Below are 56,213 nucleotides of genomic sequence, written 5' to 3'. Positions count from 1 at the left end.
TGCGTTCAGGGCAGCACCACCTTGTAGGGTTTGACGATTACCTTTTCATACACGCCGGCATCGACGTAGGGATCTGCATCGGCCCAGGCCTGAGCCTTCTCCAGCGATTCAAACTCGGCGATGACCAGGCTACCACTGAAGCCTGCTTCTCCAGGATCGGGCGAATCAATGGCGGGATGGGGGCCGGCTACCAGTAACCGACCTTCGGCCTTGAGCTGTTCCAGCCGGGCCAGGTGCGCGGGTCGGGCTTCTTTGCGCAAGGGCAGGCTGTTGGCAATGTCTTCGCTGATGATGGCGTAATACATGAGTTCTCCGATCTGCGATCAGCTGAGGTTAGGGGCACTGCCTGAAGGCTGCTACACTGGTGCCCGTTTCGTTAATCAGGAATGTTCGTGACTATACCCCAAGACTCCAGAACGTGCATTGATCTGCATTGCCATAGCACGGCATCCGATGGCGCGCTGTCTCCCGAGGCTCTGGTAGCCAGAGCTGTTGAGCAAGGGGTTAGCCATCTGGCATTGACCGATCACGACACCATCGCTGGCCTTGAAGTGGCGAGAAGTGCGGCATCAGGTTCCGGCCTCTCCCTGATTAACGGTGTGGAGCTTTCCTGTGTCTGGCGCAGTCATACCATTCATGTGGTTGGGCTCGATTTTGACGAACGTGATCCCGCGTTTCTCGCCGCACTTGAGCGCCAGAACGAGAACCGCTGGCAGCGGGCGCGTATGATCGCCGACAGGCTAAGCCGCCTGAACGTCGACCAGCTTCTTGAGCGGGCGACGAAAGTGGCCGGAGGGGACGTGCCCGGGCGCCCGCATTTTGCCGAAGTTCTGGTGGAAGACGGTGTTGTACCCAAGGTGGCGCACGCGTTTAAACGGTATCTGGGAACTGGCAAGCCAGGAGATGTAAAGGCGTGTTGGCCGGAGTTGCCGGAGGTGGTGCAATGGATCGTGGCGGCCGGCGGGATTGCTGTGCTGGCGCATCCCAGGAAATATCGTCTCACAGCAACCCGTTTACGGGCATTAACTGCGGATTTCGGCCGTGCCGGAGGGCAGGGCATTGAGGTGTCAGTGTCGGGCCAGTCCAGTGGCGATCTGGGTTTTGTGGCCGAGCTGGCGCGGCGGGAAAAACTCTGGGCCTCTCAGGGCAGTGATTTTCACTTCCCGGGAGCTCCCTGGTGTGAGCTGGGGCGCATAATGAAAATGCCAGAGGGGCTGGAGCCCGTCTGGCATCATTTTCGGCAACCGATTGAAGCCTGAGGCTTCAATCCGGCGCGTGGAACAACAGGTATAGGTCGGTCAGCGAGTCCGGGATGGCCTCTGCCATCTTGGCTGACAGCTTCTCGTCATTCCGGACTTTCTGGAAGTCCTCGTCCTCAAACAGGCCAGACAGTGTCAGCATCGGCACCATGAGGTCAGCTACTTCATCCTCATCCGCAGCTTGCAGCCAGGCCTCCTCATGCTCGAGGAAGGTATCGACGAAGCCCGCACACCAGTTTTCCAGAGCATTCATCGGGTCGCCGTCTTCTGGCTCCGGCAGCTCCAGTGGCTGGCCCATATCCAGGGCGTGGGCCATATCCCGTGCAAGCTCATTTACACAATGGGTAAACGTGTCGGGAATGCCGTTATCCGGCAACTGATCTGTGCCTGTGGCAAGGCGGAAGAGGTCTTCCGCCTTCAGGCTGACCGGCCCGATCACGCTGGCACACACCACGCCGTGGAACCCGAAAAAGTCCAGGGCATGATCTCCCCAGGGTTCTGCGAACAGAATGTCTTCCAGCGCTTCGATGTCCGAGTTGCTCAGCATGATCAGTTGCTCCCGGCCTGCTTGGCCTCTTCTGCCTTTTTGGCTTCTTCGGCCGCGCGTTGGCGCTTGCGGACCTCCCTTGGGTCATTATAGGCCCGGCCCGGAGTCACCGGGATAGCTTCCGATGCACTGGCTTCCTGAGTCTCTTCTTTCTGCTCCGCTGGCTTTTCGCTGGCCGGAGCTGGCTCGGCTTTTACGGGCTCTGCAGGCTGCTCCGGTTTGTCAGCGGTTTTTTCGCTGCTGGATCCGGCCTGCTTCTCCGGCGCCGTATCTACTTCAGGCTCGGTTTTAGCGGCCTCGGCTTTCTGTTCCGGCGCCTTGTCGGCTTTATCCTCGGCAGCCTTCTGATCAGAAGCCGCGCCGGTTTCCGGCTCAGACGCCTTCGGTGAGTCAGCCTTGGCTTGCCGGGGTGCCTTGGCCTCTGCCTTGACCGGTTCTTTGTCTTCGGCTTTGGCAGGCTCGGCGCTGGCCTTTTCTGCAGGCTGCTCGGCTTCTGTTGCGGTGACCTGCTCGGTACGCTGAGGCTTGGCGGCCTGTTTCTGCTCGGCTTCTGCCGGCAAGCTCTCCTTGTCACCCTTGTCTTCGGCAGCACCGGATTTTTCAGCGCTATCCGCAGAGCGAGGCTTGCGCTGGCGGCCGGAGCTGCGGCCTCTGCGGCCGTCAGACTTCTCTTTGCGGCTGCTCTCATCCTTTGCTTCAGGCTTGTCTTCTGCTGAGGGAGCCTCTTTCTGCTCGGCCTGTTCGGTTTTGGTCTCCGGCTTCTCGGCCATTTCCTGTTGTTCAGGCTTGCGGCTCTCTGGCGCAGTTTTGGTTTCCGGCGTTGTTGCGGCCGGTTGCTCGGCTTTATCTACGCGCGGCTCACTGGCTTTAGCGTCCACAGGAGCTGTCTTGTCAGCCGCTTTTTCCGGCTGGGTATCTTTCTGGTGCTTCTCGCTGCGTTCCGCTTTGCGTTCTGCTGGCGTAGATGCCGGAGTCTCGGCGGGGGAGCCGTCCCGGTTACGTTGCCGGCGTGGTTTGCGTTGCTTGTCGTCACCGCCCTGCTTGTCGTTGGAAGGTCCCTTCTGGGATTCCTGCTGTTCCCGGTTGTCCTGCGGGCCTTTCTGGTCACGCTGGGGACGGTTCCGGTTCTGGCCGCGACCCTGTGAGTCCTTGCGGTTGTCCCGGCGGTTGTCATTTCCCTTGCTGTCGCCAGAGCGGTCGTCCCGGTTGGAACGGTTCTGGCCACCGCGTTCACCACGATTCTGATCGTCACCACGGCCACCACGATTGCGGCCCCGGTTCTCGTCGCCACGGTTCTGCTGGCTACCCTGGCGGCGATCGTTGCCGCTGCGGTTGCCGCCGGAGCGTTGGTCATCGCGGGCAACGCGGGATTTGCGGCGATCCTGGCGGGCCTGGTTCCGACGCTCTTCACTCCGGTTGCGGTTGGTGTCGCGGCTGGCTTCCTGCTCCGGTTCTTCGCCCCGGAAGAAGCACGCGATCTTCTTGCCCAGTTTGCGGAACAGGCCTTCTTCCTGCTCAGCAGCAGCCGTTGGCGCAGCGGCTGTCGGTGCTGGGGCTGGCGCAGAGGGGCGGATAGCTTTCACGGCGGCCTGTTCGCGCACCGGTTTCTCGGCACTTGCAACTTCTACGGCTGCCTCTTCCTCGCGCTCGCTGTACTGTTGAGCTACCTGATGGCTGGAGACATGCTCTGGAGAGGTTTCGTCCTGACGCAGGCGCAGAATCTCGAAGTGCGGCGTTTCCATGTTGGGCACAGGTGCGACCACAACCGCTACGCCTTGACGGGCTTCAATGTCGGCCAGCTGCTTGCGTTTTTCATTCAGCAGGAAGGTGGCCACAGAAACCGGCACCATGGCTCGTACTTCTGCGGTCTTCTCCTTGGAGGATTCTTCGTAGATCAGGCGCATGATGCTCAGCGCCAGAGATTCGATACCCCGGATGGTGCCCTGGCCTTCACAGCGTGGGCAAACCTCGCTGCGGGTCTCGCCCAGTGAGGGACGCAGACGCTGGCGTGACATTTCCAGCAGGCCGAAGCGGGATATCTTGCCAACCTGAACGCGGGCCCTGTCGATTTCCAGGGCTTCGCGCATTTTCTGTTCGACTTCACGCTGGTGCTTGGCCGGGGTCATGTCGATGAAGTCGATAACGATCAGGCCGCCCATGTCACGCAGGCGCAGTTGCCGTGCGATTTCCTCAGCCGCTTCAAGATTGGTTTGCAGGGCCGTTTCTTCAATATCCTGACCCTTGGTGGCCCGGGATGAGTTGATGTCAATGGACACCAGGGCTTCGGTCGGGTCGATGACAATCGAGCCGCCGGAGGGCAGTTTCACTTCGCGCTGGAACGCCGTTTCGATCTGGCCTTCGATCTGGTAACGACTGAACAGAGGGATTTCGTCCTTGTACAGCTTGATCTTGTTCTCGAAGGTGGGCATGACCGCCCGAACGAAGCTCAACACGTCTTCGTAAACGTTATCGGCATCGATCAGGACTTCGCCGATATCCTGGCGGAGGTAATCGCGCACAGCGCGGATGATGACATTGCTTTCCTGGTGGATCAGGAAAGGCGCTTTGCGCTCGCCAGCTGCCTGGGTAATGGCTTCCCAGAACTGTACCAGGTAGTCGAGGTCCCACTGGAGCTCTTCGGTGGTGCGGCCAATACCGGCAGTACGCACAATAATGCCCATGGACTTCGGCACCTGGACACCGTTCATGGCCTCTTTCAACTGGGCTCGGTCATCGCCTTCAATCCGGCGTGAGATACCGCCTGCACGGGGATTATTCGGCATCAGCACCAGATAACGGCCAGCCAGGGAGATGAAGGTGGTCAGGGCGGCGCCCTTGTTGCCACGCTCTTCCTTGTCGACCTGAACGATTACTTCCTGACCTTCAGAGACAACATCCTTGATGTTGATTTTGCCCTCAATCTGCCCGGGCGATTTCTTGAAATACTCTTTGGAGATTTCCTTCAGGGGCAGGAAGCCGTGGCGCTCTGCGCCAAAGTCAACGAAAGCCGCTTCAAGGCTGGGTTCTACCCGGGTAATGCGGCCCTTGTAGATGTTGGCCTTTTTCTGTTCGCGGGTACTGGATTCGATATCAAGGTCGAACAGCCGTTGGCCGTCAACCAGCGCGACGCGCAACTCTTCGGGATGAGTTGCATTGATCAGCATTCTTTTCATGGAAAGAAAGGGTTCCTGTCGTTTGTTGGTGACAGAAAACCGGGGGGATTCGCATCAGCGAAGCAGGATGTGCGTGCCGCGGGCCCTTTACAGCAGGCAGGCCGGCGGCCAGACGGATCATACCCTTATGGGGTGCAATCCTGGGTGTCTGAGACCACCGCCGACATCCCGCCTGCCGGTTGGCAGGTCGAGGTCGAATAGGGTGAGAGTCTGTTGACGCATAATATCCGTTTCAGGTTCACACAAACCCCTGGGTCTCACGTCGTATTGGTTTGCTGGACGGCCCGGGTTTGCGTGGCAATGATTCTTCGCGATGTCGCCCGACGGTTTTCCAGTCGGTTTTCCTCTCCCGGAGCAGGTAACAGCCTTTCTCGGTCTGGCCTGTGATTCCGGGAGTCTGTTTCCCGCTGCATCCGTTAATGATTGGTTTTGCAGCGTTCAAACTCTTAATCAGTATCGGTATACTGCTGCCGCTCCGGCTTCTGACCAGAGTTCGTCAGGCCGTAGACAAACGGCAGAGCACGCCGGAATATAACAGGTACGGCGTGGCCAGGCAACTCCTCAGTTGCGTCCGTCCCGGTATGCTGGGGCGGCCATACGATGCCGCAATTCATCAACGCAAGGGTTTACATGTCGCGCTCCCCCGATTCCCGTAAGACAAAGGGTCGTCGCCCCCCCAGTGGGAAGGTCCGTGAAGTCGGAAAGGCCGTTGTAAAAACGGGGACTGATCGTGTTCCGGGAAAGGTGGCGACAGAGGTTCAGTGGATTACCGTTGATGAGGATATGGCAGGGCAGCGGGTGGATAATTTCCTGCTTGCACGATTGCGGGGGGTGCCTAAAAGCATTGTCTACCGCATTGTCAGAAAGGGTGAGGTGCGGGTAAACAAAGGGCGTGTAAAGCCTGATACCCGTCTTAATCCGGGGGATGTGGTCAGAATTCCGCCGCTGGTGCAGCAGGCCAGGGCGGAGCAGCCCAGGCCCGGCAGTCGGGTGCAGGGGGTTATGGAGGCTGCGGTCGTTTTCGAGAACGATGAAATGCTGGTGGTGAACAAGCCCTCCGGTATAGCGGTTCATGGTGGAAGCGGACTGAGTTTCGGTTTGATTGAAGTGTTGCGCTCGGCCCGGCCGGAAGCCAGGTTCCTTGAACTGGTTCATCGTCTGGATCGCGATACGTCTGGTCTGGTAATGGTGGCCAAAAAGCGATCCGCGTTACGGTTTTTGCAGGATGAGCTGCGGCAGAAGCGGATTTGCAAGTATTACCACGCTCTGGTGGTCGGCAGTTGGCCGGAAAATGTTGATCGTGTTGCTGAGCCACTGTTGCGTTTTGAGATGCCTAATGGCGAGCGTCGGGTTCGGGTCAGTGAGGAGGGCAAGAGTTCCCTGACTTTGTTTACCTGTTTGCAGCGATTTCAGGGGTATAGTCTTGTTGAGGCATCGCCGGTGACCGGAAGAACTCACCAGATTCGGGTACACAGTGCCTGGGCGGGTCATCCGATTGCCGGGGATGACAAGTATATGGATGATGCGAGCCTGAAAGCTTTCCGGGCCATTGGTGGGCAGCGCTTGATGTTGCACGCCAGGGCTCTTGAGTTTTCGCTTCCGGGTTCGGGCGAGCCCATGCGGCTGGAAGCAGTATACGACGGGCCCTTTTCCGGGGTGCTCGAAGAATTGACCAAGCGAAGCGGGAAGCGGTCTTGATGAAGGTAAAAGTCGTTATTTTTGACTGGGACGGAACGCTGATTGATTCAGTGGACCATATCGCTGACAGCCTGCACCAGGCGGCAACGGAGCTGGGGTATCCAGAGCTGGAGCGAGAGGCCTATCGCGATATTATTGGTCTGGGCATGATTGAGGCGTTGGAGAAATTGTATCCAGGGCTGAGTCGTGAGGAGATGGTTCGTATTCGTGAAGGTTATGCCGGTTACTTCTTCAAGAAGGTGACCACGCCCCAGAATGTGTTCGACGGCATGGCCGATGTGGTTGCCGATCTCCGGGGTTCCGGGCGTGGGTGTTCGGTGGCGACTGGCAAGAGTCGGCGGGGTCTTGAATTGGCGTTGACCTCCAGTGGTCTGGGGTCGCATTTTGATATCACGCGCTGTGCGGATGAAACCCGGTCCAAGCCGCATCCGTTGATGCTGGAGGAAATCCTGGCGTTCTACGGCTATGAACCGGAAGAGGCTGTGATGATTGGCGATACCCGTTACGATCTGGAGATGGCTCAGCGTATTGGCATGCCCTCCATCGGTGTGGAGTGGGGGGTGCATAAGCGTGATGTGCTTGAGACCTATGATCCTCATGCAGTGGTGAACTCAGTGGCGGACCTCCGGAAGGTGTTGGGTCTGCGCTAACAGCAGGACGTTGCAAGTAAGGAAGACGAATGAGCGAGTGGGATTCGGATAAGCAGTCGGAGTGGGGCGACAAGCCCGTTGAGTCAGAAGCCCGGGGCGCCCGAGGTGGCTTGTTTGGCAGCAGGAAGCCGTCGATGCCGCCGGAGACGGGGCGTGATTGGCGTCTGATTGAAAAGCTGGTGATGTCCTTGCAGGCAGAGCAGCGACGCAGTCGTCGTTGGGGTATTTTCTTCAAGCTACTCACGTTCGGATATCTGTTTGCGCTGCTGTTCATGATTCGTGCGCCCTTCGGAGAAGGCGTCGGGGCCACAGTGGGAAGCCATACCGCGCTGGTAGAGGTGAGTGGCCCGATTGCTGCTGATGAGCTGGCCAGTGCAGATAACCTGGTCGGGGCATTGCGTGCCGCGTTTGAGGCCGAGAGCTCGAAGGCGGTTGTGCTGCGGATTAACAGTCCGGGCGGCAGTCCGGTGCAGTCCGGCTATGTCTATGACGAGATCAAGCGGTTGAGGGAGGAGTATCCCGACAAGAAGATCTACGCGGTGATTTCTGATATTGGTGCATCGGGCGCTTATTACATTGCCGCAGCAGCCGATGAGATATACGCCAACCGGGCCAGTCTGGTCGGATCGATTGGTGTAGTGGCCGGTGGTTTTGGCTTCACTGAGGCGATGGAAAAGATTGGCGTGGATCGTCGTCTCTATACCGCAGGTGACAACAAGGCTTTCCTGGACCCGTTCTCGCCGGAGCAGGAGGAAGAGGTTGCGTTCTGGCAGAGTGTGCTTGAAAACACCCACAAGCAGTTCATCGAAGCGGTCAGGCAGGGACGTGGCGATCGCCTGGCGGATGACCCCAGGCTGTTCAGTGGCCTGGTCTGGAGTGGTGAGCAGGCGGTTGAGCTGGGGCTTGTAGATGGTCTGGGCAGTTCATCCTGGGTCGCGCGCCAGTTGGTGGGCGAAGAGGAGCTTGTCGATTACAGTCGCAGCCGCTCTCCTTTTCAGGAGTTTGTGGATCAGCTGGGGGTGGCCGTTGGTGAAGGTGTCGCAACCCGGTTGATGGAGTCACGACTGGAGCTCCGATAAGTTGCCTCGGGCATCAGTCCAGCAATGGATTGATGCCCAGCTCTCTCAGTATACGGGTGAGCGCAATCAGCGGTAGGCCGATCAGGCTGTTGGGATCGTCGCCCTGAAGGCGGCTGAAAAGGGCGATGCCAAGACCTTCCATCTTAAAGCTGCCCGCGCAGTCGTAAGGCTGCTCTTTCTGCAGGTAGCCTTCAATTTCCTCTTCCTGTAAGTCCCTGAAGTGCACCTCAAACGGTTCGCAGTGAGTTTGAAGGTTGCCGCTTCGGGTATCCAGAACGGCCAGACCGGTGAGAAAGCGCACCCGGTTGCCACTGCTTCGCATCAATTGCTGTTTTGCTGTGTCGTAGTGGCCGGGTTTGCTCAGCAGGCTGCCATCCGGTAATGCCGCCACCTGGTCGGAGCCGATGATGATATGGTCCGGAAAGCGCGGGGCGAGAGCTTTTGCTTTGCTTTCTGCAAGCCGGACGGCCAGGGCTTCGGCTGCTTCTCCTGGAATGGGGGTTTCGTCAATGTCGGGGCTGGCAGTGTCGAACGCGAGGTCGAGCCGGGCCAGCAATTGCGTGCGGTAGGGTGAGGAAGAGGCCAGTAGCAGCTTGGGAGGAAGCATGGGGTTTCAGGTCCGGTCGGTTGGATATGGGAGTTCTTTGGGGCTCATATCGTAAAATACCCCTATTCCGGGCGAAAGGCCCGGCAGAAAGTCGATTAAGTCTTTGACAGAGGCGGGTCTCGCCCCTAAAATTGCGCGCCTATGTCCAAAGCGCCGATCGTCGAACTGCCCAGATCTGTCGACCCAAACAAGTTGGCAGAGCAGAACACAACGCTTGAAGGGGTGATTCCTTTCAGGGGGCTTTCTCGTTTTCGTGAAGCTGTGCCGGGACTGCCAGAAGATGGTGAGTGCAGCGTAAAGCTGTCTTTCTATCGGGATGGGGAGCGTCGCCGGATAGTGTCGGGTGAGTTGTCTGCGCCGGTCATTCTGGAATGCCAGCGCTGCATGGGTGACATGCAGGTGACTCTGGAATCCCGTTTTGATCTCGGTCTGGTCATCAGTGATGAGCAGGCGCAGCGGTTGCCGAAAGCGTTGGAGCCATTTCTGGTAGAAGATTTCAACGCCGATCTCTGGGCAATGGTGGAAGACGAGTTGCTTCTGGTGCTGCCGCCATTTCCGCTCCACGAGCGGGAGGAGTGTCCGGCAAAAGAAGATCTTGAAGCGCTCGAAGAGCCCGAGGCTGCCGAAGAGCCCGAGACAGAGCAAAGAAAAGAGAACCCGTTCAGTGTTCTGGCGGGACTTAAGACGACAAAGCATTAACGTATTCGAAAATAGGTCAGGAGCATAACCATGGCTGTACAGCAAAATCGCAAAACTCGTTCAAAGCGTGGCATGCGCCGTTCACACGACGCACTGAGTGCTGCTGCTCTGTCTACCGACGCAACAACTGGTGAAGTTCATCGTCGCCATCACGTGTCTCCAGACGGTTTCTACCGTGGCAAGCAGGTGGTTGAGGCTCGCGACGAGTAATTCGTCGGGAATTTCTTCTGACCTGTGCCGCATGGACGAGTGGTGAACACGCCGGTCACCATTGCCATTGATGCTATGAGCGGTGATCGCGGTGCCGCGGTTGTCGTCCATGCTGCGCTGGAAGCAGTGCGTGAAAACGAAGCCTTGAGTCTTGTTCTGGTGGGAATCCGGAGCGAGCTCGAGGCTTTGTTGCATGAGGGGCATGCCCGTATTCGCATTGTTGAGGCTGCCGACGTCGTTCGTATGAACGAGCGGCCTTCCCATGCCCTCCGCCACAAGAAAAACTCCTCTATGGCCATTGCGCTCAGTCTCGTGCGGGACGGAGAAGCGCAGGGCTGTGTCAGTGCCGGAAATACCGGTGCGCTGATGGCATTCGGTCGCTCGATCATTCGGATGTATCCCGGGATTGAACGTCCTGCCATCGCAAAGCTGATCCCCTCTCTGCGTGGCCGTTGCCATGTCCTGGATCTTGGTGCCAACGTCGATTCCACAGCGGAGAATCTCTACCAGTACGCCCTGATGGGGTCCCTGATGGCATCCGCTATCTGCCGCCAGTCCGAGCCACGGGTGGCACTGCTGAATGTCGGTGAGGAAGAAATCAAGGGTAATGAACAGGTCCGGCTCGCATCACACATGCTGGCCCAGTGCGACACCATCAACTACATCGGTTATGTCGAGGGAAGTGACCTTTTTCGCGATGTCGCCGATGTTGTAGTGTGTGACGGTTTCGTGGGCAATATAGCCCTCAAGACCGGAGAGGGGGTTGCCGGCCTGTTGATCGAATTGCTGGAGCAGGCATTCACACGCTCCATGTACGGTCGTTTTGTGGGCTTGCTGGCCAGGCCGATTATCGGGCGACTTCTGCAATTGATGGACCCTTCCAGGCACAATGGCGCCAGTCTGCTCGGGTTGCAGGGTGTGGTCATCAAGAGTCACGGCAACGCCAATGAGCGGGCGATGCTGGCGGCGATCCGGCAGGCCGTTCGTGAGGTTCAGCTGGAAGTGCCACGAAGGATCAACGAAAGACTCGATGATCTGATGTTATGATCCCTCCTCGTTACCGGGAGCGCGACTAAAGTCGTCCCGCATCCCGGCTCTTATTCGCGGATAATTGGCCCTGATTGTACTATTGGCTAATCTTCAGTAACCCTTCAATGACGATAAGATTCCGCTTATGAAATCAGCGTTTGTTTTTCCCGGACAAGGCTCCCAGTCACTCGGCATGTTATCTGCTGCCGCTGAAGCGTGGCCGATGATCACCGAAACGTTTGACGAGGCGTCCAACGTTCTTGGCTATGACCTGTGGCATCTTTGTCAGCATGGCCCCGCCGAAGAGCTCAATAAAACCATGGTTACTCAGCCTGCTCTGCTGACCGCAAGTGTTGGGCTGTGGCGGCAGTGGTGTGTATCTGACGGCCCCCGGCCGGATTTTGTTGCTGGCCACAGTCTGGGTGAATACAGCGCCCTGGTGGCGGCGGAAAGCCTGGATTTTATTGAAGCTGTAAAGCTGGTTCAGCTGCGCGGTGAACTGATGCAGGATGCCGTGCCTGAAGGGCAGGGGCGTATGGCGGCCATTCTGGGTCTTGAGGACTCGGATGTGGTGTCGGCGTGTGAGGAGTCTGCTGAAGGTGATGTGGTTGCCGCAGTGAATTTTAACGCGCCGGGCCAGGTGGTTATTGCCGGTAGCGCAGCGGCCGTTGAAAGGGCCATTGAAGCCTGCAAAGCCAAAGGTGCCCGCAAGGCCATGCCGTTGCCGGTTTCGGTTCCCTCCCACTGTGCGCTCATGAAGGGGGCGGCGGAACAGTTGGCTGAAGCCCTTGAGGATATTCGGTTTAACGATGCTGTCATTCCCGTTGTCCAGAATGTCAATGCTGAGCCGGCAAGGGATGCAGAGGTGCTGAAAGCTAATCTGCTCAAGCAGCTATACTCACCGGTGCTGTGGACAAACTCGGTACAGCGGCTGTCTACCGAAGGGGTGGGTGTGGCTGTTGAGTGTGGCGCCGGCAAGGTACTGGCCGGTTTGATCAAACGTATCGATCGTTCTCTGCCGGTTCACGGCATCGAGAGTCCTGATTCTCTGGCTGAAGCCCTTAAGGCCTTTGGTCAGTCCTGATTACACGGAGTGAATTATGTCTTTGGAAGGCAAAGTTGCATTGGTAACCGGCGCCAGTCGAGGCATTGGCAAAGCCATTGCTCATGAACTTGCCCGGCAGGGAGCCGAAGTGGTGGGTACCGCGACCAGTGCCGAGGGGGCCCAGGCCATTACCGATGGCCTGAAAGAAGCGGGTTTCAGTGGCTATGGCATTGTTATGAATGTGGCAGAGCCCGAGAGCATCGAGGCTGGCCTCAAGCAGCTTGCCGAGCAATCAGGTGCGCCCCTGATTCTGGTCAATAATGCCGGCATCACCCGTGATAACCTTCTGATGCGCTTGAAAGACGATGACTGGTCTGAGGTTCTGGAAACCAACCTGTCCAGCGTCTATCGCACCAGCAAGGCGGTATTGCGTGGTATGGCGAAAGCCCGTTGGGGCAGAATCATCAATATCAGCTCAGTGGTTGCTGGTATGGGAAATCCCGGGCAGGGCAATTACTGTGCGGCGAAGGCCGGTGTTGAGGGTTTTACCCGTAGCCTGGCCAAGGAAATGTCTAACCGCGGTATCACGGCGAACTGCGTGGCACCTGGTTTTATTGACACAGACATGACCAAAAAACTGGACGATAAGCAGCGTGAGGCTATGCTGGAAATCATACCGGCTGGTCGCCTGGGGTCGCCGGAGGAGGTTGCCGCTGTGGTGGCTTTCCTGGCATCGGACGGCGCCGCTTACGTAACCGGAGAAACCATTCATGTGAATGGCGGCATGTACATGGGTTAAGTCCGTTCCGGGCTGGTGTGCAACCCCTTGTCGCACAACATGTTTGACAGAATCCCTGCTTGTTTGCAGGTGGGGTTTAAACTAAACTGGCAGCCATAGAGTTGCTTGGTTGACACATAAAGTGAGGACATTATGAGTACAGTTGAAGAGCGCGTTAAGAAGATTGTTTGTGAGCAGTTGGGCGTGAAAGAGTCCGAAGTTCAGAACACATCTTCTTTTGTAGAGGATCTTGGCGCTGACTCACTGGACACTGTTGAGCTGGTTATGGCCCTGGAAGAGGAATTCGAGACAGAGATTCCTGACGAAGAGGCCGAAAAGCTGGGCACCGTTCAGGACGCGATCGACTACATTGTCGCGCACACCTGATACCCTGCGAATCAGATAGCCAGGCAAAAGCCGTCCTTTGGGCTTATTGAAGGACGGCTTTTTTATTGGTCGGACATTGGCCAGCAGTGAACCATCAGAGACGGAACAATCGGGTGATTGGGGATATGAGCAAGCGACGGGTTGTCATCACGGGAATGGGTATGCTTTCTCCGGTGGGGAATGATGTGACGTCTTCCTGGGAAGCCATTCGTGCCGGACGCAGTGGCATCGGACTGATTGACCGCTTTGACGCGTCCGAGTACACCACTCGCATTGGCGGTGCCGTCAAGGATCTTGATATCGAGCCCTGGTTGTCCAGCAAGGAAGCGCGAAAGCTGGATGCCTTTATTCACTATGGCCTGATTGCAGCGCAGCAGGCGGTAGATGACAGCGGCCTTGAGCAATACAGCAAGCTCGACAAGGAGCGGGTAGGGATTGCCATAGGTTCAGGTATCGGTGGCCTGGAATACATCGAAAAGAACGTTCTTCAGATGGATAAGGCCGGCCCGCGCAAGGTTTCGCCGTTTTTTGTGCCGGCATCCGTCATCAATATGATTTCCGGTAATGCGGCGATCCGTTTCGGCTACAAGGGGCCGAATATTGCGATCGTGACCGCCTGTACCACTGGAACACACAATATCGGCTATGCCGCCAGAACCATCGCCTACGGCGATGCCGATGTCATGCTGGCCGGCGGCTCTGAAATGGCGACCACACGCAGCGGCGTGGCGGCATTTTCCTCCGCCCGGGCCCTGTCGACCCGCAATGATGAGCCGGAAAAGGCCAGTCGCCCCTGGGATCGTGACCGTGACGGCTTTGTACTCAGTGATGGCGCCGGCGTTGTGGTTCTGGAAGAGCTGGAACACGCCAGGGCGCGAGGAGCAACCATTTACGGCGAAGTCATCGGCTTTGGTATGAGCGATGACGCCCATCACATCACGGCCCCCCCGGCCGATGGTGAGGGTGCGGCGCGCTCCATGCGAAATGCCATCCGCGATGCCGGCATCAGCCCGGATCTGGTCGGATACATCAATGCCCATGGAACCTCCACTCAGGTTGGCGATGTGGCTGAGGTGGCTGCAGTCAAATCGGTGTTTGGCAGCCATGCGGAAAAACTGGCCATGAGCAGCACCAAATCCATGACCGGACACCTGCTGGGCGCCGCGGGTGCCGTTGAGGCTATATTCTCGGTATTGGCAGTCCGGGACGGGGTGTTGCCGCCCACCATCAACCTTGATCATCCGGATGAAGGTTGTGATCTGGACTTTGTGGCGCACAAATCCAGAGATGCCGATGTGAAGGTCGCGTTGTCGAATTCGTTCGGCTTTGGCGGCACCAACGGGACCCTGATCGTCAGCCGCTACGAGGGTTGAGCCCGGGTGTTGAAGCTCTACTGGGCAGACGACGACTGCCTGCTCCCTGGTGACCGGGGGCTGGCATATGGAGATGGCCTGTTCGAAACCATCAGGGTGAACGGGGATTCCGCGCCTTTGCTGGTCTATCACCTTGACCGGTTGATGCGGGATGCCGGGCGCCTGGGTATTCGGCTGAGTCGGCCCGAACTGGAGTCAGCGGTTGCCCATGCAATGAAGCGCTATGGCGCCATTCATGGCATCAGCCACTGGGTGCTCAAGCTGGTGGTAACCCGTGGCAGCGGTGGCCGCGGATATCGGCCGGCAGCTGATGTCAGCCCCCATCTGTATCTGTTCCATTCTGTTCTTCCTCCGCTACCGCCCGAAACCGGGGTTATGGTGGACTTCTCCCGGGTACCGTTGACGGTCAATCCACTCCTGTCTGGCATCAAGAGCCTCAATCGGCTGGAGCAGGTAATGGCGGCCCGTGAAATGAAGGATCCAACGTTTGAATTGCTGATGACCAACGCGGCAGGGCATGTAGTTGAAGGTACCAGAACCAATTTATTCCTGCATGGCCCTGATGGTTGGAGAACACCTCCGGCGGCCTCGTTGGCGGTTTCCGGTGTGATGCGCCGAAAGGTGATCGAATGCCTGCTCGCGGCGGGTGAGCCGTTCCGGGAATGTGAACTGCAGGTGGAGGACCTGCTGGGCCGCGAATGCCAGGGTCTGTACCTGACCAACAGCGTGCTTGGAGTTGTTCCGGTTCGCAATCTGGCGGGCCTTGATTTGCCTGTGGGCAACCGGCTTGCGACAATTTGCGATCCTCATAAGCGACCGGATTGATGCGCGTGTTCAAAAAGCTACTCGTAGGTATTGTTGCTCTTGCTGTTCTGGCGGTTACCGGCAGTGGTCTCTGGCTCTGGCAGGGTTTGAAAACACTTGAGACCCCGGTTGTCCTTGACGAGCCCACTCTGTTTTCTGTCGAGCCCGGTACGGCGTTTGGTCGCGTTGCGCGGGAGCTGGCTGCGAAAGGATTTGTGGATGATCCGCTCTGGCTGCGGATTCACGGGCGCCTGAACCCGGAGCAGACTCTGATCAAGGCTGGGGACTACGAGTTCACCTCTGGTATGACCCCGGTCGACATGATCAACCAGATGGTAGAAGGTAAGGTCAAGCTCTGGTCCGTGCAGTTTATCGAGGGCTGGACCTTTGCCGAGATGCGGGCAGCGCTGGCGCGCACCGACAGGCTCACCAGGCAGACCACCGATTGGACGGATGAGGAGATCATGGCGGCTCTGGGAGCCGAAGGGCAGCATCCCGAGGGCTGGTTTTTCCCGGATACCTACCTGTTTCACGGTGGTGAAACCGATCTCGATATTCTCAAAAGGGCCTACAACATCATGACCGAGGTCCTTGAGGAGGAATGGCAGAACCGTGAGGAAGGGCTTCCGTACGACAACGCCTATGAGGCACTGATCATGGCGTCGATTGTGGAGCGTGAAACCGGAGTGGCCGGCGAGCGACAACAGGTGGCGGGTGTGTTCGTCCGGCGCCTGAAGAAGGGTATGCGCCTGCAGACGGACCCAACGGTTATTTACGGTATGGGTGACAAATATCGGGGCCGGATTGGTCGCAGTGATCTTCGTACCTGGACACCCTATAACACGTATCGCATTGATGGCCTGCCGCCAACGCCTATTGCGTTACCGGGACGAGAATCCATTCATGCCGCGTTGCATCCGGATGACGGCGATGCCCTGTACTTTGTCGCCCGGGGGGATGGCAGTCACAAGTTTTCCCGTACGCTTGCCGAGCACCAGAAAGCCGTGCGTGAGTTCCAGCTGAACCGCCGGGAAGATTACCGTTCATTCCCGGCCCCGGATTCAGAAACCAGCAGTAACGGAGAGCAATGATTTTGGCCAGAGGGCGATTCATTACATTCGAGGGTACCGAAGGGGTTGGCAAGTCAACACAGCTGGATAACGCTGCGAAAACCCTGGAACGGCTTGGTATTGATTACATTGTGACCCGTGAGCCAGGTGGCACCCCTATGGCAGAAAGCATCCGTGAGCTGTTGCTGGCCCCCAGAGAGGAGTCAGTACACGAAACCACCGAGCTGCTGCTGATGTTTGCCGCCAGGGCTCAGCACCTCCATAACAGAATCCTCCCGGCACTTTCCGCCGGTAAGTGGGTTCTCTGTGACCGGTTTACCGATGCCACCTTCGCCTATCAGGGAGGTGGCCGTGGCGTCTCCAGAGAACGGATTGCGTTGCTTGAGGCTCTGGTTCAGGGTGAGATGCGTCCGGACCACGTTATCCTGCTGGATGCACCTGTGGAAACCGGTATGGCTCGTGCTCGAAAGCGCGGTGAGCTTGACCGGTTTGAGCGGGAGGCGCAGGCATTTTTTCAGCGGATACGGGAAACCTATCTGGAGCGCGCGACGGAAATGCCCGGGCGCTACCATGTGGTAAACGCCGCCTTACCCCTCGAGCAGGTATCCGAGAGTGTATCAGCCCTCCTGACCGCACTGGCAAAACTGCCGGTTTCTGACTGACAGCAGACAGATCGCTGGCGAATCCCGGTGTTTTCGTGCACTTTTTGTAATGTTCTGCTTTAATTGAGGAACATTCTCGATAACGGCTTTCAGTAGTAATGCTCAACGCGAAACTTTTGAAGCTACCCACGGCTGCCCAACAGCATCACCATGAACACCACCAGATCGTGGTCGGTGTGCGCGGGCAGGCGGAGCTGAGCATTGATGGATCCGGTGCCTGCCTCGACACCTGGAAAGCCTGTCTGGTACCTACAGAGGCGCGCCACGATTATTGTGGTGATCAGCAAAACCACGTGCTGGTCATCAATGTTGATCCCTTCTGCGCAGCACTGTCGACACCACTGCACTCGGACTACGACAAGTTGATGCGGCTGTTTGAGAAGCCGCGTACGGTACAGATGGATAACCGTATTCAGGGGTTGGTCCAGTTTGCCGCCGGTGAATTCGACCGTTCACCGGATAACCGGGCGCTGCATCAGCACCTCGCCGCCAGTATTCTTCATTGCATGGCTGAGCGCATCGTCGACCGGCCCCCCGTTTCCAGTAACAGAAACAGTCTCAATCCCGAGGACATCCGCCGCTATATCGTCGGCAATCTTCACCGCAAGATAACCGTTCAGGATCTGGCCGGTGTCGCATGCCTGAGTGTGAGCCGGTTTCATGAGATTTTCCGGCAGGTTACCGGGACAACGCCGCATCAGTTTCTGCTGCAAACCCGGCTCGATCAGGCGGTTGGACTACTCTCCTCGACTTCGCTTTCGGTTTCTGAAATCAGCTACCGCACCGGCTTTTCATCGCAAAGTGCGCTGACCAACGCGCTCAGAAAACATCGGGGCATTACACCTTCCAGGCTACAACTGAATGAACATGTGGCCTGATTCAGGCGTGGATTCGTAGGTTTTGACGTCAGTCCCGTAGGATTCTGCAAAATAATCGTAGGATTTTGTAAGCCTCGAATCCGTAGTAATACTAATTTATATCGCCCGAGGACCGAGGCTCCGGAGCTGAGCTGGCTGGTCGCAAAGATCTGGCGATCAGCTATATTCAATGAGGAATCCCGGCAAGTTGATTCTTGCTACAGGTCTGACGAATCCGAGACATACAAAAAAACGGCACACAGTGCCGATCTTTGATCTGGTGTTGTGCCAATCGAGCGGATCTTATCCGACTCATAAAACCGGAGGAGCCATATGGCTATTGGAGTTTGGATCAGTCTATTTGCGTATTTCGCCCTGATGATCGTAATTGGCCTCTGGGCCATGCGCACATCATCAGCCACTGCTGAGGATTACATGCTGGGGGGCCGTGCCCTCAGTCCTAAAGTTGCGGCGTTGTCAGCCGGCGCATCAGATATGAGTGGGTGGTTGCTGCTGGGTTTGCCCGGCGCCCTCTATGTTACCGGTCTGGCCTCGGCCTGGATTGGTATCGGTCTGTTTGTTGGTGCTTTCATTAACTGGGTTGTGGTTGCACCCCGGCTGCGGGAGCAGACCGTGCATTATGGCAATGCACTCACCATCCCGGCGTTTCTGGCCAACCGTTTCCCAACCAAGGCTCTGCCGCTGCGCACAGTATCCGCCATCGTTATCGTGCTGTTCTTCGCGGTTTATACCGCCTCTGGCCTGGTTGCCGGCGGCAAGCTGTTTGAAAGCGCCTTCGCTGGTATCTTTAACTTCGGTGGCATGAGCGACTACGCCGCCGGTATTGTGATCACCCTGGGTGTGGTGCTGGCGTACACCGTGGTCGGCGGCTTCCTCGCGGTGAGCATGACGGACTTCGTGCAGGGCTGCATCATGATGCTCGCTCTGGTCATCATGCCTGCAGTAGTGCTGTTCGGCGAAGGCGGTGGTGGTTTCGCCCAGGCTTCCGAGACCCTGAACAGTGTGGATCCAACGCTCCTGTCGTGGACGGAAGGGCTCACGGTGATTGGCTGGTTGTCGGCAGTTACCTGGGGGCTCGGCTATTTCGGCCAGCCGCACATCATCGTACGTTTCATGGCTATCCGTACCGTGGGTGAGGTAGGGACTGCCCGTAATATCGGTATGTCCTGGATGGGCATCTCCCTGATTGGCGCGATCGCGCTGGGTGTGTTTGGCCGTGCCTACGCTGTACGTAATGGCCTGGACGTTGCTGATCCGGAAACCATTTTCATTGTTCTGTCAGATCTGCTGTTCCACCCGCTGATTACCGGTTTCCTGTACGCCGCGCTGCTGGCGGCAGTCATGAGTACCATCTCCAGTCAGTTGCTGGTTTCCTCCGCCTCGCTGACCGAAGACTTCTACCGTCTGTTCCTGCGCAAGGAAGCCACGGATAAAGAGTGTGTCAATGTTGGCCGGGCCTGTGTTGTGGCGGTTGGCCTGGTGGCAGCCTTTATCGCGTCTGATCCGGATTCCCAGGTTCTGGGACTGGTCAGTAACGCCTGGGCGGGCTTCGGTGCTGCCTTTGGTCCGCTGATCATTCTGGCTCTGACCTGGCCGCGTACCAACGGTGCAGGCGCACTGGCTGGCCTGATTGTGGGTGCAGCCACCGTGATGATCTGGATCTCTCTGGGCTGGAACGGTGAGTTCATGGGTGGCCCCGGTGTGTACGAGATTATTCCGGGCTTCATTGCAGCGTTTGTCGCTATCGTTGTGGTGACTCTAGCCACTTCTGATGCCGGTGAGTACCAGCACATCGAACGGTGATAATTCACCTGCACTGAATAAGGGGCTCCTTCGGGAGCCCTTTTTTTGTCCTTGAATAATGGAGTGTCGCTGGTCATGGGTTTGTGTGTCAGGACCAAAAAAAACGCCAGCCCGAAGGCTGGCGTTTTCAGATCAGAGGTAGGCTACCTCAGAAGATCTCAGGCTACGGAAGCCTCAGACGCCTTCTGAGTGTACTCTTCCATCTGGTCGAAGTTGAGATACTTGTAGATCTCTTTGGACATGCTGTTCAGGTCCTTGGCGTACTCCATGTACTCCGCCGGAGTCGGGAGTTTGCCCAGTACCGCGCCCACAGCTGCCAGTTCCGCGGAGGTCAGGTACACGTTGGCACCATCACCCAGACGGTTCGGGAAGTTACGGGTAGAGGTAGACAGAACCGTTGACTTCGGTGCTACACGTGCCTGGTTACCCATGCACAGGGAGCAGCCCGGCATCTCGGTGCGAACACCGGCGGTGCCGTAGGTGTTGAAGTAGCCTTCTTCCATCAGCTGCTGCTGATCCATCTTGGTGGGCGGAGACATCCACAGACGGGTGCTCAGGGCGCCCTTGTGTTGCTCCAGCAGCTTACCAGCGGCACGGAAGTGACCAATGTTAGTCATGCAGGAACCGATGAACACTTCGTCTACCTTGTCACCAGCCACTTCTGACAGGAACTTGGCATCGTCCGGATCGTTCGGGCAGCACACGATCGGCTCTTTGATGTCAGCCAGATCGATTTCGATCACGTGGGCGTATTCCGCGTCTTTATCAGCACGCATCAGCTTCGGATCTTTCAGCCACTCTTCCATCTGCTGGGCGCGACGCTCCAGGGTGCGCGGATCGCCGTAACCTTCAGCAATCATCCAGCGCAGCATTACGATGTTCGAGCGCAGGTACTCAGCCACGGAGTCTTCCGACAGGTTGATTGTACAACCGGCAGCGGAACGCTCGGCAGAGGCGTCAGACAGTTCGAACGCCTGCTCGACAGTCAGGTGCTCCAGACCTTCGATCTCCAGGATACGGCCGGAGAATTCGTTGATCTTGCCTTTCTTCTCAACAGTCAGCATGCCCTGCTTGATGCCGTACAGCGGGATGGCGTGTACCAGGTCACGCAGGGTGATGCCCGGCTGCATTTCGCCTTTGAAGCGAACCAGAACGGATTCCGGCATATCCAGCGGCATAACGCCGGTAGCAGCGGCAAAGGCCACCAGGCCAGAACCGGCCGGGAAGGAGATGCCCATCGGGAAACGGGTGTGGGAGTCACCACCGGTACCTACGGTGTCTGGCAGCAGCATGCGGTTCAGCCAGGAGTGGATGATGCCGTCGCCCGGACGCAGGGAAACACCGCCACGGGTGCGGATGAAGTCCGGCAGAGTGTGCTGCATTTCAACGTCAACCGGCTTCGGATAAGCGGCGGTGTGACAGAAGGACTGCATGACCAGGTCTGCCTGGAAGCCCAGACACGCCAGGTCTTTCAGCTCGTCACGGGTCATCGGGCCAGTGGTGTCCTGGGAGCCTACGGTGGTCATGTGCGGCTCACAGTAGGTGTTCGGGCGAACGCCTTTGCCTTCCGGCAGACCACAGGCCTTGCCAACCATCTTCTGGGCCAGGGTGAAGCCCTTGTCGCCAGCTTCAGGATCTTTCGGCAGACGGAAGATGTCAGTAGCGCCCATGCCCAGAGCCTGGCGGGCCTTGTTGGTCAGACCACGACCGATGATCAGCGGAATACGGCCGCCGGCCTGAACTTCGTCCAGGATCACATCAGACTTGAACTTGAACTCAGAGATGGTCTCGCCGGCTTCGTTCAGGATCTTGCCTTCGTACGGGCGGATTTCGATGACGTCGCCCATGTTCATGTTGTCGACCGGGGCTTCGAATACCAGGGCGCCGGCGTCTTCCATGGTGTTGAAGAAGATCGGGGCAACCTTGTTACCGATACAGACACCGCCGGCACGCTTGTTCGGCACGCCCGGGATGTCTTCACCGAAGAACCACAGAACAGAGTTAGTGGCAGACTTACGGGAAGAACCGGTACCCACTACGTCACCAACGAAGGCAACGGGCAGGCCCTTGGCCTTGATTTCGTCGATCTGGCTCATCGGGCCGGTTACGCCGGGCTCTTCCGGCTTCAGGCCATCACGTTCCATTTTATAGGCAGCGCGGGCGTGCAGCGGGATGTCCGGGCGGGACCAGGCATCCGGAGCCGGAGACAGGTCGTCAGTGTTGGTTTCGCCGGTAACCTTGAACACCACCATCTTGGTGCTCTCGGGAACCTTCTTCTTGTTGGTGAACCACTCGGCGTTGGCCCAGGACTCAACCACAGACTTGGCAACGGCGTTGCCTGCGTCCATCTTTTCCTTCACGTCGTTGAAGGCGTCGAACATCAGCAAGGTTTTCTTCAGCTGCTCACCGGCCAGTTCGGCCAGTTCGCTGTCGTCCAGCAGCTCAACCAGGGTCTCGATGTTGTAACCGCCCTGCATCATGCCCAGCAGCTTCACAGCGTATTCTTTGCTGACCAGCGGGGAAGACGCTTCACCCTTGGCGATGGCAGACAGGAAAGCAGCCTTAACGTAGGCTGCTTCGTCTACACCCGGCGGAATGCGGTTTTCCAGCAGGTAAACCAGGGTTTCTTCTTCACCGGCCGGCGGGTTCTTCAGCAGGTCAACCAGGGCAGCGGTCTGCTCGGCGTTCAGGGGCTTGGGGGGAATACCCAGGGCTTCACGTTCGGCAACGTGTTCACGATAGGCTTCTAACACGATATGGACCCTCATCAGTTGGAATGTTCCGCGCTGTGGGCGTGGTGCCCGGCGGGAGTTTTTTGGCGAAAAGGCCGCAGGAGCCTCTGAATAACGCCTCAAATCACTGATGGGGTTTCAGGATTTATTCAGAGACTCCTTGATCTGGCGCTGCATTCTATAGGAAACCCCTTATAAAGTTAAGTTGGACAGAGGTCGGAGGAATCTGTTAAGTGCGCTATACTCCTGCCTCCCGAATTTTCAGCCTGAACCGCGATATGAACGACGCCCTGCAAGAAATTCACGATTTCCTTCCGTGCCGAACCCCGCAAACCTGGATTGACAGCGCCCTGGCGAACCAGGACCTGCTGCTGATCGACCATGCGCATTGTGAAAAAAAGGCCGCGTCCACCGCGCTGAGTCTGATGTACCGTTACGTGGACAACACCGAGTTGCTCAACAAGATGTCTCGTCTGGCCCGTGAGGAACTGAGGCACTTCGAGCAGGTACTGGCGATCATGAAAAAGCGGGGGGTTACCTATACCCATCTGTCACCGGCACGGTATGCCGCCGGCCTGCGGGAAGCGGTACGAACAGAAGATCCCGGGCGGCTGGTCGATGTCTTGATCGTCGGTGCCATTATTGAGGCCAGATCCTGTGAGCGTTTTGCGGCACTGGCTCCCTCGCTGGATGAAAAGCTGGCTGAGTTCTACAACAGCCTGCTTAAATCCGAGGCACGTCATTACCAAGATTACCTGACGCTGGCCGAGCAGGCCAATGGTGGCCCGGTGGATGACCGCGTCGCGGAGTTTCTGGCTATCGAGCAGAAGCTGATCGAATCTCCGGATTCCGAGTTCCGCTTTCACAGCGGCCCGGTTCTGGCAGGTTGAAGCTCCTGGCAAAGTGACATCCAGCGGGCGATTCCGGCGCTGCGGTATTTCTGTTTGTGCAGAATGAAGTAGAACTGACGGTCGAATTTCCGATAGTCGGGGACGCTCAGGGGGGCCAGGCTACCGCGTTTGAAAGCGTCGGCCAGGACTACTTTGGACAGACATCCGATGCCCAGATCCGCCTCTACGGCCCGTTTGATGGCCTCGGTATGTTCCAGTTCCAGCAGGATGTTGAGGTCTGGCAACAGGCCGTGCATCCCCCGTTCGAAGCTCTGCCGCGTGCCAGATCCCGGTTCCCTCATAATCCAGACCGCCTGACGAAGGTCCTCGTCGGTCAGAGCCTGTTTTCGGGCCAGGGGGTGTGACGGAGAGCAGAATACCGTCAGTTCGTCTTCCCGCCAGGGAATTACCTCCAGCTCCGGGGACTGTAGCTCGCCTTCAATCAGACCGATATCCAATTCGAAGTCCCGGACTCGGCGGGCTATGGAGCTGGTGTTGGCCACCTCCAGTGAAACTTTCGGGCGGGTAGGGGTATTCATGTATTTGGCCATCACGCCCACGGCCAGATAGTTCCCTATAGTCAGAGTCGCACCGACTTTCAGGGCGCCGACTTCTGAATGTTTACTGAAGGCCTGTTCCAGTTCCGTGGCCTGCGCCAGCAGGGACTCTGCCTTGGGCCGGTAGAGGCGGCCAAGCTCGTTCAATTGCAGCCGTTTGCCCACGCGGTCAAAGAGCTGGATATCGAACTGATTCTCCAGTTCTTTCAGGGCGCTGCTTGCGGCGGACTGGGACATAGCCAGCGATTCGGCAGCCCGGGTGATGTTCTGGAAATGGGCGGCGGCCAGGAAAACTTCGAGCTGACGAAAGCTGTATTTCATGAGGTGTCTTCCGGTGGAAATTGTTTATCGGAAAAATCGAATAGCCTTATGAAAACAGCCCGTTTTGTCGATTTCAAGCAAAAGGTTAAACTATTCTCAATTCCTGATGGACTGACGTTAATAGGCGAGGGCTCCCATGAGCAACCTGATGAAAGAAACCGTAACCAGTGTGCACCACTGGAACGATACGCTGTTCAGCTTCAAGACCAGTCGGGATCCCGGCTTCCGCTTCAAGAACGGTCATTTTGTGATGATTGGTCTGGAGACGGATGGTAAACCGTTGATGCGCGCCTACAGTATCGCCAGTGCGAACTATGAAGAAGAGCTGGAGTTTTTCTCTATCAAAGTTCCTGATGGCCCGCTGACCTCGCGCCTGCAACAGATCAAAGTGGGTGACGAGATTCTGGTCAGCCGCAAGCCGACGGGTACACTGGTACTGGACAATCTTCTGCCGGGCCGAAATCTCTGGCTAATCAGCACCGGCACCGGGTTGGCACCGTTCATGAGCATCATCAAGGATCCGGAAGTTTACGAAGCCTATGACAAGGTGATTCTCACCCACGGTGTGCGCTACATCTCCGAGCTGGCGTACCAGCAAGAGATTGAAGAACTGCCGGAGAACGAATTCTTTGGTGAGATGGTCAGTGGCAAGCTGGTGTATTACCCGACCGTGACCCGGGAGCCCTTCCGCAACCAGGGTCGTCTGACGGATGCCATGGAAACCGGCAAGATCACACGGGATCTGGGGTTGCCGGATTTCGACGTGGAGCAGGACCGCTTCATGATCTGTGGCAGCCCGAGCATGCTGAAGGACACCTGTGCCATTCTCGATAACATGGGCTTCCGCGAAGCCCGTGGTGGCGACATGGGCCACTATGTGATTGAGCGGGCTTTTGTGGAGCAGTAACTGCGACCAAAGTACTAGCGGAAAATCCTGTGGTTAACGCCACAGGATTTTTTTCGCGAGAGAATTTGTGTGTATAGTTTGCGCTCTTTCACAGCAGGACTATGCCCATGTTTACCCTCGACATTCAGCCTCGCTTCAGTGATACCGATGCGCTTGGCCATATCAGCAATACCTCCCTGCCGGTCTGGTTCGAACAGGGACGTACTCCGATATTTCGGATTTTCCACCCGTCGCTGGACGTAAAAACCTGGCCGCTGATCATTGCTCGGCTGGAGATCGACCTGTTGGCCCAGAGTTACTGGCACATGCCCGTTGAGATCAGAACCGGCGTGGGCAACATTGGTAACAGCTCGTTCCAGGTGGTTCAGGAGGCCTGGCAGAATGGCAAGCAGATCGCCCGTGGTGTCGCGACACTGATTCACTTCGATTACGAAATTGAAAAGTCTGTTCCCATCTCTGACGCCATCAAGGCAGAATTAGCCGAACACAAGGTCAAGGATACCGCGTAACTTCGTCGTGGATGGAAGGCAGCGATCTCAAGGGTCTCTTGCCTGGTGATGGTGCTTGCACGGTCCTGGTCTATAACTGCCTGAATTGCCCAGCCTCGCCCATGGCAGCCTGGATATCTTCCTCGAGATAGGTCGGGTCGAACCTTGCAATTTCCTTGAGACGCTTCAGATCTTGTAGCTGAACCCCAGAGCTGGGCGAGCTAACCAATCCCTCGTCCTTGAGCTCCTGAAACACCCTGTTTACGTGGACGGCACTAAGGCCAAGAGCGTCGGCAATCAGTGACTGCGTGAGGGGAAGGTGTAGTGGCTGGTTTGGCTGGGTAACGGTCCTGTCCACACGATAGACGGTTTCAACCAGGAAATGAGCAACCTTTTCCCGCGCGGACCGGCGTCCCAGGTTAACCAGGCGCTCAATCAGGATGGCCTGATCTCGTGATCCGATCGTGAAAAAAATGTTGCAAAGCAACAAGGATTCCGCGAAGACTTCTGTCAGACGAGACCGGGGAAAGGCACACAGCACTCCGTCCGTGAGCATCCTCAAGCCGGATACACGACTCCGGAACGCATAGTCCCTCAAACCGATCACATTACCCGGCACGTAGACGTCCAGCACCTGACGGGTGCCGTCCTCCAGGTCTCTGAAGGAGTAAGCCCAGCCTTGCTTCAGCGAGTAGAAATCTCCGGGTGTATCCCCCTGGCACCACACATAGCTGTTCTTGCCGTAGTCTTTGGGATTTTTCTCGAGGGATGCCAGCAGCTCTGCCTCAGAACGGGAGATAGGGGCGTAGCTCTCGAAGTGTTTGATAATGCAGCCGGTTTCCATGTGATTTGCTTCCCTTCGTGCCGCCTATTGAAAAACTATTGATAGCAAAGGTATGAAGTTGGGGCAAGGCTCGGTAGGAGGCTGGCGCATCGCGGTAATCGTCTCGGTTTAACCTATGTTAACGACGCTTAAATGATGGGTTGTTAGGTTGGAGTTACATTTCGAGTGAATTTAAGGAAACTAGAATCAGATTCCCATTCAGAGATCAGAGCGCATCGGGTGCGCTGGTGCGGCGGCCTTGCTCTGCCTCACTAATCACGATTGCCGGAGTAGCAGCGTTGATTGCCCTGGAGTGGACGCTGTTTTCGAACTTCAAAATACGGTTTATTAATTATTGGCTCCCATACCATGCTCCCCTGACGAGTCTTCTGGCGCTGGCACTGATGTTTCTGGCTCTGAGGAGTTGGGTCAGGTTGATGCTTGGTGGGGAGCGCATTTCGACCATTCTGGAAGAGAACCCGGCACCGCGTTCGCCGTCCAGACCGGAGCCCCTGGCGAGTCGACTGGGGTTTTCACTGCCTGTCCGAGTGCTTGTAGTGGATGACGATGCGGGGGTACGGATGGTGATGTGCAAGAAGCTCTCCAACCTGGGCGTTCAGGTGACCGGCGTCTGTGATGGTGTGGAGGCACTCCTGGCCGTTGCGGATGATCGCTGGGACCTGGTCTTGATGGACGGCGAAATGCCTTTTATGGATGGAATCGAAGCCATCAGGGCCATTCGCCATCAGAATCTCCTCCCGGTATACACACCAATAGTGACCATCTCTGCGAACCGCAGCCAGGACTATCGTCAGGCCTGTGTTGATGCCGGAACAACGGCCTGTCGGGCCAAGCCTCGAGATACCCGGGATCTGGAAGCACTGATGGATGAGTTCTTGTGAAGCTTTTGGGTGGCAAGGGATTTGCGGGGATGCCAGTGAGTGGTGTATATCCGGTGAGGGCGGGTTCAAAGTTACAACTGACTGAAAAGGTCTGAGCAATCCGGTGGCGTATATGCGGCGATCGTTCAGCCTGCTCTTTCACTCTGATTCACCGATAGGTACTGGTTTTGTTGCTGAGAGAGAGTAGCGTGCACAAGTGGCTTGTGGTCGGCCTTATAGTGGCCATTCTCACCGTGGTGTTGGCGGATCAGTTGACTCGGAAGCCGGCCGTGCCAGCGCTTGCGCTCTCCGAGCGGCAACTGGAATGGGTTGGTCAGCAGATATTTCGTAATGAGTGTGCCGGGCGCTATGACTGCCTGGTGCACTGGAATCAGGGAGAGGCCTTTCCATCGCTGGGCATCGGGCATTTTATCTGGTACCCCGAGGGCGTGAACGAGCGTTTTGTGGAGAGTTTCCCTGATCTGATTCGCTTCATGAAAGCCCGCGCAGTGGCGATGCCTGACTGGTTAACGGAAGATCCGGTACCGGATGCCCCATGGCCGGACCAGAACGCGTTTATTGAAGCCGCAGGCAGTCAACGACTGGCGGAACTGCGTGCCTTTCTGGACCGAACCAAAGCCGTTCAGGTGGCCTTCATTTTCAAGCGAGCAGAGCAATCTCTGCACCGGGTTATAGAAGCCGTGCCGGATGATCAGCGGGACACGGTGACAGCACACATTACTGAACTTTCAAAGAGACCTGGCGGCGTCTATGCCCTGATGGATTATGTGAATTTCAAAGGTGAGGGTTTATCGTCACAAGAGGTCTACAGGGGGCAAGGGTGGGGGCTGCGTCAGGTGCTGCTGGAAATGGAACCCGGCAAGGCCGATACGGCCTTGGAGCGCTTTCGCGAAGCGGCCGGCCGGGTGCTTACCCGGCGGGCCGAGAACGCAGAGATGCCCATTGAGCGAGAGCGGTGGCTTCCAGGCTGGCTGAAACGCCTTGAAAGCTATCGGGAACCTACCGAAAGCGATGCGTTATAGCCTTACTTTTCAGTAACTTCTAGCGGTTTCCCTTTATAACCTATGTTGTAGTTGGGGCATGTTGCGATTGTTACGTTGAAACCTCATTTTCAGAGTAATGAGGTTTCATCACCATGTTACAACGAGCTGACTTTTACCGAAGCAGAGAGGAAAACGCAGGAAACATGTTTCCCCGGCACGAGCCGATCGTTCACAGCGCGGGGGCGCAGCGCGAGCAAGGGCCACTGGCCCAGCAACAGCTGGCACAATTTGAGCGGGATGGGTTCTTGTGGCTCGAGAACTTCTTTACCCCGGAGATGGTGGCGGGTTTTTTCGATGAGCTGCGAGACATGGCTCAGGACAAGGCCTTCTGTGAGCGGGATGAAGTGATCATGGATGCAAATCGCGAGAAAATCCGGTCGGTGTTTGCGATGCATGAGACTTCCGAGGCGTTTCATCGGTTGACTCGTGATCCTGAATTGCTGGGTATAGCGCAGCAGTTGCTGGGCGGAGACATCTACATCCACCAGTCCCGGATTAACAGCAAGGCGGGATTTTGCGGCAATGGCTTTGAATGGCGCTCGGATTTTGAAACCTGGCACACGGAAGACGGGATGCCCGCCATGCGGGCCGTGAGCGCGTCGATCATGCTGACGGATAATAATGCTTTCAACGGCCCGTTGATGCTGATTCCCGGTTCGCATGAGTATTTTGTGCCCTGTGCCGGTGCCACGCCTGAGAACAACTGGACACAGTCACTGCAGAAGCAGACAGCAGGGGTGCCGTCCCGTGATGCTGTAGGTCAGCTGGCAAATCGACATGGTATTGAGGCGCCCACCGGTCCGGCAGGGTCTCTGCTATTGTTTGAGTGCAATACCCTGCATGCCTCTAACCGGAACATGTCGCCCTGGCCTCGAGCCAATCTGTTCTTTGTTTACAACAGCGTGGACAACTGCCTTGTGGAGCCATTCTGCGGAAGTAAACGGCGTCCTGAGTATCTGGCGGCTCGTGCCAATACCCGGCCATTAAAGCCCTGGCGGTAACGCTGCTAACTATGGGGATCATCTCTTGGCAAAAGGAGGTAAACGATGCCTTATGATCGCAAATCCGATCTGCCAGACGGGGTTCGAAACAATCTGCCTGCGCACGCCCAGGAGATTTATCGCAAAGCGTTCAATTCGGCTTGGGAAGAGTACCGCAACCCTGAAGACCGCCGTGGCGACGCCGATCGTGAAGAAACCGCCCATCGCGTCGCGTGGGCGGCGGTAAAACAGGAATACCACAAAGCCGACGGTAAGTGGGTGAAAGACCACTCTTGATTTCTGGCAGCAGTACCGCTGCCGTCCAGTACCTAGAAGTCAGCGAGTGGCTGGTGCCTCAGGGCAACGGGCTGGTTCTTGCTGGCTTCAAGCCACCAGACATTCTCGTCCCAGTCCCCCAGCACAATCCTGCGGGCAGGCCTGCCATTGGCTTCCAGTTCATGAATGGCGGGGCGATGGGTATGGCCGTGAATCATCAGTTGGACGTCATGGGCTTCCAGTTCTTTCACGACTTCCTCGGGGGTCACATCCATGATGGTCTCAGCCTTGCCCTGATTCTTCGCCATGGAGATTTCCCGCAGTTGCCGTGCCATCAGCTGACGGTCTTTGAGTGGGCGGGCGAGCAGCATTTTCACGGTTTGCGGGTTACGCATGTTGGCCCGGAACTTCTGATATTCCACATCGGCCGTGCACAGGCTGTCACCGTGCATCAGTAGGGCTGGTGTGCCATACAGATCCACTACCGTTGGATCATCCAGCAGAGTGGCGCCGGCGCGCGCGCAGAAGTCTTCGCCAATGAGGAAGTCCCGGTTGCCGTGCATCAGGTAAATGTCGGTGCCTGTGTCCCGCACCTCCCGCAAGGCCGCCGCCACCTGTTCCTGCAGCGGTGTGCGCTCGTCATCTCCAATCCAGGCTTCAAAAAAGTCGCCGAGAATGTAAAGACGCTCAACGCCCAGAGCCTTGTCTTTGAGGAAGGACAGAAACGCGCCCGTAATATCCGGGCGCGATTCTTCCAGGTGCAGATCCGAGATAAACAGCGTGGTCACGCGTCCTCCAGAACCTCGGCTTTTTCGATCACTACGTCCTCAAACGGGACGTCCTGGTGGCCGGCGCGCATGGTGGTGCGAACGGCGCGGATCTTGTTGACGGTATCCATGCCCTCGGCCACCTTGCCGAATACGCAGTAGCCCCAGCCCTCTGCGTTCTTGGCGGTGTGGTCCAGAAAACCGTTGTTCTCAACGTTGATGAAGAACTGGGCGGTGGCGGAGTGGGGGTCCATGGTGCGGGCCATGGCAATGGTACCGACCATGTTGCTCAGGCCGTTGTCAGCCTCGTTCTGGATAGGTTCGCGGGTTTTGCGCGGCGTCATGCCAGGCTCAAAGCCGCCGCCCTGAATCATGAAGTTGCTGATAACGCGGTGAAAAATCAGGCCATCGTAGAAGCCGTCGCGAACGTACTGTTCGAAGTTTTTGGCGGTTTCCGGGGCTTTTTCGTAGTCCAGTTCCAGTTTGATATCACCGAAGTTTGTCTGCAGCAGAATCATCAGGGTTTCCTGTATTTTGGGATCGGAATGTTGAAAGTGGCTATTGTACTCAAGAGTTTCGTCCGGTGCATGAGTCCGGCATGGATTTGTGAGTATAATAGGCGGTTTAAACGGAGCATCCGGACAGCTCCCATGATTCATTCCCTGTTAACAGAGATTGTATGAGCGCCGAGTCGAAGAAAGCCCACAACTTTATCCAGAGCCTTATTGAAGACGCCATTGCCAAAGGGGAGCACACCGGCAAGGTGGTCACCCGTTTTCCCCCGGAGCCCAATGGCTATCTGCACATTGGCCATGCCAAATCCATCTGTTTGAACTTTGGCATTGCCGAAACCTTTAACGGTGAGTGCAACCTGCGCTTTGACGACACCAACCCGGAAAAGGAAAACCAGGAGTATATCGACGCTATCAAGCAGGACGTGGAGTGGCTGGGCTATGAGTGGGCCGGCGAGGTGTGTTACGCGTCGGATTACTTTGATCAGCTCTATGCCTTTGCCGAAGAGCTTATTCAGAACGATAAGGCTTATGTCTGTGCTCTTAACGCTGAACAGATGGCCGAGTACCGGGGTTCCCTGAAAGAGCCCGGCAAGAACAGTCCATACCGGGATCGCCCGGTAGAGGAAAGCCTGCAGCTGTTCCGGGACATGCGCGACGGCAAGTTCCAGAACGGTGAGCTGGTGTTGCGGGCCAAGATTGATATGGCATCCCCGAATATCAACCTGCGGGACCCGATTCTGTACCGGATTCGCTACGCGGATCATCACCAGACCGGCAGCAAGTGGTGCATCTATCCGATGTATGACTTTACCCATCCGATCTCCGATGCTCTGGAAGGGATTACCCATTCCCTGTGTACCCTGGAATTCGAGGATCACCGGCCGCTTTACGACTGGGTGCTGGACAATATCACCATCCCCTGTCATCCGCGCCAGATCGAATTTGCCCGGCTGAATCTGAACTACACCATTACCAGCAAGCGCAAACTGAAGCGGCTGGTGGATGAAAACGTGGTGGACGGCTGGAACGATCCCCGGATGCCGACGATTTCCGGCATGCGCCGTCGTGGTTACACACCGGAGTCCATTCGCAACTTCTGCGACATGATCGGCGTGAACAAGGCCGGTGGCACCGTGGATGTCGGTATGCTGGAGCACGCTATCCGAGAAGATCTGAATAACCGTGCGCCCCGCGCCATGTGCGTGATGCGTCCGCTCAAGGTCACCCTGACCAACTATCCGGCTGACCAGACGGAAACCCTCACTCTGCCAGTGCATCCGCAGAATCCGGATATGGGCGAGCGGGAAGTGACCTGGAGTCAGACCCTGTTTATTGACCGGGAAGATTTCGAGGTAGAGCCGCCGCGTAAGTGGAAGCGGCTGGCCCCGGACCAGGCGGTGCGGCTGCGCGGTGGTTACGTGATGACCTGCAAAGCGGTTGTGCGTGACGGCAGCGGCGAGATTGTCGAGCTCAAGTGCGAATACGATCCGAATACCCTGGGCGTGAACCCGGAGGGCTACAAACCCAATGGCGTGATTCACTGGGTGTCGGCCAGCGACAGCGTGGAGACGGATATCAATCTTTACGACCGCCTGTTCAACCACGAATCTCCGGACAGCGACAAGGAAGGCGATTTTCTGGATCATCTGAACCCGGAATCTCTGGTCGTTCTCAAAGGTGCCCGCGTTGAGAAAAGTCTGGCTCAGCCCCGTACCGATCTGCCGTACCAGTTCGAGCGCGAGGGATACTTTTTCTGCGACCAGGAACTGACTGAAAAGTCTGGCAAGCCGGTGTTCAATCGTACCGTAACGCTGCGGGATTCCTGGGGTAAGGGAGGCAAGTAATGCGTATCTACAATACGCTGACACAGCAAAAGGAAGCGTTCAAAACCCTGGAGCCTGGCAAGGTTCGTATGTACGTGTGCGGCATGACTGTCTACGACTATTGCCATCTGGGGCATGCTCGGGTGCTGGTGGCGTTTGACGTGGTGACTCGGTATCTGCGGCATCGCGGGTACGACGTACACTACGTGCGCAACATTACCGATATCGACGACAAGATCCTGCGCCGGGCTGATGAAAACGGTGAGGTGTATACCGACCTGACCGACCGGATGATCCGGGCCATGCACGAGGATGAGGCAAAGCTCGGCGTGCTGTCACCCAATGAGGAGCCCCGGGCGACTGCCTTTATCGACGACATCATTGCCATGATCCAGAAGCTGATCGCTGGCGGCCACGCATATGCTGCCGATAATGGCGACGTGTACTTTGCTGTGGAGTCATTCCCGGATTACGGCAAACTGAGCAAGAAAAAGCTGGAAGATCTGGTGGCCGGTGCTCGAGTGGATGTCCAGGAGGCCAAGCGCAGCCCCGCGGACTTTGCGCTCTGGAAGGCCGCCAAACCGGGCGAGGTGAGCTGGCAGTCGCCGTGGGGCGAAGGTCGCCCCGGGTGGCATATTGAGTGCTCCGCCATGTCTACCAAGTGCCTGGGTGACACCTTTGATATTCACGGTGGCGGGCCGGATCTGCTGTTCCCGCACCATGAAAACGAAATCGCCCAGTCGGAATGTGCCACCGGCCACACCTTTGTGCACACCTGGATGCACGCCGGCGCCATTCGAGTGAACAAGGAAAAGATGTCCAAGTCGCTGGGCAACTTTTTTACCATTCGCGAGATTCTGGAAAAGTACCCGGCGGAAGTGGTTCGCTATTTCCTGGTGTCCAGCCACTACCGGAGCCAGGTGGACTATTCCGAGGATAACCTGGCGGAGGCCGGGCGAACCTTGACCAAGCTCTATCATGCCCTGCGGGGTATCGTGCCGGCGAAAGAAGCGGATGTAGCGGAAACGGACCACGACCGTCGTTTTGCCGAGGTAATGGATGATGATTTCAATACTGCTGGCGCCATTGCCGTGCTGCATGCAGTGGCGAATGACATCAATCATTACCGCCGGGAAGGTGATGAAGAAGCCGCCAAGCGCAGCGCGGCCGTTCTGGTGCGGCTGGGTGCTGTGCTCGGTCTGCTGCAGCAGAACCCGGAAGCCTTCTTCCAGGCGGATACCGGCAGTGAGCTGACCGCCGAGGACATCGAGGCCATGATTCAGGCCCGTGCCGATGCCCGTAAAGCCAAAGACTTTGCGGAGGCCGATCGCATTCGCGATGATCTGCTGGAGAAGGGCATTATCCTGGATGACAGCCGTGAAGGAACCACCTGGCGCCGGAGCCAGGACTGAGTTGATTCGCGCAATGTCGCATTGTGCCGGTGGGAATGACCTTGTAGGGAATTTCACGTACAATGCGGCGCTCTAATCAGAACGTCCCCGCGCTATCGGCGCCATCAGGGGAGTCGGGAACTACAAACCCATTGAGGCAAGCAACGATGACAGAACGCGTTCAAGTTGGCGGCATCCAGATCGCCAAGAATCTGTACGATTTTGTAAATAACGAAGCGATTCCGGGCACCGGTATTGAAGCTGACAAGTTCTGGGCCGAGTTCGACAAGATCGTGAACGAGCTCGCTCCGCGCAATCGCGAGCTGCTGCTCAAGCGTGACGAAATCCAGGAAAAAATGGATACCTGGAACCGCGAGCACAAGGGCCAGAAACTGGACATGGCCGAGTACAAGGCGTTTCTGAAAGACATCGGCTACCTGGTAGATGAGCCGGCGGATTTCAAAATCTCCACCTCCAATGTGGATCCGGAAATCGCCACCATGGCCGGCCCGCAGCTGGTTGTGCCGGTCATGAATGCCCGTTTCGCCCTGAACGCGGCTAACGCTCGCTGGGGTAGCCTGTACGATGCCCTGTACGGTACCGACGCTATTTCTGAGGAAAACGGTGCTGAGAAGGGCCGTGGCTACAACCCGGTTCGTGGCGCCAAGGTGATTGAGTGGGCCCGCAACCTGCTGGATGGCTCTGCGCCTCTGGCTTCCGGTAGCCATAAAGACGCCGCAAAATACTATATCGACGGCGGCAAGCTGGCGGTTAAACTTCAGAACGGTGACGTGACCGGTCTGAAAGACGAGTCCGGTTTTGTGGGTTACACCGGCGCTGCCGATGCCCCCACTGGCGTTTTGCTGGTGAAGAATGGCATGCATTTCGAAATCCAGATTGATGCCAGCCATCCGATCGGCAAGGATGACGGTGCCCACGTTAAAGACGTTCTGATGGAATCGGCCCTGACCACCATCATGGACTGCGAAGACTCCGTTGCCGCGGTAGATGCTGATGACAAGGTTGTCGCCTACAAGAATTGGCTTGGCCTGATGAAGGGCGATCTGGAAGAGTCCTTCGAGAAGGGCGGCCAGATGATGACTCGTCGCATGAATGGCGACCGCACCTACACTGGCGCCGATGGCAGCGAGCTGACCCTCAAGGGCCGCAGCCTGCTGTTCGTTCGTAACGTTGGCCACCTGATGACTAACCCGGCCATTCTGCTGAAGGATGGTAGCGAAATCCCCGAGGGTCTGATGGACGGCCTGGTAACATCCCTGATCGCCATCCACGACCTGAAGGGCGACGGCAAATTCCAGAACAGCACCAAGGGTTCTGTGTACATTGTTAAGCCCAAGCAGCACGGCCCGGAAGAAGTGGCGTTCACCAATGAATTCTTCGGTCGTGTTGAAGACGCTCTTGGTCTGCCGCGCTTCACCCTGAAAGTGGGCATCATGGACGAAGAGCGTCGCACCACCGTGAACCTGAAGGCCTGCATCCACGCTGCCAAAGAGCGCACCGTGTTTATCAATACCGGCTTCCTGGATCGCACCGGTGATGAGATTCATACATCCATGGAGTTGGGTCCCTTCATCCGTAAGGGGCCGATGAAGCAGGCTGCCTGGATCAACGCTTACGAGCAGTGGAACGTTGACATCGGCCTGGAAGCCGGTCTGTCTGGCGTTGCCCAGATTGGTAAGGGTATGTGGGCCATGCCGGATCTGATGGCAGGCATGCTGGAGGCCAAGATCGGTCATCCGAAGGCTGGTGCCAACACCGCCTGGGTTCCGTCTCCGACAGCCGCTACCCTGCATGCCACTCACTACCACCAGGTGAACGTGTTTGATGTGCAGAAAGAGCTGGCTAACCGTCAGCGCGCGTCTCTGGACGACATCCTGACTGTGCCGGTGATGGAGGATCCGTCGTCCTTGAGCGCCGAGGACATTCAGCAGGAACTGGACAACAACGCCCAGGGTATCCTTGGCTACGTTGTACGTTGGATCGACCAGGGTGTGGGCTGCTCCAAGGTGCCTGACATCAACGATGTGGGCCTGATGGAAGACCGTGCGACACTGCGTATTTCTTCGCAGCTGCTGACCAACTGGCTGTACCACGGCATCTGCTCTGAAGAGCAGATCATGGAAACCATGAAGCGCATGGCTGCGGTTGTTGATAAGCAGAACGCTGGTGATGCGGCGTATCGCAACATGGCTCCGAACTTTGACGACAGCATTGCCTTCCAGGCCGCTGTGGATCTGGTTCTGAAGGGGCGCGAACAGCCGGCCGGCTACACAGAGCCGCTGCTGCACGCATACCGTCAGAAGGCCAAGGCCAAATACGGGCAGTAAAACGCCCGTCCATAAAAAACCCCGCTTCGGCGGGGTTTTTTATTGGGGTTGCCCCCGCTGACGAAGAATTCGCGGGATGGCGCGTCAGGTGTCGGCGTGCAGCACGTTGGCAGCGTAAAGGGTGTTTTCCAGCAGGGTGGCAATGGTCATGGGGCCGACGCCGCCCGGTACCGGGGTGATGTAAGCCGCACGCTCTGCTGCAGCGTCAAAATCGACATCGCCACAGAGTTTGCCGTCATCCATCCGGTTAATGCCCACATCAATGACGGTGGCGCCCGGTTTGACCCACTCGCCCTTGATGATGCCCGGTTTGCCCACTGCGGCCACCAGGATGTCTGCTTCCCCGACAAATTTCTCGAGATTGTCGGTAAATCGATGGCATACCGTTGTCGTGGCTCCTTTTAGCAGCAGTTCCATGCTCATGGGGCGACCGACAATGTTGGAGGCCCCGACAATAACTGCGTGCTGGCCTTTGTAGGGGGTGCCAATGGAGTCCAGCAGGGTGATGACGCCTGCCGGTGTGCAGGGCCGCAGGGTAGGCTTGCGCTGCATCAGGCGGCCGATGTTGTAGGGGTGAAAGCCATCTACGTCCTTGTCGGGCCGTATCTTTACCAGAATCGGATCAGCATCCAGGTGCGAGGGCAGGGGCAGTTGAACCAGTATGCCGTCAACGGCGGGGTTCTCGTTCAGCTCGTCAACCAGCGCTTCCAGTGCCGCCTGGGAGGTATCTTCCGGCAAATCATAGGACAGCGACAGGATGCCTGCCTGCTCGCAGGCCTTGCGTTTGTTGCCAACGTATACCTGGGAGGCCGGATCGTGACCGACCAGTACCACGGCCAGCCCGGGCGCTCTCAGGCCCTTCTGTTTTCTGGCTTCGACCCCGGCGGCCACCTGTTGCCGGACCTGTGCAGCAATTTCTTTTCCGTTAATCAGTTTGGCGCTCATGTTTCCGTCTTGTCGGTTTGGGCGTAAGAAAGTGAAGGCCGGGCATTGTCTCATGCTTCAGGGTTAACGCCAATGTAGAGGGGGTGGTCGGGAACTCCAGCGGTTACAGGTGGTCACTTATAGGACTGTCTCGGCAAGGAATTTTCAATTCCGTGTTGACGGACGCGATCGGCGCCGGTAATATGCGCGCCAACTTTGCTGAGGCACTTGTTGTTCAGTTAACGGGGTATAGCGCAGTCTGGTAGCGCGCCTGCTTTGGGAGCAGGATGTCGGGAGTTCGAATCTCTCTACCCCGACCACTTTCTGGATATTCAGGTGGGCGAACGGTCAAGCGCCCGTAGCTCAGCTGGATAGAGCATCCGCCTTCTAAGCGGATGGTCGCAGGTTCGAGTCCTGCCGGGCGCGCCATCTCGTTAATCGCAGATTGGTACCGGACTCGCCGAACCAGCAAAGTTGAAGTAAGCAGTAGTGTGCCGGCAGGCACCTCCCTGATGTGGTGGACGTAGCTCAGTTGGTAGAGCTCAGGATTGTGACTCCTGCGGTCGAGGGTTCGAACCCCTTCGTCCACCCCACTTTTCCCCTTGTTTGTTTCCGAGCACCCTGATTCCCTGTTATGGTTCAGAGCTGCGCCGGATATGCGAGAGTGGCGGAATTGGTAGACGCACTGGATTTAGGTTCCAGCGGGTAATACCGTGAGAGTTCGAGTCTCTCCTCTCGCACCACCCTTTCTTTTTTCTGATTTGTCCCCATTGTGTTCCCGTGCCGCGTTGTCAGGCGCGTCTCAAACCCATATTCAGGGTGGCCGGGTGATTCTCTCGGCGGGGCAAACCGTGATAAACTACCGGCTTTTAATTTTGCGTCCCTTTGGGGTGAGCTGCTCCTGCCGGGATTTTGGTTTAATTTTCATTCACCTACAGAATCTGTAATTTGAGGAACTTCCATGCAAGTGTCTGTTGAAACGACCTCCAACATCGAGCGTCGCATGACGATTGGTGTGCCCGCCCAGGAAATCGACCAGGCGGTTCAGAAACGCCTGCAGGAAACTGCTCGCACCGTGCGCCTGAACGGTTTCCGCCCTGGCAAGGTTCCCATGAGCGTGGTCAAGCGTCGTTTTGGTGACAGCATCCGCCAGGAAGTGGTTGGCGAGGCTATGCGCGACAACTACATCAAGGCGCTGCAGGAGCAGGATATCAATCCGGCTGGCTGGCCCAAGTTGGAGCCGAAGACCATGGAAGAAGGCAAGGACCTCGAGTTCGTTGCGACTTTTGAGGTTCTGCCGGAAATTGAGCTGGGCGATCTGAGCAAGATCAATGTTGAGAAGCCGGTGTCTGAAGTTGCCGACAAGGATATCGACAACATGATCGATAATCTGCGTCGCCAGCAGGCCACCATGAAAGAGGTCAAGCGCAAGTCCAAGAACAAGGACATCGTGACTATCGACTTCAAGGGCTCCATCGACGGTGAAGAATTCGAAGGTGGCTCCGCTGAAGGCCATCGTCTGACCCTGGGTTCAGGTCAGATGATCCCTGGCTTTGAAAAGGGCATTGTGGGTGGTAAAGCCGGCGAAGAGCTGGAAATCGATGTCACTTTCCCTGAGGACTACCATAACGAAGACCTGGCGGGTAAAGATGCCAAGTTCGCTATCACTATCCACAAGGTAGAAGAGCCGCAGCTGCCGGAACTGGATCAGGAATTTTTCAAGCGTTTCGGCATCGAAGCTGAAGACGAAGCCGCTTTCCGCGAGGAAGTGAAGAAGAACATGGAGCGCGAGCTCAAGCAGGCGGTATCCAACAAGGTCAAGAACGACGTTGTAGATGGTCTGCTGGAGACCACAGAGCTGGAAGTACCTGCGGCTCTGGTTGACCAGGAAATTGATCGCCTGCGTCAGGACGCCGTTCAGCGCTTTGGCGGGCAGGTGGATTTCCAGCAATTGCCGAAGGAAATCTTCGAAGAGCAGGCGAAGCGTCGCGTGAAGACGGGTCTGCTGTTCCAGGAAGTGGTCAAGAAAAATGACCTGAAGGCTGACGAAGCGAAAGTGGAAGAAAAGATCCAGGAGATCGCTTCTACGTATGAACAGCCGGACGAGGTTGTTGCACACTTCAACAGCAACCCGGATCAGAAGGCTCAGGTTGAGTCTTCTGTACTGGAAGATGCCGTGGTTGATTTTGTGCTTGGCGCGGCCAAGGTAAAAGAGAAGAAGATGAAGTACGAGGAAGCGGTGCAGGCCGGTCAGCCCCAGCGCTGATGGCCGCCGGGCCCAGGCCCGGTGCCGTGTTCTGGAAGCAGCCGGCGTGTCCGGCTGTTTTCATCTGGGCGATCTGCTGGCAGAGTATATGGGGTACCGGAATACAACGGGCTCCCGTTGAAGCAGGAGTCCAAACCATTGTCCATAAGGAGTTCAGGCGCACATGACGCAGAAACCGTTTGATGGCCCTACAATGATAACCAGCTCAGGCCTGGTGCCGATTGTTATTGAACAGACGGCACGCGGCGAACGTTCGTTCGACATTTATTCCCGTCTGCTCAAGGAGCGGGTGATCTTTCTGGTTGGCCCGGTTGAAGATCACATGGCAAACCTCGTGGTTGCCCAGTTGCTGTTCCTGGAATCCGAAAATCCGGACAAGGATATCCATCTTTATATCAACAGTCCGGGTGGCTCCGTTTCCGCCGGCATGTCCATTTACGACACCATGCAGTTCGTGAAGCCGGACGTAGCAACGCTTTGCATCGGTCAGGCAGCCAGCATGGGTGCTTTCCTGTTGTCGGGTGGCGCGAAGGGCAAGCGTGCCTGCCTGCCGCACTCCCGTGTAATGATTCATCAGCCGCTGGGCGGCTATCAGGGGCAGGCGACGGACATCGAGATCCATACCCGTGAGATCCTGAAAATCCGCAACACGCTCAACGAGCTGCTGGCGGAGCACACCGGTCAGGACATCGAGACCATCGCCCGGGATACCGACCGTGATAATTTCATGGATCCTGCCCAGGCCAAAGAGTACGGGTTGATCGATACAATACTTGATAAGCGCGTATCGAATAAATAATACTGAAAGTCATCGCATCACTACCGGCCGGTGTACACACTGATGACACCGGCCAACGAAGAACAGAGGTATTTCAATGGCAGATGAAAGAAACGGCAGAGGCGACGATAACGGCAAGTTGCTCTACTGCTCGTTTTGTGGAAAGAGCCAGCATGAAGTCCGTAAGCTCATTGCAGGGCCCTCGGTGTTCATCTGCGACGAGTGCGTTGATCTGTGCAATGACATTATCCGGGAAGAGATTCAGGAGAACGCCCCGGAGGAGGCCAGCGACCGCCTGCCCACGCCGGCAGAGATCCGTGAGACTCTGAATGAATATGTTATTGGCCAGGATCGCGCCAAGGTCGTTCTGTCTGTAGCGGTGTATAACCACTACAAGCGTCTTCGCTACGGCGAGGGCAAGAGTGATGTCGAGCTGGGCAAAAGCAACATTCTGCTGATCGGTCCCACCGGTAGCGGCAAGACCCTGTTGGCGGAAACCCTTGCGCGCATGCTGAATGTACCGTTTACCATCGCGGATGCGACCACGCTGACCGAAGCAGGCTATGTGGGTGAAGATGTTGAAAACATCATCCAGAAACTGCTGCAGAAGTGCGACTACGATGTCGAAAAGGCCCAGCGCGGTATTGTCTACATCGACGAGATCGACAAGATTTCCCGCAAGTCCGATAACCCGTCCATCACCCGGGATGTATCGGGTGAGGGTGTTCAGCAGGCTTTGCTGAAGCTGATCGAGGGTACTGTCGCTTCGGTTCCTCCTCAGGGTGGGCGTAAACACCCCCAGCAGGAATTCCTGCAGGTGGATACCGGTAACATCCTGTTTATCTGTGGCGGTGCCTTCGCCGGCCTCGACAAGGTTATCCAGGAACGCTCTGAGCGCAGTTCCATTGGCTTCTCGGCTACAGTCAAGAGCCAGGACGACAGCAAGAGCACTGGCGATATCATTCGCGAAGTCGAGACCGAGGATCTGGTGAAGTTTGGCCTGATTCCGGAATTCGTCGGCCGTCTGCCTGTGGTGGCCACGTTGACCGAACTGGATGAAGAAGCACTGGTGCAGATTCTGACCGAGCCCAAAAACGCCCTGACCAAGCAGTATCAGAAGCTGTTTGATATGGAAGGGGTGGAGCTGGACTTCCGGGAAGATGCCCTGCGCGCAGTGGCCAGAAAAGCCATGGAGCGCAAGACCGGTGCCCGTGGTCTGCGGTCGATAATGGAAGCGACCCTGCTGGATACCATGTATCAGATTCCCTCTGAGCATGATGTCTCCAAGGTGGTGATCGACGAGAGTGTGATCAAGGGGGATTCAGAGCCCTTCAAGATCTACGCCAGCAGCGATCACGCCAAGGCGGTGCCCGAAGACTGAACGGGCACAGGGCGCAGAATACCGGGTGATATAAAAGGGGCGTTCAACGCCCCTTTTTCATCTCAGGCCCTTATCGTTTGCTCCCTGATATTTCCCATCGTAAAAAGATTGCAATTTTTGTCAGCGCCCCAATGTTGGGTGATATGCTGAAAGAAATACTGTCAGAGGATTCCCCATGACCCGTATACCTGATGAAACTGTGCACGAATACCCGCTGCTTCCTTTGCGTGATGTGGTGGTGTTCCCGCACATGGTGGTTCCGCTGTTTGTGGGCCGCGAAAAATCCATTCAGGCGCTGGAAGCGGCAATGGAGGGCAGCAAGGAAATCCTGCTGGTAGCCCAGAAAGATGCCTCCACCGACGAGCCGGGCCCGAAGGATGTATTTGCCATGGGCACCCTGGCGACCGTGCTGCAGATGCTTCGGCTGCCGGATGGCACCGTCAAGGTTCTGGTAGAGGGTAATTCCCGAGCCAGCATTTCTGACATCGAGGAAGGCGATTACCTGTCCGGCCAGGCCATTCTGATGGATGAGGAATCCTTGCCGGAGCGCGAGGAAGACGTCCTCACCAAGACCCTGATGGACGAATTCGAGAAGTACGTGAAGCTGTCCAAAAAGGTGCCATCTGAGGTTTCCAATGCTTTGACCGGTATCCACGAACTTGAGCGTCTGGTCGATACCATGGCCGCGCATCTGGAGATGCGGATTCCCGAGAAACAGGAGTTGCTGGAAGCTCTGGACGTTCGTAAGCGGGTTGATCTTCTGCTGGGCAAGCTGGACGGTGAGATTGATCTGATCGAAGTGGAGAAGCGCATCCGTGGCCGTGTGAAAAAGCAGATGGAGCGCAGCCAGCGCGAGTATTACCTGAACGAGCAGATGAAAGCGATCCAGAAGGAAATGGGCCAGCTCGGTGAGGGTAATAACGATTTCGAGGAACTCGAGCAGAAGCTTGAGGAAGCCGGTCTGCCGGAAGAGGCCCGGAAGAAAACCGAAGCAGAGCTGAACAAGCTCAAGATGATGTCTCCGATGTCCGCGGAAGCTACCGTGGTGCGCGGCTACATTGACTGGATGCTGGCGGTCCCCTGGAAGAAGCGCAGTCGGGTTCGTCACGACCTTGAAAAGGCCCGTGAAATCCTGGACCGGGATCACTACGGCCTGGACGAGGTGAAGAAGCGTATTCTGGAGTATCTGGCGGTTCAGAGTCGGGTCAAGAAGGTGAAAGGGCCTGTGCTTTGCCTGGTAGGGCCTCCCGGGGTTGGCAAGACCTCCCTTGGCCAGTCCATCGCCAAGGCTACCAATCGCAAATACACCCGCATGGCGCTGGGTGGTGTGCGTGACGAAGCCGAGATACGAGGCCACCGCAAGACTTACATCGGCGCGCTGCCGGGCAAGTTGTTGCAGAAGCTTTCCAAGGTGGGTGTGAAGAACCCGCTGTTCCTGTTCGACGAAATCGACAAGATGGGCATGGACCATCGTGGCGATCCGGCCTCGGCTCTGCTCGAGGTGCTGGACCCGGAGCAGAACCATACGTTCAATGATCACTACCTGGAAGTCGATTACGACCTCTCTGATGTGATGTTCGTATGTACCTCCAACTCCATGGATATTCCACCGGCACTGCTGGACCGCATGGAGATCATCCGGATTCCCGGATACACCGAGGATGAAAAGGTTAATATTGCCTTGCGTTACCTTCTGCCCAAGCAGCTCAAGGCCAATGGTCTGCGCAAGGACGAACTGAAACTGCCGGAAGAGACCATCAGGGATCTGATCCGCTACTACACCCGGGAAGCCGGTGTACGGGGCCTTGAGCGCGAAATCGCCAAGATCTGCCGTAAGGTGGTGCGCGAGCACGTAGAGAGCAGCAGCAAGGCCTCGGTGACCCTGACGCCGGATCTTCTGGAGGATTACTCAGGCGTCAAAAAGTTCAAATACGGACTGGCAGAGGAAACCAACCAGATCGGACAGGTGACCGGTCTGGCATGGACCCAGGTCGGCGGCGAACTGTTGACCATAGAGTGTGCTTTGACGCCAGGTAAGGGTCGTGTCGTTAAAACCGGCTCGCTGGGTGACGTTATGCAGGAATCCATTCAGACGGCACTTACGGTGGTCCGGAGCAGGGCGGCCGGCCTGGGTGTGGCGGATGATTTCCACGAAAAACACGATCTTCACGTGCATGTACCTGAGGGAGCAACCCCGAAAGATGGCCCGAGTGCCGGTATTGGTATGTGTACAGCACTGGTTTCTGCACTGACTCGAATTCCCGTTCGGGCGGATGTAGCGATGACCGGTGAAATCACCCTGCGAGGTCGCGTTCTGGCGATCGGCGGCTTGAAGGAAAAGCTGCTGGCAGCCCATCGCGGTGGCATCAAAACTGTCATTATCCCGGATGAAAATGTCAGGGATCTCAAGGAGATACCGGACAACATCAAGGAATCGCTGGAGATCCGCCCGGTCAAGTGGATCGATGAGGTTCTGGACATTGCACTGGCCTACCAGCCGGATCCCAGGGCGGAAGATACCGACAAGGAAACTGGCAAATCGACCGCTGCTGATGATTCCGGCGACGCTGCAGAGCGCATAAATACACATTAAACACCGGATGAGTTGTTGACACGCCTGAGAGCCCGTTGGTATAACTGTTTCGCCGTGAAGCAGCCAATACCAAGGGCTCCCGCGCAGTAAGTGCCTATTCCGAACACCGGTTTAATGCCGCAAGGAATAAAAAAACTGAAGAATGGAATTCTCCAATCGCTTATGCGATAGTCGAGAACGTCCGCGAAAAAACAAACCGACCTATAACATCTTCAACCTGAAATCGAAGGGGTTTAGTGTGAACAAGTCCGAACTGATCGATGCAATTGCAGAGTCCGCAGACATCTCCAAAGCCGCAGCTGGCCGTGCGCTGGATGCCATGACCAACTCCATCACCGGTGCACTGAAGAAAGGCGACCAGGTTACCCTGATCGGCTTTGGCACCTTCTCTGTGAAAGAGCGTGCTGCCCGTACCGGTCGCAACCCGCAGACTGGCGCAGAAATCAAGATTCCGGCCTCTAAAGTGCCTGGATTCAAGGCAGGCAAGGCCCTGAAAGACGCCGTTAAGTAACGGCTCTTTCTCTGGCAGTTCCCGGTTTCGGGAACTGCCATCAGAATTCAAGGCGCATTCCGGTAAGGGTGCGCCTTTTTGCGTGTTAACGGTGGCTCATTCAGCTCTCGCCTCACCACTACCAACAGCAGAACCTTGAACAGGGATTCGAGAACAACATGCTTCAAGATATTCGGGATAACGCCCAGAGTACGATCGCCAAGGTTATCGTTGGCCTATTGATTATTTCCCTCTCGATCTGGGGAATGGACGCCATCATCGGCGGCTTCACTGGGGAGCCAGAAGTGGCAACGGTCAACGGTCAGGACATCACCGAGCGGGAGTTCCTGCGCACCGTACAGATGGAAAGCCAGCAGCGCCTGATGCAGATGGAGAATCCGGACCAATCTCTGCTGGACGAGGATCAGATTCGTCGTGACGTACTGGACGCGCTGATACAGGAGGCCGTGCTCACCCAGGATGCCCAGAGCCAGGGGCTGGAGCTGACCGATGCCGACATCGATTCCCTGATAACCCAGATGCCCCAGTTTCAGATTGACGGCCAGTTCAATCGCGACCGTTTTGTAGCCACAGTGCGCAACCTGGGTATGGGAGTTGCCGAGTTCCGCGAAAGCATGCGCAAGAACTACGTGGTCAACCAGATTCGTGCGGCGATCGTCCAGACTGGTGTTGTAGCACCTGAGAATGCAGCCCATTTGCTGGCCATTCAGAATCAGACCCGTGACTTCCGCGTGCTGATGCTCGATGGCAGCAGCGTCCAGGACCAGGTGGATGTGACCGAGGCCGAGGTACAGGCGTACTACGACGAGAACCGTGACCAGTTTCGTCAGCCAGAGCAGGTGGATGCTGCCTACATTACCTTGTCCCAGGGGGCGTTGGCGGAGTCCATTGAGGTCGCCGAAGATGAATTGCGGGCCTATTACGAGGAGCGTGCTGAAGAATACGCACGGGAAGAGCGCCGTGCCGCTCACATTCTTGTAGAGGCCGGTGATGACGGGCAGGAGACTCTCGCAACCATCCAGCAGCGTCTTGAAGACGGTGAGTCGTTTGCCGTCCTGGCCGAGGAATACTCAGTCGATACCGCCTCTGCGCAGGAAGGTGGTGATCTTGGTTTTGCTGGCCGAGGTGTCTACGACGAAGCCTTTGAAGAAGCCCTGTTTGCCCTGGATGAAGGCGAAGTGTCTGGCCCGGTTGAGACCAGCTTTGGTATTCACCTGATCAAACTGGAAGACGTACGTCGTTCCGATGTGCCTGCGTTTGGTGAGTTGCGTGAAGAGCTGCGACTGGAGTTGGCCAGAACCAAGGCCAGTGAGCGTTTTGCGGAAGTTCGCTCGCAATTGGCTGATGCGGCCTACGCTGCCGACGATCTTGCCGGCCCGGCCGAAGAGCTGGGTCTGGAAATTCGGGTGGTCGAAGGTGTCAGCAGGGACGGAGGTGCAGCACCCTTTGATCATGCGGGTCTGGTACGTCAGCTGTTCTCCGAAGATGTACTTGAGGGTGGCTACAACACCGAGCTGATCGACGTGGGTGATAACGTATCGGTAGTTGCCCGGGTGCGCGAGTATCATGAACCGCGCCAGTTGGAGTTGGCTGATGTGGAGCCGGAAATTCGTCGGATTCTGGAGAGAACCGAAACGCGGGAAGCGCTGGCAGCCCGTGTTGATGAGCTCGTGGCTCAGCTTGAATCCGGTACCAGTGCCGAGGATCTGGGCGTCGGTGAATGGCAGCAGTTTGAGAATCAGGGCCGGAATGGCTCTGGCCTGAGCCCGCGCGTGGTTCAGGAAGTGTTTTCAATGGCTCGCCCGGATGGTGAAACGCCAACCGTTGGGCGTGCCGTAGCGGCCGACCAGGCTGCTGTCATTGTCCTGACCGGCGTCAACGAAGGTGAGGTTGATCAGGAAGGTGCGGAATACCAACAGCTGATGCGTTTCCTGGCACAGTTGGAGGGGCAGCGTGAATACACCGCCTACCAGCAGTACCTTCGCAATACAGCTGAGGTTGAGCGGAACTGATTTGCTATAGACCTCAAAAGAAAGCCCCCTTTCGGGGGCTTTTTTGTGAGCGGTTCATTCTTTCGGGTATCGGGTAGCTTTCAGACTTTCCTTGATTTTCTTGAGATGGCCCAGAAAATCCGATCCACGTTTCAGCGTTACACCGGTTGCGAGGATGTCGATGACCGTCAAATGAATAATTCTGGAAGACATGGGCATATACACTTCTGTGTCTTCCGGGGTTGTGACGCCAACCACCACCGTACAGAACTCCGCAAGAGGGGATTCCGGGTTTGTTATACCAATAACCGTTGCGCCGTTCTCTCGCGCCACTCTGGCGATATCAACGCTTTCCTTGGTTCGGCCGGTGTACGAGATCATCACGATCACATCTCCGACCTGCGCCCCTGCCGCTACCATTCTCTGCATGAGAGCGTCGTCGTATGAGGTTACCGGAATGTTGAATCGAAAAAACTTGTGCTGGGCATCGAGTGCGACCGACGCGGAGCCGCCCATGCCAAAAAAGTGGATCTGTTTTGCCTGGATAAGATAGTCGATGGCCGAAGCTAGCGCTTTGTGATCGAGTGACTGGCGGGACTTATCCAGGTTGGCAATGGTGCTGAGCATGATTTTGTCAGCGAATTCAGCCACGGTGTCGTGGGGCTCTATATTCTGGCCGACATAGGGTGTTCCTGTCGCAATGCTCTGTGCTAATCGGATCTTGAAATCCGGGAAGCCCGTCGCTGAAAAACTCCGACAGAATCGGTTTACAGTAGGTTCGCTGACATTGGCCGCCCGGGCCAGGGCTGCAATGCTGTACCGCGTTGCAGCGCTGGGGTCCTTAAGAATCGCTTCTGCCACTTTGCGCTCGGACTTGTTCAGATTATCCAGGCGTTCCTGAATATCTTCCAGCAGATTCTCTTCCCGGTGCGCGTGACTGGTTGTCATGAATGGATGCTCCGTTGATCTCTTGGGGGCCGAATCATCTAAGAACTCGGGAGTATACCGTTTTATTGGTGTGTTTGCGGTAGTCAACGTGTCATAACGTGGTTTTCCGAGGGCTGGGAGTCAGCAGTTTGACGGTTTTTTTTCTAAAACTACTACTTCCTGGTAATGTGAATGAAGTGGAGCGGCAAATCATGGAGGGCGCGACTCATGGTAAAGAACGCGAATGCCCCGTGTGACCTGATGCTTTTTGGCGCCTTGGGTGACCTGGCTCAGCGTAAACTCTTCCCTGCGTTGTATCAGCTGGAGCGCGCGGGCTTGCTCGCGCAGGGCAGTCGCATTCTGGCGATTGCGCGCACGAAGGCAACAACAGCGGACGTCCGGGAGCAACTGTTTGAAAAGCTTCGCTATCATGTGAAAGACCGTGAGTTTGATGCTGGTGTTGCGAATGCATTTCTGCAGCGGGTGGATTACCTGTTGCTGGATTTCACAGATCCTGAGGGCTATGGGGCTCTGCGTGAGTGGCGGGATGAACCCAACAACGAACTCATCGTCTATATGGCCACGCCGCCTTCGATGTATGGCGTGATTGCCCGCAATATGAAAGCGACCAGTTGTTGTAATGAGAAAACCCGGGTGGTGGTGGAAAAACCCATCGGCCACGATCTTGAGTCGTCCCGGGTCATCAACGATGAGCTGGGAGAGGTCTACAACGAAAACCAGTTGTTCCGGATTGATCACTACCTGGGCAAGGAGACCGTGCAGAACCTGATTGCACTGCGCTTTGCCAACAACCTGTTTGCCTCCCAGTGGGACCAGAATCATATCTCCCACGTTGAAATTACCGTCGCGGAGAGCGTCGGTATAGAAGGGCGCTGGGGCTATTTTGACCAGGCCGGTCAGATCCGCGACATGATTCAGAATCACTTGCTGCAGTTGCTGTGCCTGATTGCGATGGATCCGCCCGCAGACCTGTCAGCGGACAGCATTCGGGACGAGAAGGTAAAGGTACTTAAGGCGCTGAAGCGAATTACCCCGGACATGATGGATCGGTACGTTGTGCGTGGTCAATACACCGCGGGCACCAGCAATGGCAAGCCGGTGCCGGGCTATCTGGAGGAGGAGGATGCCAACAAGGGTAGTGCCACTGAAACTTTTGTGGCACTGAAAGCCGAGATCGATAACTGGCGCTGGTCTGGCGTGCCATTCTATATCCGTACAGGCAAGCGACTGCCGGAGAAGCTTTCCCAGATCATCATTCATTTCAAGCCGGCGCCTCATTACATTTTTGATCCGGACCAGAAGCATCTGGCCAACAACAAACTGATTATTCGACTACAGCCGGACGAGGGTATGGCCCTGAAAATTCTGACCAAGGATCAGGGGCTGGATAAGGGGATGCGACTGCGGCAGGGGCCGCTGGAGCTGACCTTCTCTGAAACCTTTGAAGCGGAACGCATTCCGGATGCCTATGAGCGTTTGCTGTGGGAGGTGATGAAAGGTAATCAATACCTTTTTGTTCGCAGGGATGAGGTGGAATACGCCTGGCGCTGGGTCGACGAGATCATCGCCAACTGGAGAGACAGTGGCGAGCCGCCCAAGCGTTATGCCGCCGGCACCTGGGGCCCGGTCGCCTCCATTGCCATGATCACGCGGGACGGGAGGAGCTGGTATGAAGATGCCTGACATTCGCTTGCCAGAGGGTGTCGGGTTCCATGCCGACGACAATGCCGGGCGCGTGGCCCGGGCCCTGGCCTCGACCGTCGCTGATGTTCTCTCCCGCCGCCTTGAGCAGGCGCCCAGGGCCAGCCTGGTGGTGTCCGGAGGCTCTACGCCTTTACCCTTTTTTAAGGCGTTGTCCGAGGTGGCGCTGGACTGGTCCAGAGTGGATGTTGTGCTGGCAGACGAGCGCTGGGTGCCGGAGGGCGACCCCGACAGTAACACCACCCTGGTCAGAAACAACCTTTTGGTGGGCAAGGCTGCGAAAGCCCGTTACCTGGCTCTGAAGCAGCCGGGGGAAACTCCGGAGCAAGGACTGGAGGCGGTTCGACAGGCGCTGTCCGTGCTCGCTTTGCCAGTGGACGTAGTGATTCTGGGCATGGGCAATGACGGTCATACCGCTTCGCTGTTTCCGGATGCGCCAGAATTGCCCGAAGCCATGGATGAGTCCAATACCGACCTGGTGGCTGCGATGACGCCGAACTCCCAGCCCCAGCGCAGAGTGACGCTGAACCGGGCGGTGCTGGCGCAAGCGCGCTTTACCGCGCTGCACCTGAAAGGGGAGGACAAGCTGGAGACGCTCAGAAGGGCGTGTTCGGCTCTGGATGATGTATTTGCCATGCCGGTGCGGGCCTTCCTGAAACCCGGCCTGGAAGTGTTCTGGAGCCCGTGACGCCGCGTTGTTTGTCTGGTCACCGCCGCTAACTGCTTTAGGAGATCACCATGAATCAATTGTCGGACTATCATCGCGAGCGGGTGCAGGCCGTTCTGGCAGCCTCGCCTCTGGTGCCTGTGATTGCGATCAAAGACCCGGACGATGCCATCCCACTGTGCCGTGCGCTGGTAGATGGAGGTATCCGGGTACTTGAAATTACCTTGCGCACCGAGCATGGAGTGCGTGCCATTGAAAAGGTCAGGAAAGCCATTCCCGAAGCCTGGGTTGGTGCAGGAACGGTTACCAGTATCGCCCAGTATCGACAGGTGGAGTCTGCTGGTGCGCAGTTTGTGATTACCCCCGGGATTACTGAGGCCATTCTGGAGTTCAGTGTTACCTCCGAGGCACCGCTGTTGCCAGGGGTTTCGACGGTGTCCGAGCTAATGATGGGTTATGCGTTGGGCTATCGGGAGTTCAAGTTTTTCCCGGCGGAAGTGGCAGGGGGTATCCCTGCGCTTAAGGCCTTCAGCGGGCCATTTCCCGATGTTGTCTTTTGTCCGACTGGTGGCATTAGCCGCCAGACAGCCAGAGATTATCTGGCGTTACCGAATGTCTGTGCTGTTGGTGGGTCCTGGCTCACGCCGGCAGAGGCCATTGCCGGTAAAGACTGGCCGGCAGTGTCGGAAATTGCCAGGGGAAGTCTGGGCGACCTTTAAACCGGACACATAAAACCCGCCGTCGTGGTGGGTTTTATGTGTCCGGCCGAAGGCTGTGCCAGGCGCTGCCCGGCGGCTAGCGGATATCGCTGCCAACGCGCACGATTTTCATGGTGTTGGTGCCGCCCTGGGCATTGACGTAATCCCCCTTGGTAATCACCACCAGATCGCCTTCGCCGACCACGCCGCGCTTGCGCAGTTGCTCCACCGCCTCCGCATTGGTCTGCTCATTGGCAATCCGGGCCGAATCGAAAGGTATGGTCTGCACGCCGCGGAACAGAACCACCCGGTGCTGGGTGGAGTGATGGCGGGACAGAGCAAAGATCGGCAGGCTGGATTTGATGCGGGACATCAGCCTGGGAGTGGCGCCTGTCTCCGTCATGCAGATGATGGCACGGACACCCTGGAGATGGTTGGCGGCGTACATGGCAGACAAGGCGATGGCTTCGTCTACCCGTTCCATACTCTCATGAATCCGGTGTTTGGACTGGTGCATTGAGGGGTGCCGTTCGGCGCCCAGGCAAATGCGTACCATGGCCTCTACCGCTTCTTTCGGATAGTCACCCACTGCGGTTTCGGCCGACAGCATGACCGCATCGGTGTAGTCCATTACGGCATTGGCGACGTCGGACACCTCGGCCCGGGTGGGCATCGGGTTGGTGATCATCGATTCCATCATCTGGGTCGCGGTGATTACTGCCCGGTTCAGTACCCGGGCGCGGGCGATGATGTGCTTTTGAACCGCTACCAGTTCGGCATCGCCAATCTCAACCGCCAGGTCGCCCCGAGCGACCATGACGGCGTCTGAGGCGAGGATGACTTCATCCAGGGCCTGGTCGTCGTGCGCCAGTTCCGCCCGCTCAATTTTGGCGACCAGGCCTGCCTCAGAGCCGGCCTCGCTCAGCAGTCTGCGTGCGATGTGCATATCTTCGGCGGTGCGCACGAATGAGACGGCGACATAATCCGCGCCAAGTTTGGCGGCGGTAACAATGTCCTGCTTGTCTTTCTCGGTCAGAGCTTCGGCAGACAGTCCTCCGCCTCGTTTGTTCAGGCCCTTGTTGTTGGATAATGGACCGCCAATCAGTACCTTGGAGGTAATGCTGTGCTCGTCTACCGACATCACTTCCATTTCGATGCGGCCGTCGTCGAGCACCAGAATGTCGCCGGGGGCAACGTCTTCAATCAGTTGCTCGTAGTCGATGCCCACCCGCTCGGCTGTGCCGGCGTCCTTGTCCATGCTGGCGTCGAGAACGAAGGTTTGCCCGGCTTCCAGGAATACCTTGTTATCGGTGAACCGCGCGATGCGCAGCTTGGGACCCTGAAGGTCGGCGAGAAGGGCAACAAAGCGGCTCTGTGCTGCAGCGGCTTCACGAACCTGGCGGGCCCGGGCCATGTGCTCTTCGGCGCTGCCATGGGAAAAATTCAGGCGAGTCACATCAACGCCGGCCTTGATGATGGCGGCAAGTGACTTCGGTGTGTCTGTGGCGGGGCCGAGCGTGGCGACAATTTTCGTGCGCCTGAGCATATGTGGGTGTCCTTATTCCGGGTTCGCCGGTATGGTCGAAGAGTCGACAGTGCCGGCGGTCAATGAAAACGGGTGCCAGTATATGAACTACTGATGACCCCTCTGTGACACGGTTTCACCTCGCTAGATGTTCGAGGGCTCCCGATGCCTGCTTTCGTGATATGTAGTAAAGTTACCAAAATAATGGCGATAATTTTTTGCTGTGTCTATGTTTTGAAGCGTTTTTTACTATTCTTTGTTCTATGTTCGAGTGAATCCGTAAAGGAGGCTGCAGGATGCATCCAACCATAGTGAAGGTTACTCAGAGAATTGTGGCCCGAAGTCAAGCCACGCGGCAAGAGTACCTCCGTCGTATGGCGGCGCTGAAAAAGAACTCCCCCCAACGGGGCACGCTGTCCTGTGGCAACCTTGCCCACGGCTTTGCCGCCTGTAATCAGGCGGATAAGAACACGCTCAAGCTGATGAACAAGGCCAACGTGGCAATCGTAACGGCCTACAACGATATGCTTTCGGCTCATCAACCCTACCAACAGTTCCCCGATATCATCCGCGAGGCGGCCCATGGTATGGGATCGGTGGCCCAGGTTGCCGGGGGCACACCCGCCATGTGTGATGGCGTGACCCAGGGGCAGCCTGGTATGGAGCTCAGCCTGTTCTCCCGGGACACGATCGCCATGAGCACGGCGGTTGCTCTCAGCCACAACATGTTTGATGCCACGCTGTTGTTGGGGATCTGTGACAAGATTGTTCCGGGGCTGCTCATCGGATCGCTGAGTTTTGGCTATCTGCCGACTATACTGGTACCCGCCGGCCCCATGCCCTCCGGATTGCCCAACAAAGAGAAGCAGCGCATCCGCCAGCTCTATGCTGAAGGCAGGATTGGCAAAGAGGAGTTGCTGGAAGCCGAGAGCAAGTCATACCACAGTCCCGGTACCTGTACCTTTTATGGCACCGCCAACAGCAACCAGCTGTTGGTTGAGGTGATGGGGCTGCACTTGCCGGGTGCCGCCTTTGTGAATCCAGGCACACCGCTGCGTGATGCGCTGACCAGGGCAGCGACGGAACAGGTTATCCGGTTATCGAAACCTAACGGTGGAGATCTGGGGCTGGGCGATATGGTAGACGAAAAGAGCATCGTCAATGCTCTGGTCGCCCTGCTGGTAACGGGCGGCTCAACCAACCACACCATTCACTGGATAGCCATCGCCCGCGCTGCCGGCATCATCATTGACTGGAATGACTATGCCGAGCTTTCTGCGGTTGTGCCCTCGTTGACCCGTATCTATCCCAATGGCCAGGAGGATGTGAATGCCTTCCACGAGGCGGGTGGTACGCCGTTCCTGATCCGCGAACTGCTTGCTGGCGGATACCTGCATAACGACGTGCACACAGTGATGGGCCCAGGCCTGGAGCAGTACGCCCGCATGCCCGAACTCGACGATGGTAAGCCCGCCTGGAAGCCTGCAGCTGAGCAAAGTGCCATGCCGGAGGTACTCCGTGGTGTGGCCCAGCCTTTTGCGCCGGATGGTGGGCTCAGGGTGCTGGAGGGCAATCTGGGCAGGGGCGTGATCAAGGTCTCGGCAGTCGCGCCTGAGCACCATACCATCGAGGCCCCGGCCGTGGTATTCAACGATCAGAACGAGCTCAAGGCGGCCTTCGAGGCCGGAGAGCTGAATCGGGATTGCGTTGTGGTTGTGCGATTTCAAGGTCCCCGTGCCAATGGTATGCCGGAGCTACACAAACTCACCCCTTATCTGGGGGTGTTGCAGGACAGGGGCTACAAAGTGGGCCTGGTGACGGATGGCCGGATGTCTGGCGCTTCCGGGAAAGTGCCTGCCGCCATCCACGTATACCCCGAAGCGTTGGATGGCGGACCTTTGGCCCGAGTTGAAGACGGGGATACCGTTGTCCTGGACGCCCGCAACGGAACCCTCAGCATCAGGGTAGAGGATGACGTGCTGGCCGCCCGCAGGCCTGCAACGACGGATCTGTCCGGCTATCATACGGGCTACGGGCGGGAGCTGTTTGGTTGGTTCCGTCGTTCGGCAAGCACCCCTGAACAAGGAGCCAGTTTTTTCTGGAACCACGAGGCATGACAGAAGAACACTATTCTCTGGTGGGGGACATTGGGGGAACCAATGCACGCTTTGCTCTGGTGGGGCAGGGCAGTATAGAACCAGAAGCTATTGAAGTTTTGCCCTGCCGTGATTACGAGAACCTGGATCAGGCGGTGGTCACCTATCTGGAACGTGTAGGTGTAGGTGTGGCGTCGGTCAGGCAGGCCTGTCTGGCTGTGGCCTCCCCCTTGCGCGGTACCCGGGTGACAATGACCAACAATCACTGGCGCTTTGACATTGAGGCGGTGCGACAGGTCTTTGGCTGGTCGGCCTTCAAGGTCATCAATGATTTTACCGCCATGGCGCTGGGCGTGCCCCATGTACCGGACGCCAATCTGGTGCACGTTTGTGGCGGCCCGGGAGACCCTGGCCGGCCGAAACTGGTGATGGGTCCGGGAACGGGCCTGGGCGTTTCCGGTCTGGTTCCGATTCGAAATGGTTGGGTGCCTTTGGTGACTGAAGGGGGCCATGTGGATTTTGCCCCCACCGATGACACGGAAATGGACGTGTTGCGCCTTCTCCGGGCCAGGTTTGGGCGGGTGTCGGTCGAGCGGATTCTGTGCGGCCAGGGTTTGCTGAACCTGTATCAGGCCCATGCCGAAATCCGTGGCGTGGCGGCCCCACTCGATGCTCCGGAGAAGATCACAGCCGCCGCTGTGGACGCTTCCGATGCCTTGGCCGGGGAAGTCCTTCGGCATTTCTGCGAAATGCTTGGGCGAACCGCAGGCAATTCGGCGCTGACGCTGGGGAGTCTGGGCGGCGTGTACCTGTGTGGCGGTATGCTGCCAGGGTTTCTCGACTTTTTTCTTGGGAGCCCGTTCCGTGAAGCCTTTGTAGCCAAGGGGCGGATGCGTCCGCTAATGGAATTTACACCGGTTTACGTGGTGACGGAGCCCTATACCGGTTTACTGGGAGCTGCCGAAGCGTTAGGAAATTCTGAGGTATGACCGATTCTTTGATAAACCTGTCCTTTGATGAGCTGGTTCGGCGTGTTCGGGCCTGTCAGATTTGTGCAGGCGATCTGCCCCACGAGCCGAGGCCGGTCATTCAGCTTAGTGAATCCTCCCGCATTCTCGTGGTCGGGCAGGCGCCGGGTCGACGGGTACACGAAACCGGTCTGCCGTTTAACGACCCCAGTGGCGACCGGCTGCGCCAATGGATGGGCATTACTCGCGACACCTTTTACGATGAACAGAAACTCGCCATCCTGCCCATGGGATTCTGTTATCCGGGCACCGGTAAATCCGGAGATCTTCCTCCACGCCCCGAGTGCGCTCCGGCCTGGCGCCGGGCGTTGCTCGACCGCTTGCCGGAGATTCGCCTGACCTTGCTGATCGGTCAATATGCTCATGCCTGGCATATTCCCGGCGCAAGGCGCGCGGTTACCGAGAATGTGCGGCAGTGGCAACAATTCTGGCCTGATGTCATTCCGATGCCCCATCCCAGCCCCCGCAATAACCTCTGGTTGCGAAAGAATCCCTGGTTTGAAGCGGAAGTGGTGCCGGCCATTCAGGCCAGAGTTGCTAGCATTCTGAACTGGCCTGGCCACTCCGGGCCATATACTCAGATAGCTCGCTG

The 56,213-nt window shown here is 57.0% G+C and carries 51 protein-coding genes and 4 tRNA genes (2 of these 55 cut by a window edge); 42 read left to right on the top strand and 13 right to left on the bottom strand.

What is annotated here, in order from left to right:
• Nucleotides 1-5 precede the first annotated feature (5 nt).
• A complete protein-coding gene (locus tag ACSSVV_RS02175) occupies nucleotides 6-305 on the bottom strand; it encodes a YciI family protein (protein WP_011785354.1) in 300 nt (99 codons plus the stop codon).
• Between the two features lie 87 nt (nucleotides 306-392).
• On the opposite strand from ACSSVV_RS02175, the gene ACSSVV_RS02170 reads away from it, so the two are divergent.
• The gene (locus ACSSVV_RS02170) at nucleotides 393-1,259 is read left to right on the top strand and encodes a PHP domain-containing protein (protein WP_011785353.1); all 867 of its coding nucleotides are present in this window, start codon (nucleotides 393-395) and stop codon (nucleotides 1,257-1,259) included.
• A 4-nt stretch (nucleotides 1,260-1,263) separates the two neighbouring features.
• On the opposite strand, the gene ACSSVV_RS02165 is transcribed toward ACSSVV_RS02170, so the two are convergent.
• Together ACSSVV_RS02165 and rne are read right to left on the bottom strand one after the other, a co-directional pair.
• Nucleotides 1,264-1,806, bottom strand: coding sequence for a YecA/YgfB family protein (locus ACSSVV_RS02165; RefSeq protein WP_011785352.1), 543 nt, complete (start codon nucleotides 1,804-1,806; stop codon nucleotides 1,264-1,266).
• 2 nt (nucleotides 1,807-1,808) lie between these two features.
• Nucleotides 1,809-4,979: a ribonuclease E gene (gene rne, locus ACSSVV_RS02160; RefSeq protein WP_454105489.1), complete on the bottom strand. Its 3,171-nt coding sequence runs from the start codon at nucleotides 4,977-4,979 to the stop codon at nucleotides 1,809-1,811.
• A 630-nt stretch (nucleotides 4,980-5,609) separates the two neighbouring features.
• On the opposite strand from rne, the gene rluC reads away from it, so the two are divergent.
• From rluC to ACSSVV_RS02145, 3 genes are read left to right on the top strand one after another with little or no spacing between them, the layout of a single operon-like run.
• Nucleotides 5,610-6,677, top strand: a complete 1,068-nt coding sequence (gene rluC, locus ACSSVV_RS02155) for a 23S rRNA pseudouridine(955/2504/2580) synthase RluC (RefSeq protein WP_454105488.1) — start codon at nucleotides 5,610-5,612, stop codon at nucleotides 6,675-6,677.
• Nucleotides 6,677-7,327 (top strand): HAD family hydrolase, encoded by a 651-nt coding sequence (locus tag ACSSVV_RS02150; protein WP_023009931.1) that lies wholly within the window; start codon nucleotides 6,677-6,679, stop codon nucleotides 7,325-7,327. Before rluC ends, ACSSVV_RS02150 begins: the two co-directional genes overlap by 1 nt.
• Before the next feature lie 29 nt (nucleotides 7,328-7,356).
• Nucleotides 7,357-8,406, top strand: a complete 1,050-nt coding sequence (locus tag ACSSVV_RS02145; RefSeq protein WP_022991761.1) for a S49 family peptidase — start codon at nucleotides 7,357-7,359, stop codon at nucleotides 8,404-8,406.
• A 13-nt stretch (nucleotides 8,407-8,419) separates the two neighbouring features.
• Here the strand turns inward: ACSSVV_RS02145 and ACSSVV_RS02140 are convergent, their stop codons facing one another.
• A complete protein-coding gene (locus tag ACSSVV_RS02140; RefSeq protein ID WP_454105487.1) occupies nucleotides 8,420-9,013 on the bottom strand; it encodes a Maf family protein in 594 nt (197 codons plus the stop codon).
• Nucleotides 9,014-9,154: 141 nt separating this feature from the next.
• Here ACSSVV_RS02140 and ACSSVV_RS02135 point away from each other — a divergent pair, with 141 nt between their 5' ends.
• The 12 genes from ACSSVV_RS02135 to putP all read left to right on the top strand — a co-directional run bounded on the left by ACSSVV_RS02135 (nucleotide 9,155) and on the right by putP (nucleotide 19,751).
• Nucleotides 9,155-9,712 carry a YceD family protein gene (locus ACSSVV_RS02135; protein ID WP_011785346.1) on the top strand — a complete coding sequence of 186 codons (558 nt, stop codon included), beginning with the start codon at nucleotides 9,155-9,157 and terminating at the stop codon, nucleotides 9,710-9,712.
• 30 nt (nucleotides 9,713-9,742) lie between these two features.
• A complete protein-coding gene (gene rpmF, locus ACSSVV_RS02130; RefSeq protein ID WP_011785345.1) occupies nucleotides 9,743-9,922 on the top strand; it encodes a 50S ribosomal protein L32 in 180 nt (59 codons plus the stop codon).
• 42 nt (nucleotides 9,923-9,964) lie between these two features.
• The gene (gene plsX / locus ACSSVV_RS02125) at nucleotides 9,965-10,969 is read left to right on the top strand and encodes a phosphate acyltransferase PlsX (RefSeq protein WP_014421134.1); all 1,005 of its coding nucleotides are present in this window, start codon (nucleotides 9,965-9,967) and stop codon (nucleotides 10,967-10,969) included.
• A gap of 127 nt (nucleotides 10,970-11,096) precedes the next feature.
• A complete protein-coding gene (gene fabD / locus ACSSVV_RS02120; protein WP_011785343.1) occupies nucleotides 11,097-12,035 on the top strand; it encodes an ACP S-malonyltransferase in 939 nt (312 codons plus the stop codon).
• Nucleotides 12,036-12,051: 16 nt separating this feature from the next.
• The gene (gene fabG, locus ACSSVV_RS02115) at nucleotides 12,052-12,795 is read left to right on the top strand and encodes a 3-oxoacyl-ACP reductase FabG (protein ID WP_011785342.1); all 744 of its coding nucleotides are present in this window, start codon (nucleotides 12,052-12,054) and stop codon (nucleotides 12,793-12,795) included.
• Nucleotides 12,796-12,927: 132 nt separating this feature from the next.
• The gene (gene acpP, locus ACSSVV_RS02110) at nucleotides 12,928-13,161 is read left to right on the top strand and encodes an acyl carrier protein (RefSeq protein ID WP_008938713.1); all 234 of its coding nucleotides are present in this window, start codon (nucleotides 12,928-12,930) and stop codon (nucleotides 13,159-13,161) included.
• 125 nt (nucleotides 13,162-13,286) lie between these two features.
• The gene (gene fabF, locus ACSSVV_RS02105) at nucleotides 13,287-14,534 is read left to right on the top strand and encodes a beta-ketoacyl-ACP synthase II (RefSeq protein WP_011785341.1); all 1,248 of its coding nucleotides are present in this window, start codon (nucleotides 13,287-13,289) and stop codon (nucleotides 14,532-14,534) included.
• A gap of 6 nt (nucleotides 14,535-14,540) precedes the next feature.
• Complete coding sequence (gene pabC / locus ACSSVV_RS02100; RefSeq protein ID WP_011785340.1) at nucleotides 14,541-15,359, top strand: aminodeoxychorismate lyase; 819 nt, start codon at nucleotides 14,541-14,543, stop codon at nucleotides 15,357-15,359.
• The gene (gene mltG / locus ACSSVV_RS02095) at nucleotides 15,359-16,429 is read left to right on the top strand and encodes an endolytic transglycosylase MltG (RefSeq protein WP_011785339.1); all 1,071 of its coding nucleotides are present in this window, start codon (nucleotides 15,359-15,361) and stop codon (nucleotides 16,427-16,429) included. The genes pabC and mltG overlap by 1 nt, the downstream gene beginning before the upstream one ends.
• Nucleotides 16,426-17,070 carry a dTMP kinase gene (tmk, locus tag ACSSVV_RS02090; RefSeq protein ID WP_011785338.1) on the top strand — a complete coding sequence of 215 codons (645 nt, stop codon included), beginning with the start codon at nucleotides 16,426-16,428 and terminating at the stop codon, nucleotides 17,068-17,070. The genes mltG and tmk overlap by 4 nt, the downstream gene beginning before the upstream one ends.
• A 98-nt stretch (nucleotides 17,071-17,168) precedes the next feature.
• Nucleotides 17,169-17,948, top strand: a complete 780-nt coding sequence (locus tag ACSSVV_RS02085; protein WP_011785337.1) for an AraC family transcriptional regulator — start codon at nucleotides 17,169-17,171, stop codon at nucleotides 17,946-17,948.
• A 312-nt stretch (nucleotides 17,949-18,260) separates the two neighbouring features.
• Entirely contained in the window at nucleotides 18,261-19,751 is a 1,491-nt protein-coding gene (gene putP, locus ACSSVV_RS02080) for a sodium/proline symporter PutP (RefSeq protein WP_011785336.1), read from the top strand.
• Between the two features lie 158 nt (nucleotides 19,752-19,909).
• Here putP and acnB read toward each other — a convergent pair whose 3' ends face one another.
• A complete protein-coding gene (gene acnB, locus ACSSVV_RS02075; protein ID WP_454105538.1) occupies nucleotides 19,910-22,504 on the bottom strand; it encodes a bifunctional aconitate hydratase 2/2-methylisocitrate dehydratase in 2,595 nt (864 codons plus the stop codon).
• Nucleotides 22,505-22,761: 257 nt separating this feature from the next.
• Here acnB and miaE point away from each other — a divergent pair, with 257 nt between their 5' ends.
• Entirely contained in the window at nucleotides 22,762-23,373 is a 612-nt protein-coding gene (gene miaE / locus ACSSVV_RS02070; RefSeq protein ID WP_454105537.1) for a tRNA isopentenyl-2-thiomethyl-A-37 hydroxylase MiaE, read from the top strand.
• Here the strand turns inward: miaE and ACSSVV_RS02065 are convergent.
• Nucleotides 23,346-24,251 (bottom strand): LysR family transcriptional regulator, encoded by a 906-nt coding sequence (locus ACSSVV_RS02065; protein WP_022991766.1) that lies wholly within the window; start codon nucleotides 24,249-24,251, stop codon nucleotides 23,346-23,348. The genes miaE and ACSSVV_RS02065 overlap by 28 nt on opposite strands.
• A 136-nt stretch (nucleotides 24,252-24,387) precedes the next feature.
• Here ACSSVV_RS02065 and ACSSVV_RS02060 point away from each other — a divergent pair, with 136 nt between their 5' ends.
• Both ACSSVV_RS02060 and ACSSVV_RS02055 read left to right on the top strand, forming a co-directional pair.
• The gene (locus ACSSVV_RS02060) at nucleotides 24,388-25,158 is read left to right on the top strand and encodes a ferredoxin--NADP reductase (protein ID WP_011785332.1); all 771 of its coding nucleotides are present in this window, start codon (nucleotides 24,388-24,390) and stop codon (nucleotides 25,156-25,158) included.
• Nucleotides 25,159-25,265: 107 nt separating this feature from the next.
• On the top strand, nucleotides 25,266-25,667 hold the full coding sequence (locus ACSSVV_RS02055; protein WP_022991768.1) for an acyl-CoA thioesterase: 402 nt from the start codon (nucleotides 25,266-25,268) through the stop codon (nucleotides 25,665-25,667).
• Between the two features lie 70 nt (nucleotides 25,668-25,737).
• On the opposite strand, the gene ACSSVV_RS02050 is transcribed toward ACSSVV_RS02055, so the two are convergent.
• On the bottom strand, nucleotides 25,738-26,490 hold the full coding sequence (locus tag ACSSVV_RS02050) for a Crp/Fnr family transcriptional regulator (RefSeq protein WP_022991769.1): 753 nt from the start codon (nucleotides 26,488-26,490) through the stop codon (nucleotides 25,738-25,740).
• Nucleotides 26,491-26,906: 416 nt separating this feature from the next.
• Here ACSSVV_RS02050 and ACSSVV_RS02045 point away from each other — a divergent pair, with 416 nt between their 5' ends.
• The 4 genes from ACSSVV_RS02045 to chaB all read left to right on the top strand — a co-directional run bounded on the left by ACSSVV_RS02045 (nucleotide 26,907) and on the right by chaB (nucleotide 29,691).
• Entirely contained in the window at nucleotides 26,907-27,371 is a 465-nt protein-coding gene (locus tag ACSSVV_RS02045; protein WP_226374414.1) for a response regulator, read from the top strand.
• A gap of 188 nt (nucleotides 27,372-27,559) precedes the next feature.
• A complete protein-coding gene (locus ACSSVV_RS02040) occupies nucleotides 27,560-28,393 on the top strand; it encodes a hypothetical protein (protein WP_121206802.1) in 834 nt (277 codons plus the stop codon).
• A gap of 164 nt (nucleotides 28,394-28,557) precedes the next feature.
• Nucleotides 28,558-29,415, top strand: a complete 858-nt coding sequence (gene thpD / locus ACSSVV_RS02035; RefSeq protein ID WP_454105486.1) for an ectoine hydroxylase — start codon at nucleotides 28,558-28,560, stop codon at nucleotides 29,413-29,415.
• Between the two features lie 45 nt (nucleotides 29,416-29,460).
• Nucleotides 29,461-29,691: a putative cation transport regulator ChaB gene (gene chaB / locus ACSSVV_RS02030; protein WP_011785326.1), complete on the top strand. Its 231-nt coding sequence runs from the start codon at nucleotides 29,461-29,463 to the stop codon at nucleotides 29,689-29,691.
• A gap of 32 nt (nucleotides 29,692-29,723) precedes the next feature.
• Here the strand turns inward: chaB and lpxH are convergent, their stop codons facing one another.
• Entirely contained in the window at nucleotides 29,724-30,458 is a 735-nt protein-coding gene (lpxH, locus tag ACSSVV_RS02025; protein WP_454105485.1) for a UDP-2,3-diacylglucosamine diphosphatase, read from the bottom strand.
• Nucleotides 30,455-30,955 (bottom strand): peptidylprolyl isomerase, encoded by a 501-nt coding sequence (locus ACSSVV_RS02020; RefSeq protein WP_011785324.1) that lies wholly within the window; start codon nucleotides 30,953-30,955, stop codon nucleotides 30,455-30,457. Before ACSSVV_RS02020 ends, lpxH begins: the two co-directional genes overlap by 4 nt.
• Before the next feature lie 161 nt (nucleotides 30,956-31,116).
• On the opposite strand from ACSSVV_RS02020, the gene ACSSVV_RS02015 reads away from it, so the two are divergent.
• From ACSSVV_RS02015 to ACSSVV_RS02005, 3 genes are all read left to right on the top strand, one after another.
• Complete coding sequence (locus ACSSVV_RS02015; protein WP_022991775.1) at nucleotides 31,117-32,796, top strand: glutamine--tRNA ligase/YqeY domain fusion protein; 1,680 nt, start codon at nucleotides 31,117-31,119, stop codon at nucleotides 32,794-32,796.
• Nucleotides 32,796-34,187, top strand: coding sequence for a cysteine--tRNA ligase (gene cysS, locus ACSSVV_RS02010; protein ID WP_011785322.1), 1,392 nt, complete (start codon nucleotides 32,796-32,798; stop codon nucleotides 34,185-34,187). Before ACSSVV_RS02015 ends, cysS begins: the two co-directional genes overlap by 1 nt.
• A gap of 146 nt (nucleotides 34,188-34,333) precedes the next feature.
• Entirely contained in the window at nucleotides 34,334-36,514 is a 2,181-nt protein-coding gene (locus ACSSVV_RS02005) for a malate synthase G (RefSeq protein ID WP_011785321.1), read from the top strand.
• 84 nt (nucleotides 36,515-36,598) lie between these two features.
• Here the strand turns inward: ACSSVV_RS02005 and folD are convergent, their stop codons facing one another.
• The gene (gene folD, locus ACSSVV_RS02000; protein ID WP_014421154.1) at nucleotides 36,599-37,459 is read right to left on the bottom strand and encodes a bifunctional methylenetetrahydrofolate dehydrogenase/methenyltetrahydrofolate cyclohydrolase FolD; all 861 of its coding nucleotides are present in this window, start codon (nucleotides 37,457-37,459) and stop codon (nucleotides 36,599-36,601) included.
• Nucleotides 37,460-37,681: 222 nt separating this feature from the next.
• Here folD and ACSSVV_RS01995 point away from each other — a divergent pair.
• The 10 genes from ACSSVV_RS01995 (at nucleotide 37,682) to ACSSVV_RS01950 (ending at nucleotide 46,979) form a co-directional block, all read left to right on the top strand.
• A tRNA-Pro gene (locus ACSSVV_RS01995) sits at nucleotides 37,682-37,758 on the top strand.
• A gap of 32 nt (nucleotides 37,759-37,790) precedes the next feature.
• A tRNA-Arg gene (locus tag ACSSVV_RS01990) sits at nucleotides 37,791-37,867 on the top strand.
• 88 nt (nucleotides 37,868-37,955) lie between these two features.
• A tRNA-His gene (locus tag ACSSVV_RS01985) sits at nucleotides 37,956-38,031 on the top strand.
• 65 nt (nucleotides 38,032-38,096) lie between these two features.
• Nucleotides 38,097-38,181 (top strand) — tRNA-Leu (locus ACSSVV_RS01980).
• A 218-nt stretch (nucleotides 38,182-38,399) separates the two neighbouring features.
• The gene (gene tig / locus ACSSVV_RS01975) at nucleotides 38,400-39,704 is read left to right on the top strand and encodes a trigger factor (protein ID WP_113879023.1); all 1,305 of its coding nucleotides are present in this window, start codon (nucleotides 38,400-38,402) and stop codon (nucleotides 39,702-39,704) included.
• Nucleotides 39,705-39,867: 163 nt separating this feature from the next.
• Entirely contained in the window at nucleotides 39,868-40,503 is a 636-nt protein-coding gene (clpP, locus tag ACSSVV_RS01970) for an ATP-dependent Clp endopeptidase proteolytic subunit ClpP (protein ID WP_011785318.1), read from the top strand.
• Between the two features lie 76 nt (nucleotides 40,504-40,579).
• Complete coding sequence (gene clpX / locus ACSSVV_RS01965) at nucleotides 40,580-41,863, top strand: ATP-dependent Clp protease ATP-binding subunit ClpX (RefSeq protein WP_011785317.1); 1,284 nt, start codon at nucleotides 40,580-40,582, stop codon at nucleotides 41,861-41,863.
• A gap of 175 nt (nucleotides 41,864-42,038) precedes the next feature.
• A complete protein-coding gene (lon, locus tag ACSSVV_RS01960) occupies nucleotides 42,039-44,456 on the top strand; it encodes an endopeptidase La (RefSeq protein WP_454105484.1) in 2,418 nt (805 codons plus the stop codon).
• Between the two features lie 238 nt (nucleotides 44,457-44,694).
• Nucleotides 44,695-44,967 carry an HU family DNA-binding protein gene (locus tag ACSSVV_RS01955; protein WP_008174603.1) on the top strand — a complete coding sequence of 91 codons (273 nt, stop codon included), beginning with the start codon at nucleotides 44,695-44,697 and terminating at the stop codon, nucleotides 44,965-44,967.
• 158 nt (nucleotides 44,968-45,125) lie between these two features.
• Complete coding sequence (locus ACSSVV_RS01950; RefSeq protein ID WP_454105483.1) at nucleotides 45,126-46,979, top strand: SurA N-terminal domain-containing protein; 1,854 nt, start codon at nucleotides 45,126-45,128, stop codon at nucleotides 46,977-46,979.
• Nucleotides 46,980-47,033: 54 nt separating this feature from the next.
• On the opposite strand, the gene ACSSVV_RS01945 is transcribed toward ACSSVV_RS01950, so the two are convergent.
• Nucleotides 47,034-47,906 carry a MurR/RpiR family transcriptional regulator gene (locus ACSSVV_RS01945; protein ID WP_023010459.1) on the bottom strand — a complete coding sequence of 291 codons (873 nt, stop codon included), beginning with the start codon at nucleotides 47,904-47,906 and terminating at the stop codon, nucleotides 47,034-47,036.
• Between the two features lie 207 nt (nucleotides 47,907-48,113).
• Between ACSSVV_RS01945 and zwf the strand changes: the two genes are divergently transcribed.
• The 3 genes from zwf to ACSSVV_RS01930 are packed head-to-tail and all read left to right on the top strand — an operon-like array spanning nucleotide 48,114 to nucleotide 50,993.
• The gene (gene zwf, locus ACSSVV_RS01940) at nucleotides 48,114-49,589 is read left to right on the top strand and encodes a glucose-6-phosphate dehydrogenase (RefSeq protein WP_454105482.1); all 1,476 of its coding nucleotides are present in this window, start codon (nucleotides 48,114-48,116) and stop codon (nucleotides 49,587-49,589) included.
• Nucleotides 49,582-50,295 carry a 6-phosphogluconolactonase gene (gene pgl / locus ACSSVV_RS01935; RefSeq protein ID WP_370230146.1) on the top strand — a complete coding sequence of 238 codons (714 nt, stop codon included), beginning with the start codon at nucleotides 49,582-49,584 and terminating at the stop codon, nucleotides 50,293-50,295. The genes zwf and pgl overlap by 8 nt, the downstream gene beginning before the upstream one ends.
• 50 nt (nucleotides 50,296-50,345) lie before the next feature.
• Nucleotides 50,346-50,993, top strand: coding sequence for a bifunctional 4-hydroxy-2-oxoglutarate aldolase/2-dehydro-3-deoxy-phosphogluconate aldolase (locus ACSSVV_RS01930; protein WP_454105481.1), 648 nt, complete (start codon nucleotides 50,346-50,348; stop codon nucleotides 50,991-50,993).
• A gap of 76 nt (nucleotides 50,994-51,069) precedes the next feature.
• Here the strand turns inward: ACSSVV_RS01930 and pyk are convergent, their stop codons facing one another.
• A complete protein-coding gene (gene pyk / locus ACSSVV_RS01925; protein ID WP_454105480.1) occupies nucleotides 51,070-52,518 on the bottom strand; it encodes a pyruvate kinase in 1,449 nt (482 codons plus the stop codon).
• A gap of 275 nt (nucleotides 52,519-52,793) precedes the next feature.
• On the opposite strand from pyk, the gene edd reads away from it, so the two are divergent.
• The 3 genes in view from edd to ACSSVV_RS01910 are tightly spaced (each overlapping or abutting the next) and all read left to right on the top strand, a layout consistent with a single transcriptional unit that may run on beyond the window.
• Nucleotides 52,794-54,614: a phosphogluconate dehydratase gene (gene edd, locus ACSSVV_RS01920; RefSeq protein WP_454105479.1), complete on the top strand. Its 1,821-nt coding sequence runs from the start codon at nucleotides 52,794-52,796 to the stop codon at nucleotides 54,612-54,614.
• Nucleotides 54,611-55,582, top strand: a complete 972-nt coding sequence (gene glk, locus ACSSVV_RS01915; RefSeq protein ID WP_454105478.1) for a glucokinase — start codon at nucleotides 54,611-54,613, stop codon at nucleotides 55,580-55,582. The genes edd and glk overlap by 4 nt, the downstream gene beginning before the upstream one ends.
• Nucleotides 55,579-56,213 carry the 5' portion of a uracil-DNA glycosylase family protein gene (locus ACSSVV_RS01910; protein WP_454105477.1) on the top strand. Its footprint extends 16 nt past the window's final position, so 635 of the gene's 651 nt are visible here — the first part of the coding sequence; it begins with the start codon at nucleotides 55,579-55,581; its stop codon lies beyond the right edge, outside the window. Before glk ends, ACSSVV_RS01910 begins: the two co-directional genes overlap by 4 nt.
• A protein-coding gene (gene glpD / locus ACSSVV_RS01905; RefSeq protein ID WP_454105476.1) for a glycerol-3-phosphate dehydrogenase crosses the window boundary here: on the bottom strand, nucleotides 56,159-56,213 show its 3' portion. 1,487 nt of this gene lie beyond the right edge of the window; 55 of the gene's 1,542 nt are visible here — the last part of the coding sequence; its start codon lies off the right edge, out of view — the gene reads right to left on this strand; the stop codon is at nucleotides 56,159-56,161. The two genes, ACSSVV_RS01910 and glpD, sit on opposite strands and share 71 nt — an antisense overlap.

It is taken from the genome of Marinobacter sp. MBR-105 (assembly GCF_053628895.1).
This window is presented reverse-complemented; position numbering and strand designations above follow the sequence as displayed.

What these genes read in the sequence shown, in the direction of transcription:
- ACSSVV_RS02020 (WP_011785324.1), bottom strand. Translation starts at nt 30,955, where the DNA reads ATGATTCTGCTGCAGACAAACTTCGGTGATATCAAACTGGAACTGGAC.
- fabF (WP_011785341.1), top strand. Translation starts at nt 13,287, where the DNA reads ATGAGCAAGCGACGGGTTGTCATCACGGGAATGGGTATGCTTTCTCCG.
- miaE (WP_454105537.1), top strand. Translation starts at nt 22,762, where the DNA reads ATGAACGACGCCCTGCAAGAAATTCACGATTTCCTTCCGTGCCGAACC.
- tig (WP_113879023.1), top strand. Translation starts at nt 38,400, where the DNA reads ATGCAAGTGTCTGTTGAAACGACCTCCAACATCGAGCGTCGCATGACG.
- zwf (WP_454105482.1), top strand. Translation starts at nt 48,114, where the DNA reads ATGGTAAAGAACGCGAATGCCCCGTGTGACCTGATGCTTTTTGGCGCC.
- ACSSVV_RS02060 (WP_011785332.1), top strand. Translation starts at nt 24,388, where the DNA reads ATGAGCAACCTGATGAAAGAAACCGTAACCAGTGTGCACCACTGGAAC.
- fabG (WP_011785342.1), top strand. Translation starts at nt 12,052, where the DNA reads ATGTCTTTGGAAGGCAAAGTTGCATTGGTAACCGGCGCCAGTCGAGGC.
- clpP (WP_011785318.1), top strand. Translation starts at nt 39,868, where the DNA reads ATGACGCAGAAACCGTTTGATGGCCCTACAATGATAACCAGCTCAGGC.
- ACSSVV_RS02175 (WP_011785354.1), bottom strand. Translation starts at nt 305, where the DNA reads ATGTATTACGCCATCATCAGCGAAGACATTGCCAACAGCCTGCCCTTG.
- pgl (WP_370230146.1), top strand. Translation starts at nt 49,582, where the DNA reads ATGCCTGACATTCGCTTGCCAGAGGGTGTCGGGTTCCATGCCGACGAC.
- rpmF (WP_011785345.1), top strand. Translation starts at nt 9,743, where the DNA reads ATGGCTGTACAGCAAAATCGCAAAACTCGTTCAAAGCGTGGCATGCGC.
- ACSSVV_RS02165 (WP_011785352.1), bottom strand. Translation starts at nt 1,806, where the DNA reads ATGCTGAGCAACTCGGACATCGAAGCGCTGGAAGACATTCTGTTCGCA.
- ACSSVV_RS02150 (WP_023009931.1), top strand. Translation starts at nt 6,677, where the DNA reads ATGAAGGTAAAAGTCGTTATTTTTGACTGGGACGGAACGCTGATTGAT.
- ACSSVV_RS02015 (WP_022991775.1), top strand. Translation starts at nt 31,117, where the DNA reads ATGAGCGCCGAGTCGAAGAAAGCCCACAACTTTATCCAGAGCCTTATT.
- rne (WP_454105489.1), bottom strand. Translation starts at nt 4,979, where the DNA reads ATGAAAAGAATGCTGATCAATGCAACTCATCCCGAAGAGTTGCGCGTC.
- fabD (WP_011785343.1), top strand. Translation starts at nt 11,097, where the DNA reads ATGAAATCAGCGTTTGTTTTTCCCGGACAAGGCTCCCAGTCACTCGGC.
- lon (WP_454105484.1), top strand. Translation starts at nt 42,039, where the DNA reads ATGACCCGTATACCTGATGAAACTGTGCACGAATACCCGCTGCTTCCT.
- tmk (WP_011785338.1), top strand. Translation starts at nt 16,426, where the DNA reads ATGATTTTGGCCAGAGGGCGATTCATTACATTCGAGGGTACCGAAGGG.
- thpD (WP_454105486.1), top strand. Translation starts at nt 28,558, where the DNA reads ATGTTTCCCCGGCACGAGCCGATCGTTCACAGCGCGGGGGCGCAGCGC.
- ACSSVV_RS01950 (WP_454105483.1), top strand. Translation starts at nt 45,126, where the DNA reads ATGCTTCAAGATATTCGGGATAACGCCCAGAGTACGATCGCCAAGGTT.
- glk (WP_454105478.1), top strand. Translation starts at nt 54,611, where the DNA reads ATGACAGAAGAACACTATTCTCTGGTGGGGGACATTGGGGGAACCAAT.
- mltG (WP_011785339.1), top strand. Translation starts at nt 15,359, where the DNA reads ATGCGCGTGTTCAAAAAGCTACTCGTAGGTATTGTTGCTCTTGCTGTT.
- ACSSVV_RS02045 (WP_226374414.1), top strand. Translation starts at nt 26,907, where the DNA reads ATGCTTGGTGGGGAGCGCATTTCGACCATTCTGGAAGAGAACCCGGCA.
- ACSSVV_RS02145 (WP_022991761.1), top strand. Translation starts at nt 7,357, where the DNA reads ATGAGCGAGTGGGATTCGGATAAGCAGTCGGAGTGGGGCGACAAGCCC.
- edd (WP_454105479.1), top strand. Translation starts at nt 52,794, where the DNA reads ATGCATCCAACCATAGTGAAGGTTACTCAGAGAATTGTGGCCCGAAGT.
- cysS (WP_011785322.1), top strand. Translation starts at nt 32,796, where the DNA reads ATGCGTATCTACAATACGCTGACACAGCAAAAGGAAGCGTTCAAAACC.
- rluC (WP_454105488.1), top strand. Translation starts at nt 5,610, where the DNA reads ATGTCGCGCTCCCCCGATTCCCGTAAGACAAAGGGTCGTCGCCCCCCC.
- ACSSVV_RS01945 (WP_023010459.1), bottom strand. Translation starts at nt 47,906, where the DNA reads ATGACAACCAGTCACGCGCACCGGGAAGAGAATCTGCTGGAAGATATT.
- ACSSVV_RS02085 (WP_011785337.1), top strand. Translation starts at nt 17,169, where the DNA reads ATGCTCAACGCGAAACTTTTGAAGCTACCCACGGCTGCCCAACAGCAT.
- ACSSVV_RS02135 (WP_011785346.1), top strand. Translation starts at nt 9,155, where the DNA reads ATGTCCAAAGCGCCGATCGTCGAACTGCCCAGATCTGTCGACCCAAAC.
- chaB (WP_011785326.1), top strand. Translation starts at nt 29,461, where the DNA reads ATGCCTTATGATCGCAAATCCGATCTGCCAGACGGGGTTCGAAACAAT.
- ACSSVV_RS02005 (WP_011785321.1), top strand. Translation starts at nt 34,334, where the DNA reads ATGACAGAACGCGTTCAAGTTGGCGGCATCCAGATCGCCAAGAATCTG.
- acpP (WP_008938713.1), top strand. Translation starts at nt 12,928, where the DNA reads ATGAGTACAGTTGAAGAGCGCGTTAAGAAGATTGTTTGTGAGCAGTTG.
- clpX (WP_011785317.1), top strand. Translation starts at nt 40,580, where the DNA reads ATGGCAGATGAAAGAAACGGCAGAGGCGACGATAACGGCAAGTTGCTC.
- folD (WP_014421154.1), bottom strand. Translation starts at nt 37,459, where the DNA reads ATGAGCGCCAAACTGATTAACGGAAAAGAAATTGCTGCACAGGTCCGG.
- putP (WP_011785336.1), top strand. Translation starts at nt 18,261, where the DNA reads ATGGCTATTGGAGTTTGGATCAGTCTATTTGCGTATTTCGCCCTGATG.
- ACSSVV_RS02055 (WP_022991768.1), top strand. Translation starts at nt 25,266, where the DNA reads ATGTTTACCCTCGACATTCAGCCTCGCTTCAGTGATACCGATGCGCTT.
- pyk (WP_454105480.1), bottom strand. Translation starts at nt 52,518, where the DNA reads ATGCTCAGGCGCACGAAAATTGTCGCCACGCTCGGCCCCGCCACAGAC.
- ACSSVV_RS01930 (WP_454105481.1), top strand. Translation starts at nt 50,346, where the DNA reads ATGAATCAATTGTCGGACTATCATCGCGAGCGGGTGCAGGCCGTTCTG.
- ACSSVV_RS02065 (WP_022991766.1), bottom strand. Translation starts at nt 24,251, where the DNA reads ATGAAATACAGCTTTCGTCAGCTCGAAGTTTTCCTGGCCGCCGCCCAT.
- ACSSVV_RS02050 (WP_022991769.1), bottom strand. Translation starts at nt 26,490, where the DNA reads ATGGAAACCGGCTGCATTATCAAACACTTCGAGAGCTACGCCCCTATC.
- ACSSVV_RS02140 (WP_454105487.1), bottom strand. Translation starts at nt 9,013, where the DNA reads ATGCTTCCTCCCAAGCTGCTACTGGCCTCTTCCTCACCCTACCGCACG.